Here is a 57,671-nt window from a genome sequence, read left to right on the forward strand (position 1 = left end):
CTATGAGCAATTGCAAGCATGTCACCCTGACAAGGAAAAGATTTATGTGATTTGTGATAATGCACGATATTACAAAAATAAGCACTTACAAGAAAAATTGGCAAGTAGCAGGATAAAACAGCTTTTCTTGCCTGCTTACTCGCCTAATCTTAATCTAATTGAAAGATTATGGAAATTTATGCGTAAAAAGGTCATTGATACTTGTTTTTATAGGAAGTTTCAAGATTTCAAGGAAAAGGTCTGTGAGTTTTTTACCCATATTGCCCAATATAAGCAGGAATTAGAAACCTTAATTTCTTGGAATTTTCATATCCCTAAAACCAAAACCAATTTTTATTGAGTATAAAGCAACTGCTATTATGAAAACCTGTCAGATTTTCAAAACTTAAACCTGTCAGGTTTCCGAAACCTGACAGGTTTACTGGTTTACTGCGTAAAGATATTCCACTTAGCCCTATCCTCAAAATAGCGGGTAATAGCATTTTGATAGATGAACTTACAACTTTGGAGGGCTTGCCTGCCGAAGCCTTGGCATACAAATTGGGCAACCGCAGTGCGGTAGAGTGGGTGCTTGACCAATACAAGCCCTACAAATCTGCCGATAAAACTATTCAAGAACGCTTTAACAATTACGATTTTGCACAGTACAAGGAGCAGGTGATAGACCTTGTCCAAAACGTAGTCTATGTAAGTGTGGAAACCATGAAAATAGTGAAAGAGTTATAAGAACGGATTTTTGTAATGAATAGGCATAGTGAATACTATTTTGGTAAAAAAGAAAAATAGCTTATACTGATTTATGATAATTTTCCTTAAAATTGCAGTCCGAAAAAAGAAAACAATGCGTAGTTGAATAGTTACACACAGTTAAATAGCTTTCAAAAAGACTAATAACTATTCAACTAACAACTATTCAATTATACACAAAAAAATGAACATTTCTCTCGCTTGGCTTAGACAATTTATTGATTTACAAGAATCTGCCGAAGAGGTGGGCATCATGCTTACCAATGTTGGCTTAGAGGTAGAAAGCATTGAAAGCTACGAAACGGTCAAAGGAGGGTTAGAAGGCATGGTGATTGGAGAAGTTCTCACCTGCGAAAAGCACCCTGACGCTGACAAACTGAGCCTTACTACCGTTGATATTGGTAACGGACAAATTTCTCCTATCGTGTGCGGCGCCCCCAATGTGCGTGCAGGGCAAAAAGTAATCGTAGCAACCGTAGGGGCAACTTTGTACCCCACAGAAGGCGAGCCTTTTACTATTAAAAAAGCCAAAATCAGGGGAGCGGTTTCCGAAGGCATGATTTGCGCCGAAGACGAAATCGGCTTGGGCAAATCGCATGACGGAATCATGGTACTGAACACAGATTTGCCAAATGGTACGCCTGCTGCTAAGTATTTTAACTTGGAAAGTGATAAAGTTTTTTCCATAGGTCTAACCCCTAATCATGCAGATGCTACTTCGCACTATGGCGTTGCCAGAGATTTGAAAGTATTGTTAGGCAGGAACTTGTGCAAGCCAGATATAAGCAATTTTAAAATAGATAATAACTATACGCCTATTGAGGTAGTCGTAGAAAACCATGAAGCCTGCCCTCGCTATGCAGGTGTAGTGATTTCTGGCTTAACCGTCAAAGAATCACCTGATTGGCTAAAAAATAGACTCAAATCTATCGGGCTTTCCCCTATCAACAATGTGGTGGACATTACCAACTACGTATTGCATGACTTAGGGCAGCCCTTACATGCTTTTGACTTGGCAAAAATTAGCAGAAATAAGGTGATTGTCAAGACTTTGCCACAAGATACGCCTTTCAAGACTTTGGACAAAGTAGAAAGAAAACTCAGTCAAAACGACTTGATGATTTGTGATGGGGACGAGAAACCTATGTGTATTGGAGGAGTTTTTGGCGGAATAGACTCAGGAATTACCGAAAATACAAGTGCTATTTTCTTGGAAAGTGCCTATTTTTCACCTACTTATATTCGCAGAAGTTCTCAATACCATTCTTTGGTAACAGATGCTTCTTTTCGCTTTGCTCGAGGCATAGACCCCAACGGCACGGTGTATGCACTGAAACGTGCCGCCTCGCTCATCAAAGAAATCTGTGGTGGTGAGATTTCTTCGGAAGTGATTGACATTTACCCTAATCCTATCCCTAACCGAGTTTTCAATGTAAAATATAAAAATATAGATAGACTGATAGGGAAAGTTCTTGATAGAGAGTGGATTAAAAAGACTTTGCAAGGCTTAGAAATAGAAGTTTCTGATGACAATGGTGAGGAGTTTACGGTTTCTGTTCCACCTTATCGCGTTGATGTAGAGCATAGTGCAGACATTACCGAAGAGATATTGCGTATGTATGGTTTTGACAACATCGAACTCAAAGATAGATACAGTGCAGACTTCTTGGCAGAATTTCCAGCCCTTGACGAAGACAAAATAAAGTGGAATTTGACCCAAATGCTTGCGGCAAGCGGTCTAAACCAAATCATGACCAATTCCTTCACCAAAGCAAGTCATTGGGAAAACATGGAATCTTTCAAAAACGAGCAGAATGTAGAAATGCTCAACCCACTGAGTTCGGACTTGGCAGTAATGCGTAGGTCTTTGGTTTTCACAGGCTTAGATACGGTGATTCACAATATCAATCGCCGTCAGAAAGATTTGAAACTTTTTGAATTTGGCAAAATTTATAGCAAAATTACAAAGGAAGACGGCAGCAATCTCTATTTGGAAAGAGAACAACTATCTATTTTTATGACAGGAAGCAAGGTCGGCGAAACTTGGCAAGCAAAGTCAGAAAAAATTAATTTTTATGATTTAAGCGGTATTGTTTCAAAGATTTTTAGCTTTTTAAATATCAATAAGTTCTCTCAACATGAGATAGAAAGCGATATTTTTGAGTATGGCTTGGCAATCAATTTCCAGAAAAAAGAAATTGCTCGTTTGGGCTTGTTGCGAAAAAACATCACTAAGAGTTTTGATATTAAGCAAGAGGTTTTTTATGCAGAAATAGAGTGGGAAAGACTGATGAGCCAAATCAACCTCAACCGTAATGTAAGCGAACCGCCTAAGTTCCCTGAAGTACGTAGGGATTTGTCTTTGGTCATAGATAAAAAACTTACTTTCAAAGAGATAGAGAACTTGGCAATGCAAACTGAACGCAACCTACTCCAAAGTGTCAATGTGTTTGACGTGTACGAAGGCGAAAATATTGGCACGGATAAAAAATCTTATTCGGTGAGTTTTACGCTTTTAGACCCAAACCAAACGCTTACTGATGATGTAATAGACAAAACCATGACTAAGCTCATGACTGCCTTTGAGCAGAAACTGGGTGCGGTGATAAGAAAATAAGGCAATCAATTATTGGTAGATAAGCCTTTGGTAAGGGTTGAGTATTGGGCAAAACTTTTACCAAAGGCAATTCAAAAGGCACTTCATTTTTAAAGCTATTTCATTTACAAATAGAAGCGATTGCTTTTTGTGCTTCTGTCATGCCTAACTCTTGGGCTTTTTTCAAATCTTCACATGCTGCCTCCCTATTTTTCAAATAATGATGTGCTAAACCTCTGTTATAGAATACATTAGCGTTACTTTTTTCCCAAAGGAGTACGTGAGTATAATCTTGCAGGGCTTTTTCAAATTTTTTCTGTTTAAAATACACATTGCCTCTTTGGATATAAGCATTGGTGAAGTCTTGTTTTAGGTGAATGGCGGTGGTGTAGTCTTTGATGGCTCCTTGTAAGTTGCCTATTTTTTCTTTGGCGTAGCCTCTATTATAAAAAGTATTTGGGGACTCATCTCCTAATATCATTGCTGTATCATAATCAGCTATCGCTTGGCTGAATAACTTACTTTTTAAGGCTTCATTGGCTCGTTTGATATAAAAAGGAGGAAACTTATCCTCGAAGCTAATCAGTTTATTGGCATCTGACTTACCTTGAATGACTTGCAAATTGTACAAAGCCAAAGCATTCTCAGGCGAAAGTCTTAAAGCCTGTTCGTAATCTGCCATCGCACTTTCTTTTTTATCTTGGCGTACTTTTACTAAGCCCCTGTTGATGTAATAATTGGGATTATGAGGGTTTAACATGATAGCAGAATCGATGTCTGCTAAAGCCCCTCCTAAGTCTTGCAACTTCATTCGTGCTAAACTACGATAATTATATATTTCAGCGTTGCGACTTTGCAAGGTAAAAATACCACCTATGACTTTTTCATTTCCATAGCTTACGTTCTGATAATAAACGGTTTGTGTTTCTCTACGAGGTAAGCGAAGCAGTTTGGAAAAGTCTTGTTCAGCACTTTGAAAATCTTGCATCTTGTAATGAAGCAATGCCTTGCTAAACAATGCCTCCACAAAAAGTGGGTCTAAGTGCATACATATTTGATAATCAGTCAGTGCCGCAGATTTATCCCCTAAATCTTCCTTGCAGGAGGCACGATAAAAATAAGCCATTTTATAGTCTGGTTTTTGAGCAATGGCTTGGTCAAAATAACGAATTGCCTCTGCAAATTGGTCTTGGGCGTAGAGTTCCATAGCAAAATTGCACCACTCCTCCGCAGAGCGTTGATTAGGATTTTCTGCCAATTTTTTAGGAAAATAAGTAGGAGGCTCTTGGGCAAACGATACAAGGTTTCCTAACAAGCAAAATAAGAAGGCTAATATTTTCATAAGAACATCAAATCTTTGTACTTAAATTTACCAATAAATTTTCTCTTTTTCATTTTTTGAAAATATGATTTTTTGTTAAAAAACCTTTTTTTTAGATTTTATTTGTTATAATGTTTTTTTTAGTGATAGGCATTCTTTTTTTTTAAGTTTGCATATTTGATACAAAGAAATAGCATGAGCGAAGCAAACATAGTCAAACTGGACGAGAGTAAATTATGGACGAACTTCAAGCAAGGAGAAGAAACTGCCTTTGCATTTATTTTTCGTACTTACTATGAATCCATGTTTAATTATGGGAAAAAGTTTCACAAGGACAGTGAACTCATAGAAGATTGTATCCAAGAATTATTTTTAGAAATCTGGAAAAATAGAGCCAATCTGGCAGATATTGACAATATCAAGCCATACCTGCTGACAGCCATAAGGCGTAAAATTATTAAGCAGTTGGATAAAAACTTGAAAATCAAAAAGTTATTTTCTAATAATAATGAAAAGGAATATAAGTTTGAAATTACTTTTTCTTATGAAACTGAGTTAATCAATGCACAATCAGACCAAGAAAAAATCCAACAACTCCAAGAAAAGTTGGATAAGCTACCACCACGCCAAAAAGAGATTTTATATTTACTGTTTTACCAAGACATGAGCTACGAGGAGGTAAGTCAAATCATGGGTATCAACTATCAATCTGCAAGAAACTTAGTACATCGGGCTATCAAAATGCTTAGAGAAAATGAACAATAAAGAAATAAGAACAATCATGAAAAAACTATTTATTTCCCTGTATGTAATCGTTTTTGTTGCATTATCATTTCAACAAAAACCTCCCATCGATTCTACCGAAAAGCTCGTAGAAACTATGCACAAACGCTATCAAGGCAAAGCGGCAAAATCTGTAACTTTTACTCAGTACAATACGCTTTATCAGGCAGATACTATTTCTGGGAAATCGATTTGGTACGAGGCAATAGTCTATCCTGATAAGTTTAGGATAGATTTTGGAGAGTTAAAAGATGGCAATGCTGTTATTTTTGCGAGAGATTCCGTTTTTAACTTTAAAGAAGGAAAAAATACGCGAAAAGCACCTTTTAAAAATAACTTGATTCTCTTAGCTGGGGGAATGAATTTTATGAGCAAAGAAAAGGTTTTGGAAGAACTAAAAAATGCAGGTTATCAAATAGATAAGTTTAGAAAAGATGAGTATGAGGGTAGAAAAGTGTACGTAATAGGGGCAGAAAAGGGGGATTGGGCTACTCCACAGTTCTGGATAGACCAAAAAAATCTGTACTTAGTGAGGACTTTTGAAAAAATGCCTAATGGAGATGTGCGGGAAGCTCGTTTTTCCAAACATATTCGCTCAGGAAAAGGGTGGATAGAAACTGAGGTCTTATTTTTAGTCAATGGAAAAAAGACGCAGTTAGAAGAATATAAAAATATCAAATCTAATGTTTCTCTGGATTTGCGTATTTTTGATGCAGAGCATTTTGGGAAAGTGCATTGGTTGAGTAGATGATTTATTAAACTAATTTTCTGTGCTTTATAAAACGAGAGGCATCGTATTAGGCTTTATTCGCTATCGCGAAACTTCTATTATTGTAAGGATTTATACGGAAGCCTTTGGCTTGAAGTCTTACATAGTGAATGGGGTGCGAAGCAGCAAAAGCAAGAATAATAAAATTGCTTTGTATCAACCTTTTACCCTTTTAGACTTGCTGGTATATAACAAACCTAATACAAGCCTCAATTATATTTCTGAGGCAAAGATTTACCAGCCTTTTTATTCTATCCCTTTTGATGTGCGAAAAACGACTATCTGCCTTTTTCTCACGGAAGTTTTAACAAAAATCCTCAAAAGTGAAGAAGCGAATCAGGCATTTTTTGACTTTTTGCTACATAGTATTTTATCTTTGGAAAACTTATCTGCTCATTTTGAGAACTTTCACTTGCAGTTTTTGATTCGGGCTTCAGGTCTGTTGGGTTTTTTCATCACTGAACCCCAAGAAATAGGTAAACAACTCCAATATGCAGGGTACTTATTTGATTATGAGCATTATACTTTTTATCTATATCAGCTTATCGATTCGGATTACGGCACGTCTGTTCCCATGAACCACAAAGAGCGTGGGGAAATTTTAGATGCTCTTCTCAAATTTTATCAACTTCATTTTGAGGATTTTGGAGAAATAAAATCCTTGAATGTATTAAAAGAGATTTATTAGCGTGCTTTTACGAGTGGATACAGGTTTGAACTAAGATTGCTTTGTTAAAATTGCTTTATCAGTTGATTTTTTTTAAATTTGATAAAAATAAGGAACAAGATTTATGGGATACAGCAATTATAAAAGCTTACGACAAGCATTAGATAAATTGAATTTAGAAGAAATAGACCTTGATTTATTTCCAAAAGTCATGCCCATAGAACCATCAGATTGGCTTAAAAAAAGTTTGGAAATTGCTGCACTGCTTCCTCTTACCAATGAAAAAAGTAAATCTGAAAAACTAATTTCCCCTATCCTGTCCGAAGTAGTCATCCAATACCTTGATAGTATTACTTTGTATTCAGGTGAAGAACTTTATGTAGATGAAAGTCAAGACCTTGCAGGTGCGTGTGACTTTTTTATTGCCAAACATCCTAAGAAAAAAGTAATGCAAGCACCTATCGTTACAGTTGTAGAGGCTAAAGATGAAGACTTTGACTATGGGCAAGGACAGTGCATAGCCCAAATGTATGCTGCCCAACTTTTTAATGAGCAAAAAGGTAAACCACAGGCTTTTATCTATGGTTGCGCATCCACAGGGGGGGAGTGGCAATTCTTGAAATTGGCAGGCAAACAGGTGCTCATCGATAATAAAACGTATTATCTCCCTGATTTACCTGTCATCTTGGGCATTTTCCACCAAATTGTGAGGTCTTTTTTGTAAGGTGTTACTTTAGATACCCACTTACCTAATTTCTATATTTCTAAAAATTCTAATCCTTTATGTATGAAAAAGACTGTCTGCTTGATATTATTTTGCTTTTTTACCTCGTTTGCTTTTGGGCAGGAGAGATAAAAGGCAAAGAAAATCAAATTGATGATATTTTGGTGATGGGAGTGAGAGTGTAAAGCTATTACCACTATCTTTGTATTTATTTCTTCTAATTCCAATAAATATCAAAAAGTAATATATGAAAATCAAATCTTTTGAGGAATACCTCAGTACCTACCGCAAAAGCGTAGAAGACCCAGAAGCTTTTTGGTCGGGCATTGCCCAAGAGTTTCACTGGCGAAAACTTTGGAAAAAAACACTGAGTTGGGATTTCAACGACTTAGATGTGCAGTGGTTTATCGGGGGGAAGCTAAACATTACAGAAAACTGCTTAGACAGGCACGTACTTACTCACCCCGATAAAGTAGCTATTATTTGGGAATCCAACGAGCCTACGGATATTTTTGTAAAGATTACTTATAGAGAACTTTACGAAAAGGTCTGCCAGTTTGCCAATGTATTGAAAAACAATGGAGTGAAAAAAGGAGATAGAGTTTGTATCTATATGCCTATGGTGCCAGAGGCGGCGGTAGCTATGCTTGCTTGCGCCCGCATAGGAGCGATTCATTCCGTAGTGTTTGCGGGTTTCTCTGCCAATTCCTTAGCAGATAGAATCAACGATGCCCAATGCAATGCTATCATTACCTCTGACATTGCTTATAGAGGAAATAAAACTTTGGAAATCAAGCAAATTGTAGATGAAGCCCTACAAAAAACACCTTCTATCCAACGCTGTATCGTCTATCAAAGAGGCGAAGGCAAGGTAAACATGGTAGAGGGCAGGGATACTTGGTGGCATGAGGAAATAAAAAAGGCAAACAAGGAGTTCGAGGCAGAAGAAATGGACTCAGAAGACCCATTGTTCATTTTATATACTTCTGGCTCTACGGGCAAGCCCAAAGGTGTAGTGCATAGCACTGGTGGCTACATGGTCTATACCAAATTTACCTTTGAAAACGTATTCCAATACGAAGAAAATGACGTGTATTGGTGTACTGCTGATGTAGGTTGGATTACAGGACACTCGTATATAGTTTACGGTCCTTTGCTGGCTGGGGCTACTGTGCTGATGTTTGAGGGAATCCCTACCTACCCTGATGCAGGTCGTTTTTGGAGGGTCATTGCCAAGCACAGGGTAAATATTTTTTATACTGCTCCTACGGCGATTCGCTCTTTGATGACCTTTGGAGAGGAGTTTATTACTCCTTACAATTTGAGTACACTCAAAGTCTTAGGCTCTGTAGGTGAACCAATTAACGAGGAGGCGTGGCAGTGGTTTTATAAAAACATAGGAAAAAGCCGTTGTCCTATTGTAGATACTTGGTGGCAAACCGAAACAGGGGGCATTATGATTTCGCCTCTGCCCAGAATTACTGTTCAGAAACCAACCTTTGCTACCTTACCTCTCCCCGGCGTACAACCCATAGTCGTAGATAATAATGGAAAAGAAATACATGGCAACGGAGTAGAAGGCAACCTTTGCATCAAATTCCCTTGGCCTTCCATGATTCGCACAACTTATGGCGACCATGAGCGTTGCAAGCAAAACTACTTCGCTACTTACAAAGGCTTGTACTTTACAGGGGATGGTTGTAAGCGCGATGAGGACGGTTATTACCGCATTACTGGTAGGGTGGACGATGTAATAAATGTTTCAGGGCATAGGATAGGCACAGCAGAGGTGGAAAATGCTATCAATCAGCACATTGCCGTAGTAGAGTCCGCCGTAGTTGGCTACCCTCATGACATCAAAGGACAGGGCATTTATGCTTTTGTAATTTGCGAGAGCAAGCCTGAAAATGAAGAACAGTTTAAAAAAGAAGTACTTAACGTAGTTACCAGAGAAATCGGGGCGATTGCCAAACCCGACATTATCCAAGTAGTAGAGGGTTTGCCTAAAACACGCTCAGGAAAAATCATGCGCCGTATTTTGAGGAAAATTGCAGAAGGAGATACCTCTAACTTAGGCGACATTACTACCCTGCTTGACCCTACGATAGTGGAAAGCATCAAAGAGGGGGCAGCTGCATTAAGAAAATAAGTAATCACCAATTTTTAACTCAAGCAAAATGAACATCAATTTAAGCGCAAACGTAGAGAAAAGTCATATTTTTTCACAGATAGCAGAAGAACTTAAAAAACTAAATTTTAACATTGCCAAGCAAGACCAAACGCGTCCTTGGGGTGGTTTTTTTGTGATAGAAGAAGCGCAAGCGGAACTTTTTGTCCAAACTTTTTTCCCTTATATACCCTTGACTGACTTGCAAATTACCCAAAAATTAAGTCCTAAGATTTTGGTAGTCGCACCAGAAAAAAGACTTTCTTGGCAATACCACTTCCGCCGAGCAGAAATTTGGAAAGTAATCGCTGGCACTGTAGGCGTAGTTACCAGCGATACCGACCAAGAAGGCGAACTACAAACACACTCGCTCCACTCCCTTATCAAACTTCGTCAAGGGGAAAGACATCGCTTAGTAGGGCTAAAAGAATGGGGTGTATTGGCAGAAATTTGGCAACATACCGACCCTAATCACCCCTCTGATGAGGACGACATCGTGAGGCTACAAGACGATTTTGGTAGGTAAGGATAAGGCTTGGGAAGTAACAAATTATTTTTTTCTATGGCAAAAAAGCAAGAATTGGGCAAGGAGTTCAATAGCCTCAAAAGCTATTGGATTTGATGATTTTGTTATCACCTTGCCTAAATTTTTTCTAAGAAATCCTCAAAACTATCAACTTCTGCAAAATCAATATAATATTCATTATCTGTAACTTTACTTACTTTCATACTATCAACGCCTAAGAAGGATAATCTTTCGTATGTTAATAGTTCACCCTCGCTTAATTTTAAAATTTTTCGCAAAATCCATTCTGCTAAAGCATTATTGGGATTGGTCATCAATGCCTTGCTATTTTCTTGGCATAATTTTGCTGTTAATATTTCACCTGAGGGAATCTTTAATAAGAAAGTTTTATCTCTGGGAGGGAAAAAACTGGGGCATACTTGGTGAATGATTTGAGGTATGGGAATATATACCTCTCCTAAATCACGCTTTCTGCCCCCTGCATTCCATTGATTAAGACCACTTTTTTCAGCTACTTTTTTATTGTTTGACTTACTTTCCCGCAAAGAATACAAAGGTAAAATTACGTAGTCTATTCCTGCTCTTTGAATTTTTGGCTGTAAGTTTAGCGTTTCATACAACTGTAGCAAGATTTCAAAAGGTTCTTTGGCTATCTCTACAGGAACATCTATATACTCTAAAGGTTGGTGGAATTTACGGAAAAGAGTACTTTTGGAAAATAAGAAAGAGTATTCACTTTTACCATCATGAAAAGAAATACTTTTATCCGTTATTTTTAAGCCAGATAGCTTTTCAATATCTATAATGTCGTAATCAACCTCAAAAATCCTAAATAAGTTTTCTTTTCTGCTAACGCAATGATATATAGCACTATGAATATTGTAATTATTGTTAGCAAACTCTATTCTTTGATTTCTTAATTCTGATAATCTCAATAAAAGAGCCTCTCCTTTTAACTCTCTTAAATAGGCAGACAATCTGTTAAACTCTGCTATTTTTTCTAATTTAGTATTGCTCTCGAAAGTAAATGTTTTTATCCCTATACCTAAAGAACCTTTTTTAGCGTCATAAGCAGAATCTTCACGAGCTAAATTCTCGGCATTAAAAACTTTACAAAAAATATTTTCAACTACTCTATAATGAATCAGTGGTATGGGTGAGTCGCTAAACAATTTTGATAAAGTTCCAACTGACTTTAAATAGTTTTTATACAGGTCTATAACTTCAACAGGCTGTTGATTCAAAAAAATCATGCAAAAAATATCTGATTATAAATGATTATCATAAGTTATTGGGTTCTCCTCAAATATAAATAAAACTGGCTGCTCAATTTTATTTGATATAGGATTATTGGTTAAGCTTATCTGTTTAGAAGGATTATTACTTTTTTCAAGGCTAATTTTCTCCAATCTATCAATAGCACTCCTACAATAGTCTTCATTTATTTCAAATCCTATATAATTGCGTTTATTCTTTAGAGCGACAGATGCAGTAGTACCGCTTCCTGAAAAAGGGTCTAAAACAATATCATTTTCATTTGAAGTAGATAATATTAAAGGCTCTATAAGTTTCTCAGGAAAAGTCGCTTGATGATTTCCAAACGGTTCTATCCCACATCTAATGACATCTCTATGATGGTTATATTGTTTAGCTATATCAAGATTAAAGAAATACCTTCTTGATTTTACAAAATGAAAAATATGCTCATATACAGGATAGCGTCTATCAGGAGAATAAGAAGGTACTGGATTTGGTTTTTCCCATATAATTTTATTCCTTAAAATCCACCCCTGTTCTTGCATACCTATCGCTACTCTTTCAGGAAGCATAAGCAGTTGTTTATACTGTAAGTAAACCCCATTAGGTTTAGTAATTTTATGTTCCTTATAGTGTCTATCTGTCTTTCTTGCAAACCGCCCCTTATTTCTTATAAAGCCTTTTGTTCCAAAATATACATCACCTATATTCAAGTAAAAGGAGCCTTGTTTACTTAATATTCTCTTTATTTCATTTGTATATTCCAATAAGTTCTTTACATAATCGAGGGGGTCTTGCTCTCTACCTATAGTTTCGTTTCCATAGCTTCTACAGTTAAAGTAGGGGGGACTGGTTACTACCAAATTTACTGAGTTATCAGGTAATTTTTTCATTAAATCCAAAGAATCACCACAAATTATTTGATTTAAAAACTCATCTATTACGTTCATAATTTTGAAAACAGAGTTGTAATGAAAAAAAATTATCAAAATAACACATTTATTAAAATAAACCGTAATGCCTTGTATTCTTATCATGAATACGGATTTTAGTGTCCATTCTTAGTTTATTTTTAGACAAAAGTACTTATTTTAAACATAAAAAAAAATTTAAAGTTCAAAACCTTAATAAAAGTTTGCCTTAGCAGAGAATTGCTGCGTAGTTACTAAGTTTGAGGCAGACAACCCCGTGAGCAGTGCGCCAGAGGTTTTTAGCCTATTTCAAATATTTTGATTATCAGGATTTTGTAACGCCTTATTCGGGCTTGATTCAGTTAAAAAAATATGCAGAGGTGAACGGTGCAAGTGATTTACAGCCCTATTTTGAAAAAATTAGCGCACTCACCAAGCAAGTCAGGGAGGAGATTTATTTTCTGCTAACAGAAGTCTTTGGGTATTTTAGGTAAGTCTTTGCTTATAGATTTGGTGCTTCCGTGCCTGAACGAAGTTTTGTCCTAAAATTACTGATGAATCAAAAATTTAAAGCATATTTTTTGCAAGTTTTTTAGATAGCTACTAAATTCGCTTTTTCATTAGTGTAAATAAATCATTAATTTTATAACCTTATATTTTAATAATTTATTAATTGACTATGGGAAAAGGAGATGTAAAAAGCCGCAGAGGTAAAATTTGGAGAGGCTCTTATGGCAATAAGCGCAAGAGAAAAGCCAACAAATCTACTAATACTCCTCAAAAACCTACTGAAAAAAAATAATCAAAAAAGGTAATGCGATTTTTACCGTTGTTGGTGAAAGCACCAACAACTTTTTTTTTACTAAAAATTTGGCTATTAGCTATTTACCATATTAAAATCATGTCAGCAAATAAGTACGAAGATGCTACTCACGAGGTTAATTCTCGTTTTCTGAAAATGAGAAAACGAATAGATATTTTTCTGCCTCCTACCTATCACCAGCAACCCTCTCATTACTTTCGTTTGGTCATTATGAACGATGGGCAAGATGCAAAAGTTTTGAAAATTAGAGAAAATTTGGATAGGCTACATCTGAATCAGGAAATCCACCCTACTATTTTGGTAGCTGTTCATGCTACGCAAAGAATCCAAGAATACGGCACAGCAGGTCATCCTGACTATGCCAATCGCGGAAATAAAGCTCGTACCTACACCAACTTTGTGGTGCATGAGTTGATTCCTTTTCTGACCCATCACTACAGACTGATTAAGACTCCTGATACTACGGCGATATTGGGTTTTTCGCTTGGTGGGCTTTCTGCCTTTGATATAGCATGGAGCAATCCTCATATTTTTGGTAGGGTAGGGGTTTGCTCTGGTTCTTTTTGGTGGCGTAGGCACTCGGCAAATGATGATTTGGCACAAATAGACCGCATCATGCACGACATAGTACGAAACGGTTATAAAAAAGAAGGATTAAAGTTTTGGTTTGAAGCAGGCACCAATGACGAAACTTCTGACCGCAATCACAACGGCATCATAGATGCCATAGAGGACACGCTTGACCTTATTGCGGAGTTAATCCTCAAAGGTTATGACAATCAAAAAGACATCAAATACGTAGAAGTACAAGGCGGCGAACACAACCAACGCACTTGGGCTTTGGTGATTCCTGATTTTTTAAAGTGGGCTTTTGGTAGGTAAACCTAAGTCCCTTTTTTACTTACTCAATACTTTAAATTCTACTCGCCTATTTAGTTTGCGAGTTTCTTCTTTCTCATTGCTTGCGATGGGGCGTGAACCTCCATAACCAACGGTTTTGATGCGTTCTGCGGTGATGCCTTTTTTTACCAAATAGTCCTTTACAGCATTGGCTCTTTGCACAGAAAGCATCTGATTTTTTTGTTTATTGCCTACTCCGTCGGTATGCCCTGCAATTTCTATCTGCATAGTAGGATATTTTTGTAAAATATCAAATAGTTGCTCGAGTTCATCTTCGGAGGAGGGGAGCAGAGTAGGCTGGCTCTGCATAAAGTATAAGTGGCTTAGCTCAATGGCTACGCCTGTTTCTATGGGAACCAAATAGATATTTCGCTCTATTTCTGTATAAGTTTTTAATCCTGTTAGGTCTATATTTTCTTTGATGGCAAAAAAGCCGTCTTTCTCGGCAAAAAAGCTATATGCCTTGTCTTTGGGTAGATAAATTTTATAAGTACCGTCCTTAGGATTAGAGCTGGCAAGTCCAGCGTTTTGGTGTGTTTTGATATTAGTATAGCTAATTTTAGTGGCAATCGGTTCGTTAGTGTTTTTGTTTAGCACTTTCCCATAAATCATAGCTACGGGTTCTGGGCGAGCAACTTCTTTGATTTTCACTTGATAAACGTCAGCATTTTCTCCGTAGTTTTGCCCACCAGAAGTAAAATAAGCCACATCTCCTTTGGCGGTCATGCTAAACTCACAGTCCCAAAAAGGCGTATTGACCTTTGCGCCTAAGTTGAGAGGTTCGCTCCATTTTTGCCAAGTATCATCTAAGCGTTTGGTTACAAAAACATCTAAGTTGCCATAGCCAGCCCTTCCGTCAGTAGAAAAATACAGAGTAACATTATCCGCCGCCAAAAAAGGTGAGGCTTCTATGCCTGCGGTGTTGATGTCTTTGCCTAAGTTCAAGGGTTCGCTGAAGGTGCCGTCAGCTTCCAAGAAAGAAACGTAGAGGTCTTGCTTGCCAAAAGTTACTCGATTGTTCGCATAAGAGATAAGCAAGATGCGCTTGTCCACTGACATATTCATATAAGCGGGTTCGCTTACCCACCTAAACCCCTTGATTTTAATACTTTGAGGTTTACCCCATCCGTCTGTAGTACGCTCAGAAACAGCAATATTGGTAACAGCATAATCTGCACTGAGGTTGTATTGGTCATATAAGAAAAGTGTATTGCCATCACCAGAAATACCCAATACAGCATTATTTGTAGCTGTATTGAGGGGGGCACCTACGTTTCTCATGGTACTAAAAGAGCCGTCAGCCATGCGTTCTCCTACCCAAATGTCTTCATCTTTTTTATAGGTTTTGTAGCCTACGTTATCGGGGTGTCCTACCCGATAAACAAATAGAAATTTACCGTCTGCGGAAACTACAGGCTGTCCCTCGTAATATGGAGAATTGACCTGCTCACCTAATTTGGTTTTTTCATATACCAAGTCTGCATTAGGAACAGTTTTAACACTGCTTGTTTGCGCGAAAGATTGAAAACAAAGCAAGTACAAAGAGAGGAAAAAAAATATGCATTTGTTCATGGCACATTAGGATTGGGGTTGATTAATCGACGAAGATAGCAAAAATTAATCAAATTATCCAATCATTATTTCTTTATCCATCTCAAATCGTACAAATCTGTTCTTCTATCCTTCAAGTTGCGTACACTTCCTTTGACATTCAATTCCTTCAACAGGCTCAAATCTACGTCAGCAATAATCGCTACCTCGGTATTGGGCGTTGCTTCAGCAATCACTGCATTGTTAGGGAAAGAGAAATCAGAAGGAGAATACACCGCAGACTGGGCATATTGGAGGTCTATGTTGGTAACTCTTGGAAGATTCCCTACGCTTCCTGCAATAGCTACATAGCACTCATTTTCTATGGCTCTTGCTTTGGCGCAGTGATGTACTCTGTGAAAGCCGTTTTGCGTATCAGTCATAAAAGGGACAAACAAAATTTTGATTTCTTTGTCGGCTAACAAGCGAGCCAGCTCAGGAAACTCTACATCGTAGCAAATCAAAATCCCAACTTTGCCTACATCGGTGTCAAAAACTTTCAGTTTATTGCCTCCTGTTACTCCCCAATAGTTTTTCTCATCGGGGGTAATATGTAGCTTGTATTGCGTGTCCCAAGTACCGTCCCTGCGGCAAAGGAAGGAAACATTATACAAATTGTCATCTCTGTAAAGAGGCATACTGCCAGCAATGATATTGATGTTGTACGAAATAGCATAGTCTATGAATCTTTGACGCAACTCATCTGTATATCCTGCTAATTTTCGCATTGCCATTGCTGCATTCTCCTCATTGAACTGTCCTATCAAAGGTGCATTAAACAATTCAGGGAAAAGGATAAAATCTGCTTTGTAATCGCTAACTGCATCTATAAAAAACTCAACATTGTTGAGCCATGCTTCCATACTCGGAACATTGCGTAGCTGAAGTTGGACTACTCCTAAGCGTACTACACTTTTTTCGCCTCCTATCAGTTTTTCTTTTTCTTGATAATAGATGTTGTTCCATTCCAAGAGCGTAGCATAAGCCATAGATTCGCTATCTGAGGGCAGATAATTGGTCAGCACTTTCTTTACGTGAAAGTCATTGCTCAATTGGAAAGATAGTATAGGGTCGTAGATGTCCTTTTTTTTCACTAAATCTATGTAGGCGCGCGGTGAAATTTTATCTGCATACTTGGCGTATCCCGGAATACGCCCCCCCGCTACAATGCTCTTTAAGTTTAAGTTTTCACACATTTCTTTTCGTGCATCGTATAGCCTTCTACCCAATCTCATTCCTTGGTAGGCAGGGTGGACAAATAAATCTATGCCGTACAGTACATCACCATTGGGGTCGTGGGTAGTAAATTTATAATTCCCTGTAATTTGTTGGTAGGTGTGATTGTCGCCATATTTTTTGTAATCTACTATCAAACACAAGGCACAGGCTGCTACTTTGCCTTTGTCCTCTATACAAATCTGCCCCTCTGGAAATATCCTTAACAAATTGATGATATCTTCGTAAGACCATACAGACTCCCCAATATTGGAGTAAACCTGTTTCATAATCTCTATCATATCAGGATAGTCCTCTATTCTAATATTGCGTAAAAGCAATCTATGCTCTGATGCCTCATCGTCTGGCATTCCAAAAGATTGCGCAATAGGTCTTTCTTTGATTATCATACTGAATTTTGATTTTTATTTTTAAATATATGTAGGAATCTATGAGATTGATAATACTGGCATATCAAATCTCTTAGACTCCTATCGGATTAAAATAATTAGGTCTAACACCGCAAGTCAGAGCTATTTTATTTACAGCTTTTTAGCATCAGCTAAGAACTTCTCCAAACCCACATCTGTCAAAGGATGCTTGAGCAAACCTGTAATAACATTGAGCGGACAAGTAACTACATCTGCTCCTATTTCTGCACATTGGATTAGGTGAGGCACGTGGCGAATAGAGGCTGCCAGTATCTCTGTTTCAAAGCCGTAGTTATTGTAAATCACCACTAATTGCTCAATCAAATCTAAACCATCTCCGCCTACATCATCTATCCTTCCAAGAAATGGAGATACGTAAGTCGCTCCTGCTTTGGCAGCAAGAATGGCTTGACCTGCAGAAAATACCAGCGTACAGTTGGTTTTAATGCCTTTATCTGTAAAATATTTGATTGCCTTTACACCGTCCTTTATCATAGGGACTTTGACCACTATCTTAGGGTCTATCTCTACCAATTCCTCTCCTTCCCTTACAATTCCATGGAAATCAGTAGAAATTACTTCTGCACTCACATCTCCATCTACTATATCGCAAATAGCTTTGTAGTGTGCAAAAATATTATCTTTGCCTTTGATGCCTTCCTTAGCCATGAGCGAAGGATTAGTCGTTACACCGTCCAATACCCCTAAGTCTTGTGCTTCCCTAATCTCATTAAGGTTTGCAGTATCTATAAAGAATTTCATGTTTTTAAAGAGTTTTGTTTGTCAGATTTTTTTATCGTGCAATATTACGACAAATATTGGGTATTCACAAAAGAAGCAGTAAGTTTATGCTTTGCAAAATTTAATCTCCCCATTTCCAATCTCCTGCGATTTTCAGAGGTGTTTTTAATCCATTATCTATCAGAAACTGCTTGGTTGTTTCTGAATCCATGCGCTTGACGGGCAAGGTTTCTGCATTTGCCAAGTCGTATAATATCATAGACACAAAACGCACCGAATTGCGTATGTGCTTTTCATTAATCAAGTTAAAAGCATCACAATCAGCATGATAGCATCTGAACACTACAGGGTCTAACCTTCCCGACGGGCTAAGCACAGGCACGCCTTCTATCATGAAGGGTTGGTGGTCGCTGTGCAAACCTGCTCTACTGCTGAAGGTATTGGTGTAGGTACTGTCTATTGCCTTGATTTTTTCTCCAATTTTCTTGAAAAAAGCCTCTGCTTGTGGTGCACCTGCGGAGTTTACCCCAGAGGGATTGCCTGTGGCATCTAAATTGACCATGTATTTGACTTGCTCTATGGTATTGTTTTTTATATAGTCTTCTACCAATGCACGTGAGCCTAACAAGCCCTGCTCCTCACCCATAAACATTACAAATTCTATGGTACGCTTAGTTTTTAGTTTTAAAGCCTTAAAAGTACGTGCAATATCCAATACTGCAAAAGAACCAATCCCGTTGTCAATAGCTCCTGTGGACAAATCCCAAGAATCTAAGTGTCCGCCGATAATAATTTTTTCATTAGGTAAGTCTGTTCCTTTGAGTGTAGCAATGACATTGCGGGCTTTGATGACTTCGCTCTTGTTGGTCATTTTGATTATTGCTTTGACCTTCTCAGTTTTTAAGCGTTCTATGAGTGCCAAACCGTCCTCTTTGGTGATAGAAACGGCAGGGATTGGGTTTAGTTTACCTGTAACTGAGGCAGTTCCAGTGAGGAGGATTCTCCCAGCAGGTTGGTTGATAGCAATTACTCCTACTGCCCCATGCTGAATAGCCAAAGCTGTTTTTTCTGAACGATGCAAGTTGTATTTAGCACCGCTCTCTTCCCAAATACCTATGTAAAACAAGGCAATTTTGCCTTTGACCTCTGCACTTTTTGCTTCAAAATCTTCTGCTAATCCGTTGCCTACATTAATGATTTCTGCGGTAACTTCTGATTTGACGGGGGAGTGTGCCAAAGTTGCGGTAGGAAGAGAAACAAACTCATTTTTGTCCAGAGAAGATATTTGCAGAGAAACTGTATTTCTTGCCCAGGCCTCTACTTCAAACTCGTGAAAACGCACATCAAAGCCGTAGCTTTTTAGCAAGTCATAAGCATATTGCTCAGCTTTTTTACCGTTTTCGCTTCCTGTCAGTCTATGCCCAATAGTTTTGCTTGCTTCTCCTAAGGTGCTGTATGCCTTAGAGTTAGCTAAGACCTCTGTATTGATTTTTTGAAAAACATCTTCCTCTTTGTTGGTAATAGGCTTAGTAGTTTGGCAAGCAAAAGGGAAAAGCAGGAGTATAGTAAAGATAAATGTGTATTTTTTCTTCATATTAAGATTTTTTTAAAAATAAGTTAATGAATGCCAAGTTATATTACAAAATTAGCTAATAAACTTTTACTTTGCGCCACAGGTTAAAGGAAAATAAAATTTCATCTCTCTAAAACTACCCACAGTAATAAAACTTATGCAAATGAATCACGTCCCGCAAGACGGTTTGAGCGGTTTAAAAGAAAATTGGCGACAAGACCTGAATGCTGGTGTATTGGTCTCGTTTTTAGCTTTGCCCTTGTGCTTAGGGATTGCTTCTGCAAGTCAGTTTCCCCCTATTACAGGTATTTTTACAGCCATCATTGGTGGTATAGTCGTTAGTTTCTTTGCTGGTAGTCCTTTGACTATCAAAGGACCAGCCGCAGGTTTGATAGCCATTGCTTTAGCTTCAATAGAGTCGATAGGTTATGAAAGGACTTTGGCAGTCATTTTTGTAGCAAGCCTTCTTCAGATAATTTTCGGGGTCATAAAAGCAGGAAAATACGGAAATCTTTTTCCAGTTGCCGTAGTGCATGGCATATTAGTAGCTATTGGCATTATTATTTTTTCTAAGCAAATTCATCTACTTTTAGGCGTAAGTCCTAAGGGGAATAAACCTTTTGAACTTTTGGCAGAAATTCCTCATAGCCTTGCTCATGCTCGCTGGGAGGTGGCTTTTATAGGCATCATGGGACTCTTTGTTATTTTCTATTTCCCACGCGTCAGCAATCGATTCATCAAAAAAATTCCTGCCCCGATGTGGGTGTTGCTTATTGCTGTACCGCTAAGTTCGATGCTGGGTTTGAGGGAGATTGTTCATGATGGAAAGCCTATATATTTAGTTCATATTCCTTCTTCTATCTTAGAAGGCATTTTAGACTTAGATAAAACCAAAATAGGCATTACTTTCCCTGATTTCTCTGCCCTTGTTAGCTGGGAAAGTGGGAAGTATGTACTTATGTTTTCTCTCATAGGGAGTATAGAGTCCTTGCTAATAGTCAAAGCTATGGACAACTTAGACCCTTTTCACAGGAAATCAGATATGAACAAGGATTTGATTGCTATTGGGATGGGTAATGCTATAGCAAGTTTGGTAGGGGCGCTCCCCATGATTGCAGAAATAGTACGTAGCACAGCTAATATCACTAACGGGGCTAAAACTCGATGGGCTAATTTTTTTCACGGGGTAGCTTTGCTCGTTTTTATCTTGGGTTTAGCAAAGATTATCATGCTGATTCCTATGACGGCATTAGCGGCAATGCTTATTGCGATTGCTTATAGCTTAGCATCTCCAAAGGAATTTATTTACATATTTCGTATGGGTAAGAAAAAATCACTTGTCTTTTTATCTACTTTGCTCATTACCTTAGCTACTGACTTGCTTGTGGGCATAATTATAGGCATCTTAACACACATTGTGCTACAATTTTTACATTATGTCGTCAGGAAGTATGCCTCATCGCAGAGATAGCAGAAATATTTTTTTACTATTTACTCCCCAATCATCACAAAAGCCCCCCAAAAATAAGCGTCGGAGTATTGCTCTCGGAGTTTTAACTGAGCAGAAACAAAGGCTTGCCGTTTATTTCTTGTTTTGCAAAGTTCATCATAGAGGTTAATCATCAGTTGCTTGGTCGCCTCATCGCTTACTTTCCACAAACTCATCACGATAGTTTTTGCTCCTGCGGTTTGGAATGCCCTTTGCAAGCCATACACCCCTTCCCCATTTCTGACTTCTCCTAAACCTGTTTCGCAGGCAGAAAGTACTACCAACTCGGTTTCCCTCAAATCCAAGTTCATAGCCTCATAAGCCGTAAGCATTCCGTCCTCGTAAGTAGTTCCACTTCGCAAAGCATTGATTTCTGCTAAGATAGTTTCGTCGGTATAGGCATTTGCCGCCCCCACTAAGAGCAAACCTGAGTTCATCAGAGGCATATCGCGCTCCCTGATAAATAAAGAGGAGTCAGATTTTTCTTTGCCTGCATTGCTCATATCTGCATTAAAGAATCCATGTGTAGCAATATGCAGATAAAGAGGCTGTTGCGTATTTTTCAGTATATTTTCAGAAGCACTGTCCTCCAATTCTACCTCATTTTTAATTTGGTATTGATTAAAAATTTTTTGAATAGCCAATACTTCCTCTTTGGTTCCGGGGAGTTCTTCTATTCTACCTCCTCTTAACTGAGCAATGCCATCTCTGGTCTGAAGACCTCTGGTCAGTGAAGAGTTAGCATTACTCTCGCTAATTTTATAAGCGGAGTTTGACTTGCCTTGTTTTAATTGATAGTTTGGATAGCCAAGCAAAACCGCTTTACCTTCTCTATTTATGCTACTTGTTAATGATTTCTTTTTCAACTCTATCAAGTCCCTTGTATTGGTTAAAATATGTACCTCTACTTTGTCCAAAACAAATTTTTGATTCCCTTCATCAAAAAGTGTATTGATATTCAGCTGATTATACACGCCATCAGGAGAAAAATAAATCTTCTTGATGCCTGCTAAGACTTGAGCGGTATCTATAGCTTGCCAAAAGTTTTTGTAGGATTGGGTATCTTTTATTCTAAATTTAATAGAATTTCGGTAAAACCTAATTTGGCGAGTTTCCATTTCCTTACCATTTTCTAACAAAATGAGCGTGGGATTTTTGGTGGTCTGTGGGGTAATTACCAATGCGGCATAATATACCTTATCGGTAAAATACCCTCCTGAGTCAGGTTTAAACTCTTGAAAGCGTAGCATTTCTATAGCAGCTTCATCAGGTTTAAGATTGCGCTGAATGGCTTTCCAACTGATATTTTCCTGTGCTCTACCCTCTTTGGTATTGCCAATAGCAATTCGCAAAGACAAGTCTTTTTCTATAAAATTGGCTACCTCTTCCAATGAATCTAAGGGAATGCCTTGAGCAGCAATCTCCTCGTAGTTTAGCTTATATACTTTGGCGAGTTGCTCTTTTAGCTGCACCCAAGATTTGTACTTATTCAATAGGTTTTCATCTTTACTTGCAAAAACTTGATTCCTAATTTTTTGATTAGTATAAAAAAGTAAACCTTTGTTAGACAAGTGGTTGTCATACATTTGCCCTAAAATAGCAGGTTTTTGCTTGCTACGTTCTAAAGCAAAATTATTAAACTTTTCAAAGAAATTGCGGATACGACTGTAATAAAATTCTTTTTCTATTTCGCTCAAAAAAGAAAAGTAACGACTGAATTGCTTAGCGTAGTTTTCAATGCTTTGTTGGAAAAATTTTTCTGCTTTAGGGATTTTTTTATCTGCCCAATAAAGCAAACTCACATCGTTGATAGACTCTATTAAATCGGGGTGCGACTCGTCCAAGAGTTCGTAGCGAGTTTCTAAGCAGGCTTCGTGCATCTCCTCCGCCTGAGCATATTTTCCTGTTTGATAATACAAATTAGCCAACTTAGCTTCTATGCTCGCTGATTCTATGTTACGCTCTCCAATATATTGGTTAAAACTATCGATAGCTGATAGAAAAAGAGATTCTGCTTTATCAAATTGCTTAGCTATTTTATGGCACTCTGCCAGTTGGCTCATAGCCAGAAAGTAATCTATTTGCTTGTACAGACCACTTTTTTGATAAATGTTTATGGCTTTGCTCAGATGGATTTCTGCTTGTTGGGTATCTTTTACCTTCAAGTAAATGCTTCCTAAAACCAATAAGTCTTTCGCATAAGTAGGGTGCTGAGGGCTAAATACCTGAAGATGTATTTGCATAGCTTGTTCTATGAGCCTGTACGCATCGCTAAGATTGTTGAGACGGAGGTAGATTTGGCTAAATCTGTTAAGTAAATCTGCGTATTCTGCTTGCTTTAGGTAGTCATTTTTTTCGTAGATGTATTGGGCTTGTCGGTAAAGAGCCTCCGCTGCCGTGTAAAAGCCCATGCGGTAATAGAGTTCGCCTTGACTGACTAAGTTATGAGCATAACTTGTTGATTGCAAGCCGTTTTCTGTACTTTCATAAATTTCTTTTGCTTGCTTATAAAAATAAATTGCCGTAGAGGTATCGCTTTTGGCGGAGAAAATATCGCCTACTTGGTTTAAAGCTTCGGCGTGTTGTATGTGATTTTTTCCATAAATATCCTCAGCGAGGCTGGCATTGTTCATCAACATTCGTTCTGCTGCTTCATAGTCCCCCAACTCTTGCATTATCCTGCCTAATTTTTGTAAACATTCCTCATACTCAGGGGTTTCTTCTCCGAACTGTTTGCCATAAACTGCTAAGGCTTTTTCATAATGTACTTGGGCAAGCGAATATTTGCCTATTTTATAGTAAAGTTCGCCTAAATAAAAAGATAAATTTCCCAAAAGTAGGGACTTGTTATAAGCAAAACCATTTTGGTAGGTGGCGGGAATAGCATCTATTTTTTTGTACCAATTAGCAAAATGTTCTATACCATTATCTTTTTGATTGAGTGCTACATAGGACTGATAAGTGTACTGAAGTGCCTGATGGTAATTAGGTAAAGTAGATTTGTCTGTAACAAAAAGATTGGTAAAAATCATGAATTTCTCAGCCCAAGAGATAACAGCAGGATAGTTCTTTTTCTGAAAATAATAGTCGGTACTATCATAACATTCTTGCCAAGTCTGCGCAAAGCTAACCTGAGAAAGTACAATTAAAAAAGTGATAAAACCGATGAGTTTCTTGGGATTCATAAGGCAAAGCATTTTTAGACTACTAAGGTACGGATTTTCGCTTATTTAATTACGCTAATTATGCTAAAATGTTGCCTGTGGTTTGGGAAACTCCCATCAGAAGAATAGAATAAGGAGAGAAAAATCAGCTTGGAATACTTAAACATCTCTTTATTAGCACTGATGAAAGCTATTTGATGACCTGAGGCATCAAATAGCTTTTGAGATGTTTTAAGCATTTTTTTCCTCTTGTGGAGGTTCAGCTTTCTTGTCATCATCTTTATCAAACATATCTTTTATTTTTCCAAAAAGTTGGCTTGCTCCTTCCTTGATTTCTTTCAACTTTTCAGTAGCTTCCTCTTTGAATTCGGAAAGTGTTTCATTTGCCTCTTCGCGCCACTCTTCAAAAGTTTCTTTTAAGGCATCTCCACTTTTCAAATATTTCATTGTATGATTGACCGCTTGTTTTGCTTGCTCTTCTGTGATACCGACTTGTTGTGCTATTTTTTTGATAAGTTCTTCCATAATTTTGAGAGTTTGGTAAAATTTTGAGTTATAATTTTGATAATGAATAAAATGTATGATTCAGATAGGTGAATGGTTTATGATTGCAACAATATCCGATTTTATTTTCAAAAAACAAGATTTTATTAAAACATTTTTTAAACAATCTGCTTACCACTTCCGTTTTATATTTAAAATAAGTTAAAGGACTTGTTATTTATTTGATTAAATCTAAAACTTTTACAAAGGTGGGCTACTATTCTATCAAAGATTTGGAGAACTTGACGGGTATAAAGGCACATACGATTAGAATGTGGGAGCAGCGTTATGACATAATCAAACCTTCACGTACTGATACCAATATTCGCTTGTATGAGGCAGACCAGTTGAAGTTGATGCTGAATATTGCTTTGCTTAACAATCATGGTTTCAAGATTTCTAAAATCGCTAATATGTCGCGAGATGAAGTGTATGAAAAAGTGAGAGAAACTATTAGCAAAGCAACGAATTACGAAGACCAAATTAACGCTCTTACAGTAGCGATGATTGATTTGGACGAGGATAGCTTTGAAAAAATCATTGCTACAAATATCTTGCAATACGGCTTTGAGAAAGTGATGATTCATATTATTTACCCTTTTCTTATAAGGATTGGGGCATTGTGGACTACTGACGCTATCAACCCTGCGCAGGAGCATTTTATCACTAACTTGATTAGACAAAAGTTGATAGTGGCAATTGATGGGCAGTTCGAACCTAACCGTACAAATCCCAAGAAGTTTATCTTGTACCTTCCTGAGGGAGAACTACATGAAATCAGTTTGTTGTTTAATTATTATCTTATCAAATCTCGTGGCAATAAGGTTATCTATTTAGGTCAGAGTTTGCCTTTGCGTGATTTGTACGAAGTCAATCAGGTACACAAGGCTGATTTTATTATGTCTATCATTACCTCTACGCCGGGAGCTGAAGACATACAGACTTACGTAGATTTACTGGGGCAGAAGTTTCCTCATACTACTATATTATTGAGTGGTTATCAAGTAGTAGGGCAAGACCTAAAAGTTGCTAAAAACGTACACATTATCAATCAGATACAAGATATGATAGCCATCTTAGATGATTTGAAAGCAGGAGTAAATCCATTTGAATAAGTAAAGTAAGTTTTACCTATTCAAATGGATATTTATATTTTTACCCCTACAAATAAAATGTCATCTCTTTGCTCTGCATTGGTGCTATAATCTTCTAAATCTTTTAAAAGTACTTCTTTTTGGGCTTGTAGTGGTAAGTAAGCTACTTGCTTGAGTAGCTCTACTAAGCGGTTGCTCCCATAGCGTATGCGCTCTGCATTGATGCTATCTGCCCAACCGTCTGTAGTCAGATAAAGGGCTGACTGATTTTCATGTAAAGTAAACTCGTGCTGTTTGTAGATAAATTCCTGTTCGTGCTTTTTGCCGATAGAGTGTTTGTCTGCGGAAACCTTTTGCAATTGACCATCGAAATAATAGAGAGGTCTTTTTGCACCACTGTATTTGACCAATACCTGTTCGTTTCCAATATTTTCTATACAACAAAGTCCTATGTCCATGCCGTCCTCAAAACCCTGACTTCGCTTTGTAAAGGCATCTAAGATTCTTTTATTGAGTTCTGTAAGGATAGTGGCAGGCTCGTAAATATGCTTAGTTTCTATGATTTCTTTTAAGATACTATTGCCCATCATGCTCATCATCGCACCCGGTACTCCATGCCCCGTACAATCTACTACGGCTAAGAATTTTTTACTCTTCAGTATAGTTGAGTTGTTAGATAGCTGAATAGTTGCTGATGCGTGATTTTGGTTTATTAATTCTTCTTTAATGCCAGATTCCAGATTTTTAGATTCCTCATATTGTACTTCAAAGTACCAGTAGAAATCACCGCTTACTACGTCCTTAGGCTTATAAATCACAAAATGGTCTGAAAAAGCATTTTGTAGGGCATCTTCGTGAGGAAGAATAGCTTGTTGGATTCTTTGAGCATAGCGAATGCTATCGCTTACTTTGGTATTCTGTTGCTGTAACAGTTTAAAAGCATGCTCTATGGTTTGTTTTTGCTCTTTGAGTAGTTCTTGGCTTGCTTCTAATTCTTCCATGTTTTGGCGGAGTTCTTCTGCACTTGTGGCAAGTTCTTCATTTTTTGTTTGGATTTGCACATTGGCAATTTCCAACTCCTTATTTTTCTTCTCTATTTCATAAGTGCGTTCTATGACCTGCCTTTCTAATTTGAGGTTTTGATTTTTTAAAAAGTTAGTCCTCGTCTTATAAAGAGAATAGGCAGTAAGCAGGATTGTAGAAATAGCCAAAGTCCTAAACCACCATGTAGCCCACCAAGGTGGTAAAATTTTGATTTTTAAACTTATTCCTTCTTCATTCCAAAGCCCATCATTATTACTTGCTTTGACTTTGAAAGTATAAGTTCCAGCATCTAAGTTGGTATAAGTAGCACTTCGCTGACTGCCTACATAGTTCCAATCACGGTCAAAACCTTCCAATTTATAGGCATACTGATTTTTCTCACTTTGAGTAAAATTCAAAGCAACAAAGTCAATGGAAAATACAGAATGTTGGTGGGTAAGGACAATTTCTTTGGTCTGTGAAATATGTTGTTTAAGCAAAGAATCGTAATCTCCTATTTTGACTGATTGATTAAAAATTTTGAAATCAGTGAGCAAAACAGGAGGGAGGTAAGGATTATCTCTTACGCTGTCAGGGTGAAAAATATTTAGCCCATTGATAGTTCCTAAGAAAATTTCTCCTTTTTTATTCTTAAAAATAGCATTGATTCTCAGTTGTTTGCTAAGTAAGCCGTCGCTTTCAAAATAATTTCTGAAAACTTGTTTTTCAGGGTTAAAAACTGATAAACCTTGATTAGTAGTAATCCACAAATTGCCTTTGCTGTCTTCCATAATGCCATTGACTTCATTATTCGGAAGTCCATGTTCAGTGGTATATCTTTTGAACTTGCCTTGTGAAACTACCAAATGCAAACCTTCCCTTGCACCCACCCAAATTCTATTTTTGGAATCTTCATATACCGTATAGGTAGCATGAGAAGCCAGACTTGTAGAATCATTGGGAATATTTCTATAAAGGGTCAATTTTTTTTGTAGGGCATCAAAAAAGAAGAGTCCATTCAAAGAAGCTATCCAAATATTTCCTTTGCTGTCTGATTTAATATCATGGACATAGTCCATATTGATTTCTTGTTTGATGTATTGGGTAAAGTTTTCAAGTTTATCTGTTTCTTTGTTCAGAATATTAATTCCCCCATAGTTGCCAAACAAGACCTGCTCATTATCTATGTAGTTCCCAAAAGCAAATACACAGTTTTTATTGACAATACCACTTATCTCGGCTTCTTTATCCATATATCTTTTAAAAGTACCTTTCTCCTCTTCGTACAAATTAGCCCCTTTCTGCCAAGTTCCCGCCCAAATTCTTTTCTGTGCGTCTTCGAATACTCGCATGACAGGATTGGCACTTATGCTTTTCTCATTTTTCTCATCATGCTTATAAAAAATGGATTTACCACTTTCATGAAGGGTAACACCTTCTTCGGTGCCTACCCAAATCCTTCCTTGACTATCCTCAATCACGGAATTGATAATCTGATTGGGTAAATCAATAGCAGCTTGGTCAAACTTATCTTTGTATTTATCGATGATGCTAATGCCTTTGGAATACATCCCTACCCATATTCGTTCTTGTCTATCTTTATAAATAGCCCAAACAGAGTTTCCAGCTATACTTCTTGGATTTTTGTCTTCATGTAGATAATGTGTAAATGTTTCATTACTTGGATTATATCGACTCATGCCTCCATTTTCTACTGCAAACAATATGTCTTTCCCATCTTGGCAAATAGCTCTTACTGTATTAGAACGAATAGCTTGTGGGTCATCAGCATTAGATTTAAAGTTAGTAAATTGCTTATTTTGAATCTGATACCTGCTGATGCCCCCATAAGCAGTACTAATCCACAAGTTTCCTTTTTGGTCATAGAATAGTCTATTGACATTATTATCTGTCAAGCTATTTAAGTTTTTAGGGTCGTGAAGAAATTGGGTGATTTTTTTAGTGGGTAAGTGAAAATGAAATAAACCCTGCCGACTTACCCCAATCCAAAAATCATTAGGAGAACTTTGCTGGAGCGCTGTGATGGATTTATTTTCAAATTCCTTAATAGTGTGCCACTGTTGAGAATTGGCATCAAGCATTTTCAATCCACCCCATCCTCCTGCCCATAGGTTGCCTTTATCGTCCAAATGTAATGCTGCCACTCCTCCCGTCCCCAACGCCACTACTCTTTCAAACTTATCAAACAACTTATTATATTTGGCTAAACCTCCGTTAGTCCCTACCCACACATTTCTATTTTTATCCTCTAATAAAATGTTAATGTAATTGGACATTAATCCTAAGGTGTCTTTCACATTTTTACGATAGACTTTCATTTCGTAGCCGTTATACTTATTTAAGCCATCGGCAGTACCAAACCACATGAAGCCATCGCTATCTTGCAAAATAGCCGTTACATTAGAATTGGAAAGCCCCTGCTCTACGGACAAGTGCCAAAATCTTTCATTTTGGGCATAAGCAGCAACAATGGTGAGCAGGCATAATATAAAAGATGGTAAAAACCGTCTTCCGATGTAAAATAATTTCATGTGCGTTGTTGATTAAGTCCTCAGATAACACTAAAACAGTACAATCAATCTAAGTATTGATTTATTTACAATTATTTAAAGAAAAATTAATACCAAGAATTAAATTTGGGGTAAATTTATTGGGGATATTGTATTTTATCTTCCTTAAGTCCAATTCTTTTACCTCATTTGATAAATCAGTACCAATTTCTTTAATTCTTCTAAGGTCGTTTTAGGTTTTTCCAGAGGCTCAGGAATGGGCTTTTTAGAAAAAGTTTGGAAGTAAAGTACGCAGGCATCTCTCCACCAAACTGCCTCTCTGTGTTGTATTTGTAAGCGACCTAAAACGTCTGTGAATATCTCCTTGTCAATAAATGGCTTAATAGGAATCCACTGCTCTTGCATCTTTTTTACTTCTTCTGCCCCTCCGTAATAGCGGAAGCAAAGTTCGTCCCAAAGACTTTTTCCTGTGGGCAGTTTTTTATCCCAACGTACGTGGTGAAACCAAAGCAAAAACTCCAGAGGGCAGTTTTCTTCACTCCCCCAAACCGCTTGTATTTCAGGGGCATACAAACCTACTGCATTGCTTCCTGTGGCTGAGCGATTGAAGCCTAAACCTATGGTGTCGGCTCGGTGGTAATAGGTAGATGTCCAATCGGGGCGTCCACTCTTATCTAACCAAGGCTGGGGACCATAGTGGATTCCCTCACCCATGAGGTGGTGCAAACCCAAAGGAGTCATGTAGTTTACCATGACTTCCCTCGATTTGAGCATCATGTCTTTGATAGTGGCTACCGCTTTGGGTTGCGTTGTCAAAGTCATTTTTATCCATTCCTCTGCAATCTGCTCGGAAGAAAGAGAGTAATCCCACGCCAAGCGTCCCAAAGTGTACCAATTTACCTGTCCAATAGGGTGTCCCGTCCAATTCCTGTCCGAGCCTGTATTGGCAACCCCACAAATAGCCGAGAAGCGATAGTTGTGCAGAGAACCGTCTATCACCTTTGCCACCGTTGAGCCTTTGCCTTTGGCATAAGTATCTGCATCTAAGACCTCTTTGAACATGGGGGCTTCGTAAACCAAATGGGTCGCAAAGCCCAAATACTCTTGTGTCAGTTGAAATTCCATCATCAAAGGTGTTTGCGGCATAGCACCAAAAAGCGGGTGGAAAGGCTCTCTGGGCTGAAAATCCAAGGGACCATTTTTTACTTGAACAATTACGTTTTTGTGGAACTGCCCATCAAAAGGCTTAAACTCGTAATAAGCCTCTTTGGTGCGGTCGCCATTCGGGTCAGCCTTATACACAAAAGCCCTCCACATCACTATCCCATTGAAAGGTTCGAGGGCTTCAGCAAGCATATTTGCCCCATCGACATGGGTGCGGTTGTAGTCTTGAGGACCAGGTTCTCCTTCCGAATTTGCCTTGACTACAAAACCTCCAAAATCAGGAATGATGCTGTAAATTTCCTTTGCCTTGTCCTTCCACCATTGGCGTACTTGCGGGTCAAGTGGGTCAGCAGTGGGCAAGCCTCCCACATTACGAGGGGCAGAAAAACGCACAGAAAGAAAGACTTTGATTTGATAGGGACGAAAAACTTTGGCAAGTGCCTCCACTTTTTCCAAGTATTCCGCAGTCATAAATCTGGCACTTGCGTTCACATTGTTTAGCACTGTTCCATTGATGCCAATAGAGGCATTGGCTCGTGCATAATCCTTGTAGCGTGGGTCAATCACGTAAGGCAACTCATGCCACTTCCAAAGCGAAGCACCCGCATAGCCTCTTTCAATCGTCCCGTTTGGGTTGTCCCAATGGTTGAGTAAACGCAACTTAATTTTTGGATTGCTCTCGATATTAATTTTGCTAAGGTCTTGCAAGGTTTGCACCTGCCTTAAAAACTCGTAACTTCCATACAATAAGCCTTTTTCGCTTTTCGAAGAAATATAAAAATTGCCATTTTGGGAAAAAATGCGATAACCCTCTTCGCTTAATTTTTCATTGTTTTCTATTTTTAATACAATGTTTCCTCTCTTGCTGTCCATGCTTTTTACAAGCGTAATGTTTTTCCCAAGCAAGCCTTTAAGCCCCATTTGCAACTCCTCTACTGCCGCCGAAATCGTAGAGCTTTCTTGAGAAGCATAAACACTGTTGATTGATTTTGAATAACTTGCTCTTTTGCTGGCATCTTGAAGCGGGTCATATTTGAGCCAAAGACGATAGCCATCATCAGCTTTTGCCTCAAAGCAAAGTAATGCAAAAAGTAATGCAATCGGTTGCATAAAAAGGCAATGATATTTACTAAATAGTATTTTTTGAAAGAACATCATGATTTGGTTTATTAGATTAGAAATGAAACAATTACAATATTTAGCACTGTTTGTTTTTCTGAGGTAAAAGCAAAATAATTCCTAAGATAGTAAATTTTATTTAAAAAGCAAGAGATTTTTTATTGTAAAATGAGATTTGATAAACACATCGTTTTTCCTTATCTTTGAATTGCAAATAAGCAAATAAAATTATGGATTACATCAAAGATATTTCAAGACTTGACCTAAATGGAACTTATACCTATGCCGATTACTTGCGCTGGCAATTTGAGGAAAAGGTAGAACTTATCAAGGGGAAAATCTTTAAAATGTCCCCTGCCCCTAACTTGAAACACCAACGCGCTAAGTGGGCTATTTTTTAATTACTTCTCAAAACACCCTTGCAAGGCATTTTCTGCCCCATTTGATGTGCGACTCTATGACAGCAAGAAATCTCAAAAGGCAAACAAAGATATTTACACCGTAGTCCAGCCCGACCTGTGCGTGATTTGCGATAAGTCCAAATTAGATGAGCAGGGTTGCATAGGTGCGCCTGACCTCATTGTAGAGATTTTGTCAAAAGGCAATACGACCAAAGAAATGAAAATAAAGTACGAACTTTATGAGGAAAGTGGGGTAAAAGAATATTGGGTTATATATCCTTACGAAGAGAATCTGCTTCAGTTTGTATTAAATGATAAGCAAAAGTATGAGCTAAACAGCATCTATGTTACCAATGATGTCCTTACTTCCACGCTTTTTTCTGATTTGCGTGTAAATTTGGAAGAAATTTTCTTGGAAGAGGAGTAAATGATAAAACCTATAATTTTAGACCTCATTCCTTAACACTTCTAAGGGTGGATTGTTTACTACACTTCGCACATTGAGCAAACCTATAAGAATAGTCAGCGAAGTAATCAGCATGAAAACTATCACCGCAGGCATCACATCAAAAGAAAAAGCTACTTCAAAAGCAAAATAAGACAATGCCCAACTTGCCGCTAATGCCAAAATAAGTCCCGATAGCGAAGCCAAACTTCCTAAAAAGAAGTATTCTAAAAGATTTATCAAAAATACTTGTTTCCTACTCGCTCCCAAAGTTCGCAGTAAGACACTTTCCTGCATACGTTGGTAGCGACTGATAATCACCGAGCCAACTAAGACTAACAAGCCTGTGAGAATACTGAAAAATGCCATGAATTGGATAGCAAAAGACACCTTGTCCAAAACCTCATCTACGGTTTTTAGGATTAGGTCTAAATCTACTACGGAAACATTGGGAAATTGCTGAACTAAAGTCTGCTGAAATCGGGCAGACTGCTCGCTTGACTTGACTTTTGTAACTAAAATATGAAACTGAGGCGCATTTTCTAAGACTCCTGAAGGAAAAAGTACTAAAAAATTGGTTTGAATCCTATTGAAATCTACTTTTCGCAAATGCCCTACTACCACAGGCATTTTTACTCCCTGCACATCAAAAACCAATTTATCTCCTATTTTTACTCTCATGTCTTTGGCAAAACCGTCAGCAAAAGAAACAAAAATGGTATCCGAGGGCGATTTTACAGGACGGTTCCACTTACCTGCTATGGCTGTTTCTGAGTCTGTCAATGTGTCCCGATAAGTTACGCGATACTCTCTATCTGTTGCCCATCTCGGAATCCGTTTTTCTTTGGGCGTAAGTGTGTCATTTTTAATCTGATAAGCAGTTTTACCATTCACCTCTACCAAACGCATCGTTACCAAAGGTACATCTTGGATAACAGGCATATCAAAAGAAGCTACCATTTTTTTCAAAGCCTCTTTTTGTGCCGTTTGAATATCAAAAAGCACCATATTGGGTTGGTTGGCTCTGGCAGAAAAAGATACTTGGCTTAGTAGCAAACTTTGGATAAAATATAAGGTAGAAATCAAGGCAGTCCCTAAACCGATAGACAAAACTAAAATAAGCGTTTGATTATTAGGTCGGTACAAGTTTGCTAAACTTTGTCGCCAAAGATAACTCCAAGAGGTAGGGAAAAACTTTCTCACGCTCCAAATAATCAGCTGGGCAAAAGCTGTTAGTAGTAAAAATGCTCCACCTAAACCCAGCGTAAAATAAAACGACTGCAACCACCCGTTGATTTGCAAGCGAGCAAAGCCATAAATAAAAAAGGTAATCAACAAATATGTAACCCAACGCCAAATGTCCCTGTTTATAGGAACTTCCTCATAAGAAGAACGCAAAGTTCGCAAAGGAGAAACATTGCGGATAGAAAGCAAAGGTACAAGGGCAAACAAAATTGCAACCAAAAGCCCTATCAAAATACCTTGAAAAATAGAAAACCAAGAAAGAGAGTAATTGACCTGCACAGGTAGAAAGTCATTGAAAACCAGAGGCATAACTACCTGAATTAGACTACCTAATACGGCACCTATCACCGAACCTATAAAGCCCATTGCCGCTATTTGCAAGAGATAAATTAAAAATGCCTCTCTGCCTTTTACCCCTAAACAACGCAAAATCGCCACAATCGCAATTTTTTCTTTGATATATACATGAACCGCACTTGCTACCCCTACGCACCCCAACAACAAAGCAACAAAACTCACCAAGTTCAAAAAGTCATTCAAATTTTCAAAAGCCCGCCCTGTACTTTGTTTGCGACTTTCTACTGTATCATAGTTGAGTTTGGCATCTTCTAATTGCTTTTTATATTTTTCTATCAAAGCCTTTACGTCAGTACCATTTTGAAAAGCAAAGTAAAAAACATAGTTGATTCGACTGCCCTTTTGCACCAAGCCAGTTTGCTCTAAAAATTGGAAAGGAATATACACAGGAGGAGCTACCGTAGCCACTATGCCCGACTGTCCTGGCACTCTTTGGAGGTCGCCTTCTATGCCAAAAGTTACCTTGCCAATCTTGACCGAGTCGCCTGTTTTGGCACTAAATTGGAGTAGTAGTGTATGGTCGACTAAGGCTTTTTGAGCATTTTTAAAGGTTCTTCCTGCTTGGCTTGGAAGCGTTACGATTTCACCGTAAAAAGGAAAATCCCCTTCCAAGGCTCTGACTTGTACGAGGCGGGTGCCGCTACTTTTTGGGAAAAAGACCATAGAAGCAAAATTACTTTCTCTGGCTTTTTGGATAGCTGTTTTGCCTATGGAGTCTATCAAAAGTTTGGCACTGTCGGAAATAGCTTGGTTACTGCGAATGACCAAATCTGCTCCTAACAGTTCTTTGGCTTGATTATCAATGTCTTTTTGGATATTTTCACTGAAAGAGTTGATAGCAACTAAGGCGGCGATGCCAAGCACAATAGAAGAAGTAAAAAGAAACAAGCGGGAACGACTTTTGCGACTGTCGCGGAGTGCCATGCGCCAAAGCCACGACCAATTTAGCTTGCGATTAGGAACAATTTGCACGATTTTTTCGTAAGTATTTTTTGAAAAATTTTTATCTTTATCAGACTTTCAAATGTAGTGAAAAAAATAAAATTGATAAAATTATGCTTAAAAACGAATGGCTTTTATTATTTGCTTTGCTATTGCTGGCTGGTTGTGAACACGCACCTCTGAATGGAAGATACTATACTCAGAACAATATGCTTGAGGTAGCACCACTGAGCCATGAGCGATTTGCTTTCCAAATCATTGCTACTGCCTCCCGACAGACAAAGTACATTAGTGGAAAGGCTATCCATGTAAGCAGTAGCCAATATTTTTACGAAGGAGAAAAGCAAAATTTACTTTTTGAGTTTGAGGATAACTACGTGAGAGTTACACAGATAGACAATGACAAGTCTTCCTCTTATAAGCACTTTGAAGGAACTTATTTGTTTATTAATCCTGCAAAGTTACACGAACCCACAGAGAATATCATGCGAGTAAGTCATCACCAATAAGTTAAAAATAAATAAAAATAATTAAGTTTTTTTATTTTGTTTTCACGAAAAATTTATTATTTTTGGGTATCTGAATAATTAATTTTTACGTTATTACAAACAAATATATCAGGTTTTCAAAACTTGACATGCTTAGACGTAAGATAGAAATACTATCATCAATCTTTAAACCCAAAATGAATATTGTATGAGAATATAAAAAAAAGGACTTATCATATCTCTCTGCAGGTAGAGGAGTAGCAGGGCGATATGAACTAATGGAGTACACAGCTGCATTAGCCCAAAGTAAACGCTAAGTAAAAGTTTGTCTAAGATAAGACATACCAGCCACTCAACTTTGTTTAGCGTATAAAAAGCAGAAAAACAACGGTTTTGAATCGTTTTAAGATTTTAGTAATAAATATTAAATCTTTAAAAGTTTTAAGATTCAAATTTCTTTAAACCTCAATAGGTATTTTAAAAAGTACAAAATCTTTTTGAGAATTAAATTTGTTTGAAAAATGGCACTTAAAAATTTTAAACCCAATAAATCAAAAAAGAACGGAAAGTTCAAAGGTTACGAAGAGGAAGGTTTCCCAAAAATGAAAACTCCAACCAAAGGAATCAAGGAAAAATTCAGCAAAAATAAATGGCAAGATTACTTAGTTAATAACGAAGAGGATGATGAGTAGTCTTTAAAAATCTGAAATTCAATATGGTTCTACTGATAAAAAAGTAGAACCTTTTTTGTTTAGTAAAAGAAAATGGACGTTCATACAAACAAAAGAAGTTCTAAAAAAATAATAGACCTGTTCAGTTCCTTGCTTTATCACTTGCCTTTTTTGTGTATAGGGCTGGGAATCAAATATTTTTACTCTGTAGCCAACAATGAGCAGCTTAATTTTATTCTTTACCCTACGCACCTGCTTGTAGAGATGTGGACAGGCAGTCAAGGGATTTTTGAGGCAGAAAAGGGCTATGTTTTTTCTCTATTAGGCATTTGCATTGATAAGTCTTGTGCAGGACTAAACTTCTGGGTCATTGCCTTTCTCTCAGGAGGTTTTGCATGGGCTATGAGGAATCCTCGCCTCAAAGGCTTGCCTTTTTATTTGCTTTTTTTGCTTTGTATCACCTTTTTAATTACTATTTTTACAAATAGCTCTCGGATTTTTATAGCTGTCATTTCCTTAAAAACTTTCCCTAATTTAGCAAGGCTCACTTGGTTCCACGAAGCACTGGGGACTTTTGTTTTTATCAATGCCTTGCTTCTTTTTTATTTGGGTATTTCTTACTTTATAAATAAAGTACAATTTTATCGCCTTAATCTAAAATCCTAAATGCTAACTTTGGTATGTTGTTTAGGATACATACTGTAAGTAGCTTTGTTTTATTGTAATTTCATCAATGAAACAAAAAGAGATTTTAATAAAATTTGGGCAACGGGTATGAGAATTAAGGAAAGAAAAAAACTTTCACAAGAAGAACTCTCATTCAAAGCTGACTTACATAGAACTTATATAGGAATGATAGAGCATGCCGAGAAAAATATAACCCTTAGTAACATTGAGAAAATTGCAAATGCCTTAGAAATAAGTATAGACAATTTACCAAAGTTTGACAATGGGAAGTAACGCAAATCGTCTTAGAAAGAAATGGCAACTTGATAGTGGCAATCGTACAAAAAATGCAGAAAGGAATTATTTTCTTTACTTGCCAATAATACGTTGAGCATCAAAAAATTCACAGCTTCTCCCCAAATGCCAAATCTCCCGCATCACCCAATCCCGGAACGATGTAGAACTTCTTATTTAACTCCGCATCTATCTCGCCTACCCAAATTTTGGCATGGGGAATCTGGGAACTAAGGTGATGAATGCCCTCACGACTTGCTATGACAGAAGCGATATGGACTGACAAAGGGGCACCATAGCTGAGAAGTTGCTTATAGGCTAAAACGATGGACTTCCCCGTAGCGAGCATAGGGTCTATGATAATCAAAGATTTTTCATGGAGATTGGGAACGGCAGAATAGTGCAGTTCTATATCAAACTGCTCATCTTCTTTGGTTTTTCCTCTGAAAGCACCTATAAATGCGCTTTCGGAAGAGTCAAAAAATCGCAAAAAGCCTTGATAAAAAGGAAAACCTGCTCGCATAATACAAGCCAAAATAGGGTAGGACTTAGGTAAATGCGTATGGGCTACTCCTAAGGGAGTTGTAATTTTTTCTACTTGATAGTCAAGTGTTTTAGAAATCTCATAGGCTAAAACTTCTCCCACTCGCTCCAAGTTATGCCGAAATCTTGCTTTGTCTTTTTGTATTTCTTGGTGACGCAACTCTGCCAAGAATTGGTTGGCTATGCTATTCTGCTCGACAAGTACAAACATAAATCGTATAGAAGTGCTTACTTTTTTGCTAATTTTTTAGATTTTATTTCTTGGCAGTTTTCTTGGAAGTAGTGTAGAATGACCTTTTCAAGTACCTCTTGCTTGGTTCTGCTCTTGCCTAAACTTTGAATAGACAGTCCGCTCGTTCCTGAGCTAACCGTTGTTGCTGTTTGCGGAGCTACGTCAGTAAATAACTCTGAGGAAAGTTCCCAACGATATACTTTGTCATCTACTCTTACTTTGCGTATGCGTACATCTCCTTCGTTTACCTCCTCGAAAGATACCTTGCTTTTTTTCTCCTCATAGCCTTTGCCCGCAGGAATCATAGTATTGGTTTCAAAGGAGTTATTAGGTAGCTCTGCATATTCGCAGTAACACTCACCCACAAACTTATGGTCTTCTATGGTGGCAGTGGTATAGTGTATAATTTTCCATTCCTCTTTTTGCCTTTTGAATGCCAGCGTTACTGTTTCTGTACCTTTTGCCCACATCTTTTTTTGTCTATGAATATCATAGTCAGCTGTATAAGTTACTACACCCATATCTCCGTTTACATACGTTCTAATAATACCTGTAAGCCTATATCCTAAAATAATACCTCTTTGTGTTGCCTCTTTGAGTTTGTCTAAGTAATCCTCAAAACCCTTATAGTCGCTTTTAAATTTAAGTACATTTTTACTGATATTAGTATTGGTAAGCAAAGCTGAAACACTTTTATCCATGTACTTCAGCACGCTTTCTTTGTCTAAGGTTTTGGAAAAATTGTTATAGGTGCTAATAAATTCCTTCGTCAAATTATTCAAGGTATCTGCCGTAGTAGGTATTTTTTTGACTTGTGAAAAAACATCATCAGTATAAAGAAAAACAGATAATAAATTGATTAGCAATACTTTAAAAACAATGTTTTTCATAAAAAATGGGGTAATGATTAAAGAATATATGTTTTAATAACAACTAATGTAAAAAAATATTATAACTTAGGAAAATTTAATATTTCTTTTTATGTGATAAATTTCTTTTCCCTTGTAAATTTAACTATTTTCGTTTTGTTTTAATCTCAAAAATATTTGTCAAATCTTACAACTTAGGTTATACTCACCCGTAACAGGTTTGCAAAACCCGTCACGGGTAAAAGATGAGGTAAGTATGTTTTATCAGATTAAAGATATAAGTTTGTCTTTATTGGATACATAAACCAAAAACATAGTAAATATGAAATTCAATTCTTTTACAAGTAAACATCTTCCTGATTTTGAGAAAGACGGCTATGTCATTATCAAAAACTTTTTGAGCAAAGAGGAAGTAGATATGATGTACCAAACGGCTATTGCAGATGATTCGGTAGGGAAAAACTCTATCGATTTGAATGATACGCAAGGTTTTAAAACTCGCCTTGCCCTCTGGTACACCCCAGGTGAAGATATTTACAGTATGTATAGCCGATGCGAGCGTGTAGTAGAGGCAGCAGAACTCATTTTAGGAGGACAGGTGGGGCATTACCACTCCAAACTCATGCAAAAAGAACCTAAAAAAGGGGGAGCGTGGGAATGGCATCAGGACTACGGCTACTGGTACAACAATGGATTTCTGTTCCCTCAAATGGTAAGTATTATGGTAGCACTTACAGAAGCGACCAAAGAGAATGGTTGTATGCAGGTAATCAAAGGCTCTCACAAAATGGAAAGAGTGAATCACAACATGAGCGGTGAGCAGGTAGGGGCAGATATGGAAAAAGTCAATGTTGCTTTGGAAAGAATGGAGCTTGTTTATGTAGAATTAGAGCCGGGAGATGCCTTATTTTTCCATTGCAATCTTTTGCACCGGTCCAATGCTAACCTTAGCGAGAAGGCGAGATGGTCGCTAATCTCAGTGTATAACTTACTGACTAATGTACCTTATAAACCAGAACCTCCTTCTTGTTATACTCCTATCAAAAAAGTAGCAAATGATGCTATCTTAAAGGCTGGCGGAGTGGGTTTTGGTAAAAATACTGACTTTTTGTCAAGAGAAATAGACATGAAATTCAAAGAAGAAACAGTAGTAAAAGCCCAATATTAACTTTCTTTCATTTCCATATAAATCATTACCATTATGAAGCAAAGTCTTACTTTATCATGGCTATTAGCAGTTGCTTTTTTTGCACATAGCCAATCATTTAACAATCTTCCTGTCAATACACAAAAACCTCCTTTGCATGGCAGACATTGGATGGCAATTACAGGAAAGCCCTTAGCCGCTACGGCAGGAGCGATGATTTTTACCAAAGGAGGTAATGCCGTTGATGCTTCCTGTGCGATGTTAGCCGCTACCTGTACTATGTGGGACGTGCTAAGCTGGGGAGGCGAAACGCAGGCATTGATTTACAATCCCAAAACAAAAAAAGTCATTGCTATCAATGCTTTAGGGGTTGCGCCTACGGGAGCTACTCCAGAGTTTTTCAAAGGGAAAGGCATGAAGTACCCACCAGAGTATGGTCCTTTGGCAGCAGTAACGCCCGGTACTCCCGGCGGACTCATGGTCATGTTAGCTGAGTTTGGGACGATGAGCCTCAAAGAAGTACTTGCTCCTGCCATGCAGATGGCAGAGGGCTACCCCATAGAAGCACAAACGGCAAACTCCATAGAAAGAGGAAAAGAGCAAATAAAGCAGTGGAAATATTCTACTAAGGTTTTTCTCCCTCATTTGGGCGAAAAAAGAGAAGCCCCTAATGCAGGCGAAATTTTTGTGCAAAAAGACTTATTAGAAACCTTAAAAAAGTTAGTAGAAGCAGAGCAGGAGGCTTTGAAAAAAGGGAAAAATAGAAAAGAGGCTATCTATGCTGCTTATGATAGATTTTACAAAGGAGATATTGCCAAAGAGTTTGCCAGAGGTTGCCAAGAGCAGGGAGGGTTAATTACAGAACAGGACTTAGCCAACTGGAAAGTAAAAATAGAAGAGCCTCTAATGACTACCTATAAGGGAATAGAAGTCTATAAACTCCAGCAGTGGACACAAGGTCCTGCCATGCTCCAAACCCTCAATATCTTGGAAAATTTTGACTTGAAAAGTATGGGCTACAACTCTACTCGCTATATTCATACGCTTTACCAAGCGATGAACTTAGCTTTTGCTGATAGAGATTTTTACTATGGCGACCCTGCTTTCCCACCTGATGAGCCAATAAAAGGCTTGCTTTCCAAAGAATATGCGAAAGAGAGAGCTAAACTCATCAATCCAGACAGAAATGACCCCAATGCCAAACCCGGCGACCCTTATCCTTTTGAGGGGAAAACAAATCCTTATTTGACTTTATTAGAAAAATGGGGAACTGCTCATTTGCATAAGCCTACAAGTCAAAATCCTTTAGACGAAAATTTTTTAGAGGAATTTGCGGCAGGAACTACCTCAGTAGAAGCAGCAGACAAGGAAGGCTGGGTGGTATCCATTACGCCCAGTGGTGGGTGGGTGCCAGCCTGCATCGCAGGGAATACTGGAATAGGCATGAGCCAACGCATGCAGTCTTTTGTTTTAGATGAAAAAGAAAACCCGTTCAATGTAGTGGCACCGGGCAAGCGTCCAAGAGTAACCCTTACGCCGAGCATGGCATTGAAAGACGGAAAACCCTTCCTTTCTTTTGCCAAGCAGGCAGGAGATGAGCAAGACCAGTTGCTGATTCAGTTTTTTCTGAACATGGTAGAGTTTAATATGACCGTACAAGAGGCTTGCGAAGCCCCAAGTTTTAAGACCTACCAAATGTATTCCAGTTTTGGCAAGCACGAAAAAGCAGTAGGCTCACTGACGCTAAATAGTGAGATGCCTGCTTGGATAAGAAAAGAACTCTCCCGCATGGGCTATAAAATTACCTACCAAGACCGCACAAGCGGTCCCATCAATGCGATTTATTTTGATTGGGAAAATGGAAGTTTTTGGGGAGGCTCGAGCAATCATGGAGAAGACTATGGAATAGGCTGGTAATTAGATATTAAAAAAATTATTTTTCTTTCTTTAACCTTTAAAAATGCTAAACTAATGTCAAGGCTCATTTTATTTATCACTGCTTTTATGCTCTTGTGTGTAGCCAAAGCACAAACAGGGAAAGTTTTTGATGACTTAGCCCTCCCAAGTAAGATTCTCAATAGTGAAAGAAAATATGCGGTCTATTTACCCCCAGACTATGAAACCTCAAACCGCAAGTACCCTGTATTGTACCTTTTGCATGGAGCAGGCGATGACCAGACGGGTTGGGTACAATTTGGTGAAGTACTCCACATCGCAGACAAAGCAATCCGCGAAGGCAAAGCAACGCCTATGGTTATCATCATGCCCGATGCAAATACAGGACAAAGAGGTTACTACAACTCTCCCGATGGAAAATGGAGATATGAAGATTTTTTCTTTGAGGAGTTGATGCCTTTTGTTGAGAAAAAATATAGAATCAAAAGTGAAAAACGCTATCGTGCTATTGCAGGACTGTCTATGGGAGGAGGAGGAACTTTTGTGTATGCCTTGCATCGCCCTGACTTGTTCTCCTCTGCCTGTCCGCTGAGTGCGTATGCAGGGCCGCTAAGTGTGGAGGATACTAAACAAATGTTTGAACGCAGGGGGGTTAAAGACTACAAAGAAAGTGATGTAGAGCCTTATTTCAAGCAATATGGCGTATTGCCTTTGATAGAAAATATCAAAGAACAAGACAAAAAAGCAGTACGTTGGTACATAGACTGTGGAGATGACGATTTTTTGTACGAAGGCAACTCTTTGGTACATATTGCAATGAAGAAAAAAGAAATTCCACACGAGTTCAGGATACGTAACGGTGGACATACTTGGACGTATTGGCGAGAATCGCTACCAGAAGTTTTATCTTTTATTTCTGATGCTTTTCATCAATATTAGACTTCTTACTAAAGCCTCTAATTTCCCCTCTCAAAAGGGGAGGGGAAAGAGGCTGTAAAAATTGCTTTTGAAATAAATCTCTTAAACTATGCTTAAGTTTTTATCTTACTCAGCCAAGCAGATAGACGCACTTAACGAAAGAATAGGTCGCATTACGGCTTGGTTGACTACTTTGCTGGTCTTGTTATTTTGCTATGATGTACTGATGAGGTACGTATTTAACGCTACCAATGTAGCTATTTTTGAATTGGAGTGGCATTTGTTTGCTATCATTTTTTTAGTAGGTGCTGGCTATACGCTCAAACATGACCGCCACGTCAGAGTAGATGTACTTTATGCCAAATTTCCACCAAAGAAAAAAGCATACATCAATTTGTTAGGTTGCTTACTATTCTTGTTACCTTTTTGTTTCATTATTTTCAAAGGAGCAATTCCCTATATCCAGCTGTCATGGCGAATAGGCGAGGGGTCTTCTGATGCGGGAGGACTACCTTATCGCTTTGTTATCAAGTCTTTCATGTTTTTAGGTTTTGCATTACTTAGTTTGCAAGCTATCTCTATGGCTTTCAAGTCCTTATTGATTATTTTTGAGGAAAATCAAGTAGAAAAGTGAGAGCAGGGATTAGACTGATTTGCTCTACTCTATCTCTATGCCTATCATTTTCATCAATACACTTGCATTAAAACTTTGGCAAACGCCTTCGGAAAGTTGATAAGGAAAATGTAGTTGATTATCAATCAACTCACTATTAAAACTGTAATTGTTGATGTAGGCAGGATTTTCTTTGGCTAACTCTCCTAATGCCAAATCGTGGGTAGAAACTAAGCCCGACAGCTTGGATTTGTGCAATTGGCGTATTAGTCCTTTGGCTCCTTTATTGCGGTCTTCAGAGTTTGTCCCTTTCAGTATTTCATCTAACAAAAACAGCATAGGAGGCTCATGATTCAGCTTGTCCAATAGTAGCCTAATGCGTTTGAGTTCTGCGTAAAAAGAAGATACACTTTCGCTGAGTGAATCATGCGTTCTCATGCTTGTAAATGTTTGTAAAACACAAATTTGCATCTCATTGGCGCAAACTGGTGCCCCTGCCAAAGCCAATACTGCATTGATGCCAACTGTTCTAAGAAAAGTACTTTTCCCTGACATATTAGAGCCAGTAATTATATGAATGGTGCCTCTATCGGCTAAGGAAAAATCATTGCTTACTCGCTTAGAAAAATGAATGAGCGGGTGTCCTAAATTCTTTGCTTTGTACAAAAACTGTTTTTCTTCTATGCTTGGAAAAGCATAGTTGGGGTGCAAGATATGAAAGCAAGCCAAGCTATTCAATGCTTCTAATGCTGCTACGGCTTCAAACCATTGCTTGGCTTCCTTCTGATAGGCTTTTTTCCAACTTTCTAAACGAATTAAAAAATGTAAGTCCCACAGCAAAGGAATGTTGATGAAAGCAAAAAAGTAAGGATTTTGACGAAACTCTAAATTAGCTATCAGAGAAGATAGCTTTTTTATTGCTTTGGAAACCAATATTTTGTCGTGTCTAAGACTGTTTTTTATTTGCTTATTTTTCTCGCTCTCAAATTCTTCTTGCTCTATCAAACCTATTAGCTTGCCTACTGCCTGAACGGTGGTCAAGAGAGGAGAAACCTCTGCCAAAGTATTTTTTACCCATTCACTTACTTTTCCTAATACAAAGACGTTGAGCAAGAAAGGCAAAGCTATCCACAACAAAGGCAAGTCAAAAATAGCAATAATAAGAAGCGTACTTACAAAAAGGAAAGGCAATACTAAGCTAATAAGTTTAAAAATCTGATTATTAGTTAGTTGATTGTCTTTTACTACCCAAGCCCAAAACTTTTCTACTTCTAAGGCTTCTTGCTTAAAAGCCAAACCACTTGCCTCAAAATTTTGCAAAAAATCTATTTTCTGACCTAATTCTCTCACTGCCTCCTGTCTTGACCTAATTTCCTGAGCATCTGCACTATGGCTAAGCCAATCTGCCAATACTTGCTTGCCCAAAGGCGTTACCGTATGCGTAAGATATTGAAAAAGAGAGTTTTTTCCAAAAATATCTAAGTCTGCTGAGTAAGAATGAGTTTCGTCAAAAAACTCTGCCCCGTCATTTTCAAATTCATCAAACTTCCCTTCTAAGCGTTTGATTTCCTTTTCGTTAATGAGTTTTAAAAATTGGAAATGCTTTTTTTGAGCAATAATTTTTTGATGCGTTTTTACTAAAAAAATAAAAATAGGGAGAGCGACTAAAAAGGTAAGTGCGGTATAAATAGCGTCTCGCTCATTGGCAAACCATATTACTAAAATTAGGGCAACTACAAAAAAAACAGTACGCGCCCAAGAATAGTTATTGTCTTGTTTTTGAAATACTTGGACTTGTTGATGAAAATAATTAGCTCGTTGTTGAAAGAAATTGCTTAGGTCTGGATTCATATAATTGGGTTTAGTAGTTTTAGCGGCTACTTTTATTTATCAAGTTTTTCTAATTCTCTTAATACTTCTACATAATTACTTGGTTTAGGGATATTTTCCAAAATATTTCCAAATTTATCTAAAATAATATAAGTTGGGTAAATGAGTGCCAACTCGCCAGAACTTTTTAGAGGTCTTGCAAATTTTTGTTTGATGTCTGCTTTTAATTTATCGTTCATGCGTATATGATATCCACTCAACTTGTTCTTGAGTACTATTTCTTTCCATTTAGGCTCATCTTTAGGTTTGTCGCCTGAGATGTAAAGCAATACGATATTGTTAGCTTTTGCATATTCCTGCAAAGGTTGCTTGTATTTAAATTCTCGGCGACAGGGTGCGCACCAAGTAGCCCAAATGTCCACATAAACTACCCGCTCTCTGAACATCTGCTTGAGGCTATCAAAGCTCGAGATGTTGTCTTTGATAAACACTACTGATTCTTCAGCATCTGAGATAGTGGGTTTGTTAGCTTGGGCTGTGCAAATCTGCATCACAAAAATAAAGCTTATCAAAAAAAATGTAATTCTTTTGCTGATAAGATTGATTTTTAGAAAATTGTAGTTGTCCATTTGCTTAATTTTATGGTATTTTTGAGTCTTATTTTTTCAACGGAGCGATTGTAATAGGCAAGTAGGTACTTAGGATTCTCCATGACATAAAAAAGTTTTTTCTTACCGAAAGCCTGATATACTGCACCAAAAAGTTCTGCTCCTAAAAAATAGGCTCTTCCTTTGTAGCCACTTAGCCAATACTGGTGCATATAGAATTGTATGCTGTCCTTATTGTATTCGCCTGCATATATCTTTGCCAAATCTGATTCAAAGCGTTCAAATAGTTTTTTTTCTTGCAAAGTATAATCTTTCCAAATATTGGCAACTCTGGTATCCCAATTTCTTATCCTTGTTTTCCGCACTTTAGGAACAAAACCTCCTGGCATATTATCTACAAACTTGGTTGCTGTGCCTTCTGCTACAAAAGTCATCAAATAAGTATAGGCAAGAGAGTCTTTATTGCTTTTGAAAGAGATTGATTGAGGATTTAGACCAAGGTGGTGAGATTCATGAGAAATTACGTCAATGAGTTTCTGAACATCAATATTCCCTTTGTCGTCTCTGTCCAATTGGAAAAAATCGTAGCCCTGACTTCCATTAATAGCAAATGCAGGACTACCTCCATTCGGGTGAATAAAAAAGTAGAAATCGGGAATTTGCATAGAGGAAGGTAGCCATTTTTGGGCATATTTGACTCCCTTTTGTATCAAAACAGCAAGATTTGTTTTTTCTAAAAGAAGAACATCTCTATTAAACTGCTCTATATTTTCAAATGCTTTCTTCCAGAATACTAACATTGCGTCTGCCCTTTGATTTTCTCCTTGTGTGTACTCATTTGGATATTTTAGGGATAATATCATTCGCTTAAATGTATTTTCAGGAAGGTGATTGGGTCGCCAACTGCGATTGTAGTGTTGGAACATGGTTTGATAAGCTTTGGAAGCTAATACATTGTTGATCTGTTGCTCTATCTCTGTCTTTTCTTTGCCTGATTTCATGGCTTCCAATACTCCAAAAATTGCCTTGCAAGCAGAAATATCTGTTTCTACTTTTTGGGCATAGCCGTTTAAACCGCATATAATTATCAGTGTTAGAATGTAATACTTCATTATGATTATCTATTGAATTTATTTTATAAGCAGGTCTAACGCATTTAATTTTACCTTTATCATATCTTTACTAAAAAAATTGCATGGTATAAGATTCTATTCGTAGGTGCTAAATATTAAGTAAATAGACAAAACAAATGCAGATTTATATTTATGCGAATCTGTTGCTCTTCAATTACTTAGAATCGCATAAATGCAATTTTAAAATTGTATTTGTTCTTAGTAAAGAATTGATTAAATATTTTTTTAAAATTTAGATATAACCAATTAAAAACTAATCTTTAAGAATATACTCCTTCGCTTTACCATTTTTATCAAAAACTTTAAATGAAGGTACGCCCAAACTGTCAACCATTAATATGATTTTAGGCTTACCCTCAGGGTCATTAATTGACAAAAAAGCATCCTTTTTATCAGTACTTAGGCTGATTCTTTCAGGTCCACTTGTACCAACTTTTAATATATCTGCGCCTAATGGAATACGTTCCGCTATTGAAAACCCCGCACCATAACTTTTTCCGTTTTTAGTTTCGAACATACTAAAACCCAATGCTTCTGAGTTAGAATAGTCAAATATCATTTTTGTCATATTTGCTTTGGGGATATCGAGAATGCCAATTCCACCACATTCATCACCGTTTTTCTTATAAAATACCATTCCAGAAGGAGCAACACTCCTTTCAAATTCTTTCCCATTCAATATTGGCAAGGGAAATTTTTCTTGATTGGAAATTACAATTACATTTTTACCATTATTATCAACAATGTTTATGCGTTTGACAGAAATTTCCTCAAAACTTTCTTTCAAATTTTTAAAAGAAAATAGCATGATTGCTATTAAAATTGATGACAGGATAATGTAAACATTAATTACAGTTTGATTTTTCATGACTTAATAATTTATTTTCGGTTAAAATTTATTTTGAAAAATGACTTTTTTACTTTGAATAATTATCTCACAAATTAGCAAAGGAATAGACCAGCATACCCATGCCGCAATATTTCCACTATCTATATGGCTTACTTGCAAGACCTGTTCTAAGGTGCCAAATACCATTCGGAAAAGGATAAAACCACAAGTTACTACATAGCTTCTGAGTACCCACTCTTTGTGTTGGCTGATTTGTTTATTGATGATAGCTACAAAAGCCATCACGGAAGTGGAGAGCCACGCAAAAGCCAGTCCAAGCAAACCAATCCCAAACGTAATGTAGCCTCTGTCTATAATGGCATGAAAAACAGAAAGATATATACTTGCCAAAGCAGATAACAATACAGAAATGAAGTATAGCCTCCCCAAAAAGCGATGAAAATATTTGTTTCTTTTGCTTAGTGAGGTATAAAACTGCGATATACCTGTTAATAATGCGACAATACCAAAAAGAATATGAGCCAATAATGCTCCTGTAAATGGTCTTATTTTCTCTGTGTCATAGACAGGAGAGTTTATGTCGAAATAGGGCAAGGCATTGTTGATAATGAATACAAAAGAAAACAAAACGACAAAGCCCAATAACAAGTAAAACCTTATACCTCTTTGATAATTTACTATCTCTTTCATGGTAAATATGGAGTTTTAGTTAAGATTAAATCTATCGATATATTTTTATAAGATTTTATTATTCAAGATATTATGAGGGAAGGTAGGGGCTGGTGGTGGTGGAATCCTTTTCCTTTCAGCTTCCGAAGTAGCTTTTCTCCTTCTAAGTTCCAATTCCAGACTTGTCAAGCCTTTTGACATAGCCCATTCATGATTCGCAGAGAAAATGGGCTTCATCAAAAAAGAGAGGTATTTGAGCAGGGGTTTTTCTGCCTCTATTTTCCAATCGTATATAATATTACAATACGCTCCGTCTTGCTCAAAAGTCCATACGCCACGCCCTACAAAATCTCCAAAAGCCTCCAACACAAATCCATGAGGAAAATTAGTTTCTACTACTCTGAATTTCCACCGCAAAGTATAAGGAAGAAAACCTTTGGTATAAAGTTCTACTACCTTGCCTACACCCCCTTTTTGCCCCTTGTCTATTACCTTCAAATCAAGATAAACAGAACACCACCAACGGGTTAGCTCTTCTACTTGCTCTAACGTATGATATACTTCTTCTTGGTTAGCGACTACGCGCCATTGAGTGATAAAATGATATGATTTAGACATAAAAGTATGAGTTTAATAAATTTGATTTTGCAAATGTAGAGCGAAGCTATGCTCACTTCACTGCTCACTTTGTGTCTATTACCTGTTTAAAAATGATTATTTGTTAAAAGGTTTTTCGCTTATCCAATGGAAGCCTCTGTTGAGGATTAAATACTTTTCCTGTTCTATGAGGTATGCCTTGATAAATACACTATCCCTGCCAACATTGCCAATGAGTTCCATCTGCCCTCCTTGACTTTTATGATAATATAGAGTACTTATATGCGTAGTATCACTTGGATTAGTTAAAAACTTGACAGCATATTTTGCACTATCAAAATCGATAATTGGGAATCTTTGTAAGCTATCTTTCATATCTCTTACTGATAACACTTTGGGATAACTTAGCACTATCTTGTTCCAAACGCTTGTATCTCCTTTCAGCATAGGAATCGTATCATTATTTCGAATAAAAATCCCTACATCATATACTCCATACAAAGGGTGCTGACTGCGTTGTTTTACTTCATCAAAATAGAAAGAGTATGCGTCTGTCGTAAAAACAAAAAGCAGATAGGCTATGTAGCTGTATTTGAATACAATAGCCGTAATTCTTTGCTTTTTGCCCATGAATAGCTCTATACTTGTTTCTGGCTTTGTTTCCTGATGAAAAAAGAATAGATTGACTAAGCTCTTACGGGCATTCAGCAAGAGAAAGACAGCAATAAATAGATAATTAGTAGAGTTAATTTTTACAGGAATGTCATAACAAAAATTAAATACGACGACTCCCATCAATACAATTACAGCAAGCAAAGCTCCAAGTGTTGTCGTTTTTCTGAACAAGAGCAACAAGCCACTCAGCACCTCTAAAACACCCGTAAACACCTGAAAAGCAGGAGATGACCCCATAAAAGCCCAAGCAATTCCCATTGGAGAAAAATGACCGTAGGGCTGCGTAAGTTGTATGGGCGTAAGTGGAGGCATTTGAGAAGGAAATACTTTGGCAAAACCATAAGATAATAGTATTGCACCCAAAAAATACCGTAAATATATACGCAGTATTTCGTACAGTTTATTGTGTGATGAGTATTTCTTAGCTATCAAAAACCATATCAATGCAGATAGCAATGCCAATAGCAAAAACACTACCTGCCTGATGTAAAAGAAAACTTGGTCGCCGCTCCCACTATTATAATTGGGTTCATGGTATCCCAACTTGAATATTGCTTCGCCAACAAAAGAAACAAAGCTATCTTGTGCAGAATAATAATGTCCCAAGATACCATCAACGAAGGGAATAATGCCATCAAATACCTGCGGGAAGGCATACAGAAAATAATAACTAAACAAAAAATAAAAGCCAAATTTTTTTATCTTAGCCCAAGCATGAGTATTCTCTACAGCTTTAAAACTACTTGGCAACATAATTTTAATTTAAGACATAATATTAATTTGAAATGCTAACCTGTGATTTAATGTATTTATTATTTTTAACCTCTTCCATGATAAAATGAACTAAATCACCACAGTTAATCGTCCAACCCTTGGGAGCATAATTTTCATGAACAGCGTAGTTATGTGTAGCTGGATTAGGCAATATCTGAGGTGGGCAGACCAAGGTATAGTCCATGCCACTTTTCTTTAAATGCGCCAATACGCCCAAATGACCTAAGGTAAACCTTAACAATTCAAGCGGAAAATGCTCACCCTCATAGAGTTTTTGGGTTTCGGATATTTGAAGAATGCCCGCCCCTCCAAGCACAATCAACCTACTTAGTCCTTTGTTATTCATCGCTTTAATGATGTTTTCTATATAGGTGATTCTTTCATCAATCGTGTTTGCTGACAAGGCAGATACGACTAAGGCATCTTCCTCTAAAACACGTTCTACCTGTTCCAAAGAACTCACATCACCCAAGACGGTTTCTAACAAAGAGTGCATCATCTTCAATTTAGCAGGATTTCTAACCAATGTTTTGACATGAAACCCTCTATGAATAGCTTGTTGGAGTATTTCAGAGCCGACAAAACCTGTCGCTCCAAAAAGAATAATTTTTTTCATTTTTGTTTCTAAACTTTGAATTTAAAATTTTACATATTTTTTAGCCAATTGTTGGTCAATCTGAAACAATCTTGCTATTAGAGCTTGAAACCTAAGCATTGGCTCAAATAGACTGCGCCAACCTCTCAGATTGCTTTCACTCAACACAAAAAGCCAACTTAAAATAAAAGGATTTTTTGGAATTCCTTTTTTTCCACATTTTCCATCTCTTGCCAACCCATAAGCGATTTGTAGTGCCTGCTCAAAACCTCTATTGGCAGGGACAATTTCTACCATGAATTTGCAACTTTGCCCACTTCTATTTTGAAATAAATGATTCACCAGCTTATTCGCAGTAGCCGAATCACCTTCTGACAAGGTATATAGTTGATTATTTAGCTGTACTTGTACCTTGCCCTCAAGGCAGGTAAATTTTTCGGAGTAGGTTTTATGATAGTGCAGACCTACCCCACCTCCATTAGCAAGTTCTACTTCTAATAAGGTAAACTCTCCTTTGGTTTCCTCTGAAGTTTTTAAGAAAGTTACATAGTCTTTCTGTAGAGGATTATAAATTCTTCGGTTCATAATTTCATCTTCAAATTATTAGTAAAAAAGATAAGCTGGACTTTTTAAATCCGAAAACCTAATACTTTCCCTAGAGTTGCCATAAAACTCATAACAAAGTCAGGAGGCTCTACACTTGATAAAGAATCTTTATATTTCCTGAATACCATAGACATATAAATTAGAGAAGAAAAGTCTTTGGTACTTTTTATTTTTTCTTGCTTAATTATTCTTTCAAAATCATACATCATTGAAGTAAAAGTCCCTTGAGGGCTAATAAAATACTTAAAATAAGTATCTGATTCAGAAGTGTTTTTGTAAGTATGGGCTGTATTCCGTGGTATAAAAATACTTTCTCCTTTTTTAATAACTTCCCACCTATTCTCTTTATACACATCTAATTGTCCCTCAACTACTTCTAATATTTCATCTTGGAGATTATGCTTGTGTATGGGCGGTCCTGCTGTTTTAGCGCGTATTAGTACCGTTCCGTTTTCAGCGTTGGGCTGGTCATTGACAATCATGATTTGAGAATTGAAGACCTTACCGTGGTCTATATTTGCTTTAAAGTCTAACATAAAAGTTCAAATTTTTATACAAAAGTAAAATCATTTTACTAAATTTGCAATAGTTATTTAGATTTTTTGTAAAATTATTTTACTAATTATAACCTAATAAAAATGAATAATGTTGATAGTGAGCATATTGGTAGGCTTGTAAGAAATATATACCATGCTGTATTGGACGAATCAGATAAACAGCTCAAAGCAAAAGGGTATCCTGAGTTGGACAGCTCCTATAGCGTAGTATTTCAGTACATAGGAGAAGGAGCGAGAGCTACTGAGATAGCATCCAAAGGTAGAACAAGCAAGCAGAATATCAAATATCTACTCGATATGATGGAAAAAAAAGGCTATGTAAAAAGAAAACAAGATTTAACCGATGGTAGAGCATGGATTTTTGAACTTACACAACTCGGCAAGGAATACAGAAATGAAGGGCTGAAAATTATTGCTGAGATTGAAAAACAATGGGCTAAGGCTTTAGGGAAAAATGAGTATATTCAATTAAAAAAGTATTTGACGGTACTTAATCAAATCATTGAACAAAAATCTCCTACCTATTGAGTTCTTGGCATATATTATTTGTATGTAATTCCTTTGGTATAAGGTTTATTAAAAGCCTTGATTTTGAGTAAATCAAGGCTTTAATTATTTTTTACTATTGACAAAACACTACCTTTTCGGCTGAGGCACTACGCGAAGATAAGGCTTCAGTGTTTTCCAACCCTCTGGGTATTTTTCTCTGGCTTCTGCATCGGATACTGCCGTAGAAATGATGACATCTTCCCCGTCGTTCCAGTTGGCAGGGGTCGCTACTTTATGCTCGGCGGTAAGCTGCAAGGAATCCAAAGCACGCAAGATTTCGTAAAAATTGCGTCCTGTGGTCATCGGGTAGGTGATTTGCAATTTTATTTTTTTGTCAGGGCTGATAACGAACACTGAGCGAACAGTCTGATTGCTTACTGCGGTTCTTCCTTCGGAAGTCCCTGCCTCCTCGGCGGGTAGCATATCATAGAGTTTAGCTACCTTCAAATCGGTATCCCCAATCATTGGGTAATTGACGGCATAGCCTTGCGTTTCTTCTATGTCTTTTTCCCATCTCAAATGGCTCTCCACCGGGTCGACACTCAGTCCTATTACTTTGCAGTTGCGTTTTTCAAACTCAGGTTGTAACTTTGCCATGAAGCCCAACTCTGTAGTACAAACAGGCGTAAAGTCTTTGGGGTGAGAAAACAAAATAGCCCAGCTATCGCCAATCCATTCATGAAAATTGATAGTACCTTGCGTAGTTTCCGCAGTAAAATTGGGTGCTATGTCATTGATTCTTAGACTCATAGTTTTAAAATTTTGTAAAAAGTAAAATTGTTTGTTTCTTAAACTATACTTATAACTGACAGGTTTCACAAACCTGCCAGAGGTAAAAGATTCTGTCAGTTGTCCATAGATGTTTCTTAAACTATACTTATAACTGACAGGTTTCACAAACCCGTCAGTTGTAAATGAAGCTCGTGTATCTTACAAATTTATCGGATTTATCTTTTTAGCCCAAATCAAACAGTAAGAAAGTATAGCTTTAAGGCAAAATTAACCTTCCATTTGCAAAATCAGAAATTTTTATCTATTTTTAAGATTCAAATAATAAGTGCTTTATGATACAATCAGAGCCAATTATTAATATTCCTAATCCTGATTAACTAACTATAAAACCTTTCAAAACCCTGATAATGATGATGAAAAAATTACTACTTGCATTGGCAACTTGCTGCCTATTCTTACAAATTTATGCCCAGCCCAATAGCACTAAATCTGCCAGCCAAATCCAAATGGATTTGAAAAAGCTCACTGTCTTAGGCTCTGTGCTGTATATTGCGGCACACCCTGACGATGAGAACACACGATTGATAGCTTACATGGCAAAGCATGAGTGCTATGAAACAGCTTACTTGGCTTTGACGCGTGGTGATGGGGGACAGAATTTGATAGGGAGCGAGCAGGGTGAACTCTTAGGTTTGATTCGAACCCAAGAACTTTTAGCAGCCAGAGCATTAGACGGCGGAAGGCAGTTTTTCACCAGAGCCAATGATTTTGGTTTTTCTAAAAATCCCAACGAAACACTCAGGATTTGGGACAAGAATCAGGTAGTTGCTGACATGGTTTGGGTCATTCGCAAGTGGAAACCCGATGTGCTGATTACTCGATTCCCTACCGACGGAAGCGGGGGACATGGGCATCATACTTCTTCTGCCCTTTTAGCCGAAGAGGTTTTCAAATACGCCTCCGACCCTACTATGTTTCCTGAGCAACTCCAATACGTAACCACTTGGCAACCAAAGCGATTGTACTGGAACAAGTGGATAAGAGATAGCAAAGAAGATTTGAGCAAGTACCTCAAAGTCGATACGGGAATTTTCAATCCTTTGCTTGGACAGTCTTATTTCGACTTGGCAATGGAAAGTCGCACTCAGCATAAAAGTCAGGGTTTTGGCTCAGGGAAAATCAGAGGAAAGCAACCCGAATACTTGCAATACATCATGGGCGACTCGGCAAAAGAGCATATCATGGAAGGAGTAAACACGACTTGGGGTCGCATCAAAGGAGGAGAAGTCGTAGGGAATCTGCTCAACGAAGCCTACAAAAACTTCAGTCCTTTGAATCCCTCTTTGGTCTTGCCAAGATTGATTGCTGCCCGCAAAGAAATAGCCAATCTACTTGCGAAAACCAATGACCCTACAGAAATGTATTGGCTGAAAACCAAAAATGCAGAATTAGACGAAGCAATAAAAAACTGTGCAGGTATATGGTTTGAAATCACAGCCAACGACTATACGGCAAGCCCAGGAGATTCTGTCAATGCCACTTTGAGGATAATCAATCGCTCTAATGCTCACGTAAAACTCAAAAAAATAGACCTTTCTTTTGACGAAGAAAGTAACCAGCCCGAAGGAAGTGAAAGCAAAGCGGTAGATTATAATTTAGCAGAAAATACCTTGTTAGAAATCAATCGCAAAGTAGTATTGAGCAGAAAATCTGAGATTTCACAACCCTATTGGCTCAGAAAACCTGTCATCAAAGGAATGTACCAAGTAGATGAACAAGAAATGATAGGTCTGCCAGAAAAACCCCAAGAGCAGTTTGCAAGTATAGATTTGGACATTGAGGGCGAAGTTTTTAGCTATACTACGCCTTTGATGTATAAATGGACGCACAGAGTAGATGGGGAGCTATACCGCAGTTTTGAAGTAGTCCCCGAGGTCATGGCAAATATCAAATTTCCTACCTACATTTTTACAGAAAATTTGAGCAAAGAAGTAGCTGTAACCCTCAAAGCAGGGAAAAAGAATGCAAGCGGCACTTTGAGCTTAGACTTGCCACAAGGTTGGAGAAGCGAACCGCAACAGGTGAACTTTAACTTGAGCAAGAAAGATGAAGAACTATTGGTAAGTTTTAAAGTATTCCCACCCAAAAATGCCAGCAATGCTACTGCCAAAGTAAAAATCAACGGGGCTGATGCTGTGGGCATTACACGCTTGGAGTATGACCATATTCCTTACCAAGTTATTTTTCCAAGAGCCGAATTTAAGTTGGTAAAATTAGACGTAATCAACAAGGCAAAAAATGTGGGCTTTTACGTTTCCGAAGCGGGAGATGAAACCCCTAATGCCTTGCGTCAGTTGGGCTGTCAGGTGGTAGAAATTACTGATGACAACTTTGAAGCCTTAGATTTGAGCCAGTTTGATGCCATAGTAACGGGGGTAAGAGCCTACAACACCCGCCAAAGACTCAAATACCACAATCCTAAAATGCTCGAATACGTAAAAAATGGAGGCGTTTTGATAGTGCAGTACAATGTAAGTTTTGGCTTAGTAACCAATGAGATAGGTCCTTATCCTTTTAAAATTTCTCGTGATAGAGTTACTGAAGAAGATGCCCTCATTGCTTTCAACAAGGAAACCCCCTTGCTCAATTTCCCCAATAAGATTACCAAAGAAGACTTTGACGGCTGGGTGCAGGAGCGTGGCTTGTACTTTGCATCAGATTGGGATAGCAAGTACGACACCCCTTTCATTACGCAGGATACAGGCGAGCAGGCGAAAAAAGGAATCCAAATCTCAGCCCAATACGGCAAAGGAGTATTCATTTATACAGGATTTTCTTGGTTTAGGCAGTTGCCTGCGGGCGTGTCGGGAGCATATCGCTTGTTTGCCAATATGATTTCGGCAGGAAAGAAATAATAACTTACTTATCGTTTCAAACTTGGGGAAACTTTGAAACGATAAAAAACACTAATTCGTACTTGCTGATTTACTTATGATTATCTGATGTTTCTCTATTTCCTTCCCATACAAGATGTGCAGGTAGTAAGTGCCTTCTTTCAGTCCTTTGACATCAAAAGAAATCTTCTTTTCCTTGTTTTGGTTTTTGCCCTCTCTGACTACTTTGCCGTCTTGGTCTAAGAGCTTTGCCTCAAAGTCTACCTTAGCGGCAATTGTCAAATTCTTGTTTTCTTCGGTAGGGACTGCCGTAATATCTAAAATATCGGAGGTAGGATTGGGACTATACACAAAGCGGAAGCCTGAGTTGCTGCATACATTGACAGTAAACATTCTCCAATCGCTCCAAAGCCCACAAATATTTCTTACCCTTACCCGCATATTGGCAATGCCACCTACACAGCCATTCGAGAGATACGCAGTAGCAGTAATGCCAGACTGAGAAACATAGACGCTACTTGATAGCGATTGCCATTCTACTTGGTCTATGTTTTGAGAATTAGGAGTAGAGGAAATGAAAGAACCGTTGTAGATGACAGCAAGGTTTATCCCTGAGCCAGTAGATATATTCCACGCTTGCTCTACTTTTATATCTTCACCCACAGTGCCAGTAATTAAATTCACTACTTGTCCTGTATTTTTAACATTCCATTGCAGATTAAAATAGGGGTCTGAGGTAGCTGTTTTGATAAAAAGATGATAATTGGGGTGAGCAAATTCAAACTTACCTGTTTCTAAAAACTGATTAGATAAATCTAATGTATGTGTTGATGAGTGTTTGTTAATAGTCAGAATATATACTAAAGGGTCATACTCATACTGCACAATTTTTTCAATGTTTTTAGCCTTAGCCAATTGTTCTAAAAAAGCCAATGAAGTTGTCTTTTTCAACTTAACAATCAACTCATTGGTAAGTCCACCCAAAGACGTTCCCTCTGGACCTACTA

54 protein-coding genes (1 of these 54 running past the window's edge) are annotated in these 57,671 nt (G+C 37.7%); 27 read left to right on the forward strand and 27 right to left on the reverse strand.

What is annotated here, in order from left to right:
• From BM141_RS15940 to pheT, 3 genes are all read left to right on the forward strand, one after another.
• On the forward strand, positions 1-340 hold a 340-nt coding region (locus BM141_RS15940; RefSeq protein ID WP_177217408.1), incomplete at its 5' end, for a transposase.
• Positions 341-483: 143 nt separating this feature from the next.
• Positions 484-726, forward strand: a complete 243-nt coding sequence (locus BM141_RS15945; RefSeq protein ID WP_091548456.1) for a type ISP restriction/modification enzyme — start codon at positions 484-486, stop codon at positions 724-726.
• A gap of 205 nt (positions 727-931) precedes the next feature.
• Positions 932-3,364: a phenylalanine--tRNA ligase subunit beta gene (pheT, locus tag BM141_RS15950; protein WP_091548458.1), complete on the forward strand. Its 2,433-nt coding sequence runs from the start codon at positions 932-934 to the stop codon at positions 3,362-3,364.
• A gap of 100 nt (positions 3,365-3,464) precedes the next feature.
• Here pheT and BM141_RS15955 read toward each other — a convergent pair whose 3' ends face one another.
• On the reverse strand, positions 3,465-4,685 hold the full coding sequence (locus BM141_RS15955) for a tetratricopeptide repeat protein (protein WP_091548460.1): 1,221 nt from the start codon (positions 4,683-4,685) through the stop codon (positions 3,465-3,467).
• A gap of 174 nt (positions 4,686-4,859) precedes the next feature.
• Here BM141_RS15955 and BM141_RS15960 point away from each other — a divergent pair, with 174 nt between their 5' ends.
• The 7 genes from BM141_RS15960 to BM141_RS15985 all read left to right on the forward strand — a co-directional run bounded on the left by BM141_RS15960 (position 4,860) and on the right by BM141_RS15985 (position 10,300).
• Positions 4,860-5,429, forward strand: a complete 570-nt coding sequence (locus BM141_RS15960; protein WP_091548462.1) for an RNA polymerase sigma factor — start codon at positions 4,860-4,862, stop codon at positions 5,427-5,429.
• Between the two features lie 16 nt (positions 5,430-5,445).
• On the forward strand, positions 5,446-6,198 hold the full coding sequence (locus BM141_RS15965; protein ID WP_143090955.1) for a LolA-like protein: 753 nt from the start codon (positions 5,446-5,448) through the stop codon (positions 6,196-6,198).
• A 19-nt stretch (positions 6,199-6,217) separates the two neighbouring features.
• A complete protein-coding gene (recO, locus tag BM141_RS15970; RefSeq protein ID WP_091548465.1) occupies positions 6,218-6,904 on the forward strand; it encodes a DNA repair protein RecO in 687 nt (228 codons plus the stop codon).
• A 103-nt stretch (positions 6,905-7,007) separates the two neighbouring features.
• Entirely contained in the window at positions 7,008-7,607 is a 600-nt protein-coding gene (locus tag BM141_RS15975) for a hypothetical protein (protein WP_091548467.1), read from the forward strand.
• Positions 7,608-7,666: 59 nt separating this feature from the next.
• On the forward strand, positions 7,667-7,792 hold the full coding sequence (locus BM141_RS23680) for a hypothetical protein (protein WP_262509463.1): 126 nt from the start codon (positions 7,667-7,669) through the stop codon (positions 7,790-7,792).
• A 62-nt stretch (positions 7,793-7,854) separates the two neighbouring features.
• Positions 7,855-9,756 (forward strand): acetate--CoA ligase, encoded by a 1,902-nt coding sequence (gene acs / locus BM141_RS15980; RefSeq protein WP_091548469.1) that lies wholly within the window; start codon positions 7,855-7,857, stop codon positions 9,754-9,756.
• A 28-nt stretch (positions 9,757-9,784) separates the two neighbouring features.
• Positions 9,785-10,300, forward strand: coding sequence for a cupin domain-containing protein (locus BM141_RS15985; protein WP_091548470.1), 516 nt, complete (start codon positions 9,785-9,787; stop codon positions 10,298-10,300).
• Between the two features lie 116 nt (positions 10,301-10,416).
• On the opposite strand, the gene BM141_RS15990 is transcribed toward BM141_RS15985, so the two are convergent.
• Both BM141_RS15990 and BM141_RS15995 read right to left on the reverse strand, forming a co-directional pair.
• A complete protein-coding gene (locus BM141_RS15990) occupies positions 10,417-11,472 on the reverse strand; it encodes a phospholipase D-like domain-containing protein (protein WP_221407692.1) in 1,056 nt (351 codons plus the stop codon).
• 96 nt (positions 11,473-11,568) lie between these two features.
• Entirely contained in the window at positions 11,569-12,507 is a 939-nt protein-coding gene (locus BM141_RS15995; protein WP_177217409.1) for a DNA-methyltransferase, read from the reverse strand.
• A 245-nt stretch (positions 12,508-12,752) separates the two neighbouring features.
• On the opposite strand from BM141_RS15995, the gene BM141_RS16000 reads away from it, so the two are divergent.
• From BM141_RS16000 to BM141_RS16010, 3 genes are all read left to right on the forward strand, one after another.
• A complete protein-coding gene (locus tag BM141_RS16000; RefSeq protein ID WP_091548476.1) occupies positions 12,753-12,962 on the forward strand; it encodes a hypothetical protein in 210 nt (69 codons plus the stop codon).
• Between the two features lie 185 nt (positions 12,963-13,147).
• Complete coding sequence (locus BM141_RS16005) at positions 13,148-13,270, forward strand: 30S ribosomal protein THX (protein ID WP_091548478.1); 123 nt, start codon at positions 13,148-13,150, stop codon at positions 13,268-13,270.
• Between the two features lie 99 nt (positions 13,271-13,369).
• Positions 13,370-14,173: an alpha/beta hydrolase gene (locus tag BM141_RS16010; RefSeq protein ID WP_177217410.1), complete on the forward strand. Its 804-nt coding sequence runs from the start codon at positions 13,370-13,372 to the stop codon at positions 14,171-14,173.
• 15 nt (positions 14,174-14,188) lie between these two features.
• On the opposite strand, the gene BM141_RS16015 is transcribed toward BM141_RS16010, so the two are convergent.
• From BM141_RS16015 to BM141_RS16030, 4 genes are all read right to left on the reverse strand, one after another.
• On the reverse strand, positions 14,189-15,763 hold the full coding sequence (locus BM141_RS16015) for an OmpA family protein (RefSeq protein WP_091548480.1): 1,575 nt from the start codon (positions 15,761-15,763) through the stop codon (positions 14,189-14,191).
• 65 nt (positions 15,764-15,828) lie between these two features.
• The gene (locus BM141_RS16020) at positions 15,829-17,406 is read right to left on the reverse strand and encodes a bifunctional GNAT family N-acetyltransferase/carbon-nitrogen hydrolase family protein (protein WP_245764085.1); all 1,578 of its coding nucleotides are present in this window, start codon (positions 17,404-17,406) and stop codon (positions 15,829-15,831) included.
• Positions 17,407-17,538: 132 nt separating this feature from the next.
• Positions 17,539-18,189 carry a fructose-6-phosphate aldolase gene (gene fsa / locus BM141_RS16025; RefSeq protein WP_091548481.1) on the reverse strand — a complete coding sequence of 217 codons (651 nt, stop codon included), beginning with the start codon at positions 18,187-18,189 and terminating at the stop codon, positions 17,539-17,541.
• A 100-nt stretch (positions 18,190-18,289) separates the two neighbouring features.
• On the reverse strand, positions 18,290-19,762 hold the full coding sequence (locus BM141_RS16030) for a M20/M25/M40 family metallo-hydrolase (RefSeq protein ID WP_091548482.1): 1,473 nt from the start codon (positions 19,760-19,762) through the stop codon (positions 18,290-18,292).
• 136 nt (positions 19,763-19,898) lie between these two features.
• On the opposite strand from BM141_RS16030, the gene BM141_RS16035 reads away from it, so the two are divergent.
• Complete coding sequence (locus BM141_RS16035) at positions 19,899-21,212, forward strand: SulP family inorganic anion transporter (RefSeq protein ID WP_091548483.1); 1,314 nt, start codon at positions 19,899-19,901, stop codon at positions 21,210-21,212.
• Positions 21,213-21,232: 20 nt separating this feature from the next.
• On the opposite strand, the gene BM141_RS16040 is transcribed toward BM141_RS16035, so the two are convergent.
• The 3 genes from BM141_RS16040 to BM141_RS16045 are packed head-to-tail and all read right to left on the reverse strand — an operon-like array spanning position 21,233 to position 24,919.
• Positions 21,233-24,415, reverse strand: a complete 3,183-nt coding sequence (locus BM141_RS16040) for a CHAT domain-containing tetratricopeptide repeat protein (RefSeq protein WP_177217411.1) — start codon at positions 24,413-24,415, stop codon at positions 21,233-21,235.
• Between the two features lie 41 nt (positions 24,416-24,456).
• Positions 24,457-24,633 carry a hypothetical protein gene (locus BM141_RS23025; protein ID WP_177217412.1) on the reverse strand — a complete coding sequence of 59 codons (177 nt, stop codon included), beginning with the start codon at positions 24,631-24,633 and terminating at the stop codon, positions 24,457-24,459.
• Positions 24,626-24,919 (reverse strand): hypothetical protein, encoded by a 294-nt coding sequence (locus tag BM141_RS16045; RefSeq protein WP_091548485.1) that lies wholly within the window; start codon positions 24,917-24,919, stop codon positions 24,626-24,628. Before BM141_RS16045 ends, BM141_RS23025 begins: the two co-directional genes overlap by 8 nt.
• A 227-nt stretch (positions 24,920-25,146) precedes the next feature.
• Here BM141_RS16045 and BM141_RS16050 point away from each other — a divergent pair, with 227 nt between their 5' ends.
• Positions 25,147-26,052 carry a MerR family transcriptional regulator gene (locus tag BM141_RS16050; protein ID WP_091548521.1) on the forward strand — a complete coding sequence of 302 codons (906 nt, stop codon included), beginning with the start codon at positions 25,147-25,149 and terminating at the stop codon, positions 26,050-26,052.
• Between the two features lie 32 nt (positions 26,053-26,084).
• On the opposite strand, the gene BM141_RS16055 is transcribed toward BM141_RS16050, so the two are convergent.
• Entirely contained in the window at positions 26,085-29,606 is a 3,522-nt protein-coding gene (locus tag BM141_RS16055; protein WP_091548486.1) for a ligand-binding sensor domain-containing protein, read from the reverse strand.
• Between the two features lie 159 nt (positions 29,607-29,765).
• Positions 29,766-31,859: an alpha-glucuronidase family glycosyl hydrolase gene (locus BM141_RS16060; protein WP_091548487.1), complete on the reverse strand. Its 2,094-nt coding sequence runs from the start codon at positions 31,857-31,859 to the stop codon at positions 29,766-29,768.
• A 239-nt stretch (positions 31,860-32,098) separates the two neighbouring features.
• On the opposite strand from BM141_RS16060, the gene BM141_RS23730 reads away from it, so the two are divergent.
• The gene (locus tag BM141_RS23730) at positions 32,099-32,269 is read left to right on the forward strand and encodes a PDDEXK family nuclease (RefSeq protein ID WP_317039476.1); all 171 of its coding nucleotides are present in this window, start codon (positions 32,099-32,101) and stop codon (positions 32,267-32,269) included.
• A gap of 46 nt (positions 32,270-32,315) precedes the next feature.
• Positions 32,316-32,696 carry a Uma2 family endonuclease gene (locus tag BM141_RS23735; RefSeq protein ID WP_317039477.1) on the forward strand — a complete coding sequence of 127 codons (381 nt, stop codon included), beginning with the start codon at positions 32,316-32,318 and terminating at the stop codon, positions 32,694-32,696.
• Positions 32,697-32,714: 18 nt separating this feature from the next.
• Here BM141_RS23735 and BM141_RS16070 read toward each other — a convergent pair whose 3' ends face one another.
• The gene (locus BM141_RS16070; RefSeq protein WP_317039478.1) at positions 32,715-35,288 is read right to left on the reverse strand and encodes an ABC transporter permease; all 2,574 of its coding nucleotides are present in this window, start codon (positions 35,286-35,288) and stop codon (positions 32,715-32,717) included.
• 83 nt (positions 35,289-35,371) lie between these two features.
• On the opposite strand from BM141_RS16070, the gene BM141_RS16075 reads away from it, so the two are divergent.
• From BM141_RS16075 to BM141_RS16085, 4 genes are all read left to right on the forward strand, one after another.
• A complete protein-coding gene (locus BM141_RS16075; RefSeq protein WP_143090956.1) occupies positions 35,372-35,767 on the forward strand; it encodes a hypothetical protein in 396 nt (131 codons plus the stop codon).
• A 500-nt stretch (positions 35,768-36,267) separates the two neighbouring features.
• Positions 36,268-36,438, forward strand: coding sequence for a hypothetical protein (locus BM141_RS23030; protein WP_177217413.1), 171 nt, complete (start codon positions 36,268-36,270; stop codon positions 36,436-36,438).
• 72 nt (positions 36,439-36,510) lie between these two features.
• On the forward strand, positions 36,511-37,083 hold the full coding sequence (gene xrtK, locus BM141_RS16080) for an exosortase K (RefSeq protein ID WP_091548490.1): 573 nt from the start codon (positions 36,511-36,513) through the stop codon (positions 37,081-37,083).
• Between the two features lie 108 nt (positions 37,084-37,191).
• Positions 37,192-37,377, forward strand: coding sequence for a helix-turn-helix domain-containing protein (locus BM141_RS16085; RefSeq protein WP_091548522.1), 186 nt, complete (start codon positions 37,192-37,194; stop codon positions 37,375-37,377).
• A gap of 109 nt (positions 37,378-37,486) precedes the next feature.
• Here BM141_RS16085 and upp read toward each other — a convergent pair whose 3' ends face one another.
• Both upp and BM141_RS16095 read right to left on the reverse strand, forming a co-directional pair.
• Positions 37,487-38,131 (reverse strand): uracil phosphoribosyltransferase, encoded by a 645-nt coding sequence (gene upp, locus BM141_RS16090; RefSeq protein ID WP_091548491.1) that lies wholly within the window; start codon positions 38,129-38,131, stop codon positions 37,487-37,489.
• A 17-nt stretch (positions 38,132-38,148) separates the two neighbouring features.
• Positions 38,149-39,042, reverse strand: a complete 894-nt coding sequence (locus BM141_RS16095) for a nuclear transport factor 2 family protein (protein ID WP_091548492.1) — start codon at positions 39,040-39,042, stop codon at positions 38,149-38,151.
• A 301-nt stretch (positions 39,043-39,343) separates the two neighbouring features.
• Between BM141_RS16095 and BM141_RS16100 the strand changes: the two genes are divergently transcribed.
• The 4 genes from BM141_RS16100 (at position 39,344) to BM141_RS16115 (ending at position 43,616) form a co-directional block, all read left to right on the forward strand.
• Complete coding sequence (locus BM141_RS16100) at positions 39,344-40,189, forward strand: phytanoyl-CoA dioxygenase family protein (protein ID WP_091548493.1); 846 nt, start codon at positions 39,344-39,346, stop codon at positions 40,187-40,189.
• A 33-nt stretch (positions 40,190-40,222) separates the two neighbouring features.
• Positions 40,223-42,085 carry a gamma-glutamyltransferase family protein gene (locus BM141_RS16105; RefSeq protein ID WP_091548494.1) on the forward strand — a complete coding sequence of 621 codons (1,863 nt, stop codon included), beginning with the start codon at positions 40,223-40,225 and terminating at the stop codon, positions 42,083-42,085.
• Between the two features lie 54 nt (positions 42,086-42,139).
• Entirely contained in the window at positions 42,140-43,003 is an 864-nt protein-coding gene (locus tag BM141_RS16110; protein WP_091548495.1) for an alpha/beta hydrolase, read from the forward strand.
• An 88-nt stretch (positions 43,004-43,091) separates the two neighbouring features.
• A complete protein-coding gene (locus BM141_RS16115) occupies positions 43,092-43,616 on the forward strand; it encodes a TRAP transporter small permease subunit (RefSeq protein ID WP_091548496.1) in 525 nt (174 codons plus the stop codon).
• A 24-nt stretch (positions 43,617-43,640) separates the two neighbouring features.
• On the opposite strand, the gene BM141_RS16120 is transcribed toward BM141_RS16115, so the two are convergent.
• From BM141_RS16120 to BM141_RS16165, 10 genes are all read right to left on the reverse strand, one after another.
• Complete coding sequence (locus tag BM141_RS16120; RefSeq protein WP_091548497.1) at positions 43,641-45,446, reverse strand: MutS-related protein; 1,806 nt, start codon at positions 45,444-45,446, stop codon at positions 43,641-43,643.
• A gap of 32 nt (positions 45,447-45,478) precedes the next feature.
• Positions 45,479-45,976 (reverse strand): TlpA family protein disulfide reductase, encoded by a 498-nt coding sequence (locus BM141_RS16125; protein WP_221407693.1) that lies wholly within the window; start codon positions 45,974-45,976, stop codon positions 45,479-45,481.
• Positions 45,977-46,032: 56 nt separating this feature from the next.
• Complete coding sequence (locus tag BM141_RS16130) at positions 46,033-47,145, reverse strand: DUF5700 domain-containing putative Zn-dependent protease (RefSeq protein WP_091548499.1); 1,113 nt, start codon at positions 47,143-47,145, stop codon at positions 46,033-46,035.
• Positions 47,146-47,419: 274 nt separating this feature from the next.
• On the reverse strand, positions 47,420-48,034 hold the full coding sequence (locus BM141_RS16135) for a hypothetical protein (RefSeq protein ID WP_091548500.1): 615 nt from the start codon (positions 48,032-48,034) through the stop codon (positions 47,420-47,422).
• A gap of 21 nt (positions 48,035-48,055) precedes the next feature.
• Complete coding sequence (locus BM141_RS16140) at positions 48,056-48,706, reverse strand: DUF2306 domain-containing protein (protein WP_091548501.1); 651 nt, start codon at positions 48,704-48,706, stop codon at positions 48,056-48,058.
• A 45-nt stretch (positions 48,707-48,751) separates the two neighbouring features.
• Positions 48,752-49,303 (reverse strand): SRPBCC family protein, encoded by a 552-nt coding sequence (locus tag BM141_RS16145; protein WP_091548502.1) that lies wholly within the window; start codon positions 49,301-49,303, stop codon positions 48,752-48,754.
• A 96-nt stretch (positions 49,304-49,399) separates the two neighbouring features.
• Positions 49,400-50,710 carry a hypothetical protein gene (locus tag BM141_RS16150; protein ID WP_091548503.1) on the reverse strand — a complete coding sequence of 437 codons (1,311 nt, stop codon included), beginning with the start codon at positions 50,708-50,710 and terminating at the stop codon, positions 49,400-49,402.
• Positions 50,711-50,732: 22 nt separating this feature from the next.
• Positions 50,733-51,347, reverse strand: a complete 615-nt coding sequence (locus BM141_RS16155; RefSeq protein ID WP_091548504.1) for an NAD(P)-dependent oxidoreductase — start codon at positions 51,345-51,347, stop codon at positions 50,733-50,735.
• A gap of 21 nt (positions 51,348-51,368) precedes the next feature.
• The gene (locus BM141_RS16160; RefSeq protein ID WP_091548505.1) at positions 51,369-51,911 is read right to left on the reverse strand and encodes a cupin domain-containing protein; all 543 of its coding nucleotides are present in this window, start codon (positions 51,909-51,911) and stop codon (positions 51,369-51,371) included.
• A 44-nt stretch (positions 51,912-51,955) separates the two neighbouring features.
• Entirely contained in the window at positions 51,956-52,468 is a 513-nt protein-coding gene (locus BM141_RS16165; RefSeq protein ID WP_091548506.1) for a cupin domain-containing protein, read from the reverse strand.
• A 102-nt stretch (positions 52,469-52,570) separates the two neighbouring features.
• On the opposite strand from BM141_RS16165, the gene BM141_RS16170 reads away from it, so the two are divergent.
• On the forward strand, positions 52,571-53,017 hold the full coding sequence (locus BM141_RS16170; RefSeq protein ID WP_091548507.1) for a MarR family winged helix-turn-helix transcriptional regulator: 447 nt from the start codon (positions 52,571-52,573) through the stop codon (positions 53,015-53,017).
• A 108-nt stretch (positions 53,018-53,125) separates the two neighbouring features.
• Here the strand turns inward: BM141_RS16170 and BM141_RS16175 are convergent, their stop codons facing one another.
• A complete protein-coding gene (locus BM141_RS16175; protein WP_091548523.1) occupies positions 53,126-53,788 on the reverse strand; it encodes a peroxiredoxin in 663 nt (220 codons plus the stop codon).
• 395 nt (positions 53,789-54,183) lie between these two features.
• On the opposite strand from BM141_RS16175, the gene BM141_RS16180 reads away from it, so the two are divergent.
• Complete coding sequence (locus BM141_RS16180) at positions 54,184-56,685, forward strand: PIG-L family deacetylase (RefSeq protein ID WP_245764086.1); 2,502 nt, start codon at positions 54,184-54,186, stop codon at positions 56,683-56,685.
• Positions 56,686-56,736: 51 nt separating this feature from the next.
• On the opposite strand, the gene BM141_RS16185 is transcribed toward BM141_RS16180, so the two are convergent.
• On the reverse strand, positions 56,737-57,671 hold the 3' portion of the coding sequence (locus tag BM141_RS16185) for a T9SS type A sorting domain-containing protein (RefSeq protein ID WP_177217415.1). It continues 331 nt past the right edge of the window; 935 of the gene's 1,266 nt are visible here — the last part of the coding sequence; its start codon lies beyond the right edge, outside the window; the stop codon is at positions 56,737-56,739.

The organism is Thermoflexibacter ruber, assembly GCF_900113045.1.
GTDB lineage: Bacteria > Bacteroidota > Bacteroidia > Cytophagales > Thermoflexibacteraceae > Thermoflexibacter > Thermoflexibacter ruber.

Bases quoted from the DNA above. Each gene is read 5' to 3' on its own strand.
- BM141_RS15975 (WP_091548467.1), top strand. From the start codon at position 7,008: ATGGGATACAGCAATTATAAAAGCTTACGACAAGCATTAGATAAATTG.
- BM141_RS16120 (WP_091548497.1), bottom strand. From the start codon at position 45,446: ATGAATCCAGACCTAAGCAATTTCTTTCAACAACGAGCTAATTATTTT.
- BM141_RS16045 (WP_091548485.1), bottom strand. From the start codon at position 24,919: ATGGAAGAACTTATCAAAAAAATAGCACAACAAGTCGGTATCACAGAA.
- BM141_RS15985 (WP_091548470.1), top strand. From the start codon at position 9,785: ATGAACATCAATTTAAGCGCAAACGTAGAGAAAAGTCATATTTTTTCA.
- BM141_RS16005 (WP_091548478.1), top strand. From the start codon at position 13,148: ATGGGAAAAGGAGATGTAAAAAGCCGCAGAGGTAAAATTTGGAGAGGC.
- pheT (WP_091548458.1), top strand. From the start codon at position 932: ATGAACATTTCTCTCGCTTGGCTTAGACAATTTATTGATTTACAAGAA.
- BM141_RS16060 (WP_091548487.1), bottom strand. From the start codon at position 31,859: ATGCAACCGATTGCATTACTTTTTGCATTACTTTGCTTTGAGGCAAAA.
- upp (WP_091548491.1), bottom strand. From the start codon at position 38,131: ATGTTTGTACTTGTCGAGCAGAATAGCATAGCCAACCAATTCTTGGCA.
- BM141_RS16020 (WP_245764085.1), bottom strand. From the start codon at position 17,406: ATGATAATCAAAGAAAGACCTATTGCGCAATCTTTTGGAATGCCAGAC.
- BM141_RS16040 (WP_177217411.1), bottom strand. From the start codon at position 24,415: ATGAATCCCAAGAAACTCATCGGTTTTATCACTTTTTTAATTGTACTT.
- BM141_RS16155 (WP_091548504.1), bottom strand. From the start codon at position 51,347: ATGAAAAAAATTATTCTTTTTGGAGCGACAGGTTTTGTCGGCTCTGAA.
- BM141_RS16140 (WP_091548501.1), bottom strand. From the start codon at position 48,706: ATGAAAGAGATAGTAAATTATCAAAGAGGTATAAGGTTTTACTTGTTA.
- acs (WP_091548469.1), top strand. From the start codon at position 7,855: ATGAAAATCAAATCTTTTGAGGAATACCTCAGTACCTACCGCAAAAGC.
- BM141_RS16100 (WP_091548493.1), top strand. From the start codon at position 39,344: ATGAAATTCAATTCTTTTACAAGTAAACATCTTCCTGATTTTGAGAAA.
- BM141_RS16130 (WP_091548499.1), bottom strand. From the start codon at position 47,145: ATGAAGTATTACATTCTAACACTGATAATTATATGCGGTTTAAACGGC.
- xrtK (WP_091548490.1), top strand. From the start codon at position 36,511: ATGGACGTTCATACAAACAAAAGAAGTTCTAAAAAAATAATAGACCTG.
- BM141_RS16075 (WP_143090956.1), top strand. From the start codon at position 35,372: ATGCTTAAAAACGAATGGCTTTTATTATTTGCTTTGCTATTGCTGGCT.
- BM141_RS16015 (WP_091548480.1), bottom strand. From the start codon at position 15,763: ATGAACAAATGCATATTTTTTTTCCTCTCTTTGTACTTGCTTTGTTTT.
- BM141_RS15955 (WP_091548460.1), bottom strand. From the start codon at position 4,685: ATGAAAATATTAGCCTTCTTATTTTGCTTGTTAGGAAACCTTGTATCG.
- BM141_RS15960 (WP_091548462.1), top strand. From the start codon at position 4,860: ATGAGCGAAGCAAACATAGTCAAACTGGACGAGAGTAAATTATGGACG.
- BM141_RS23730 (WP_317039476.1), top strand. From the start codon at position 32,099: ATGGATTACATCAAAGATATTTCAAGACTTGACCTAAATGGAACTTAT.
- BM141_RS16110 (WP_091548495.1), top strand. From the start codon at position 42,140: ATGTCAAGGCTCATTTTATTTATCACTGCTTTTATGCTCTTGTGTGTA.
- BM141_RS23680 (WP_262509463.1), top strand. From the start codon at position 7,667: ATGTATGAAAAAGACTGTCTGCTTGATATTATTTTGCTTTTTTACCTC.
- fsa (WP_091548481.1), bottom strand. From the start codon at position 18,189: ATGAAATTCTTTATAGATACTGCAAACCTTAATGAGATTAGGGAAGCA.
- BM141_RS16160 (WP_091548505.1), bottom strand. From the start codon at position 51,911: ATGAACCGAAGAATTTATAATCCTCTACAGAAAGACTATGTAACTTTC.
- BM141_RS16095 (WP_091548492.1), bottom strand. From the start codon at position 39,042: ATGAAAAACATTGTTTTTAAAGTATTGCTAATCAATTTATTATCTGTT.
- BM141_RS15995 (WP_177217409.1), bottom strand. From the start codon at position 12,507: ATGAACGTAATAGATGAGTTTTTAAATCAAATAATTTGTGGTGATTCT.
- BM141_RS16180 (WP_245764086.1), top strand. From the start codon at position 54,184: ATGAAAAAATTACTACTTGCATTGGCAACTTGCTGCCTATTCTTACAA.
- BM141_RS16135 (WP_091548500.1), bottom strand. From the start codon at position 48,034: ATGAAAAATCAAACTGTAATTAATGTTTACATTATCCTGTCATCAATT.
- BM141_RS16105 (WP_091548494.1), top strand. From the start codon at position 40,223: ATGAAGCAAAGTCTTACTTTATCATGGCTATTAGCAGTTGCTTTTTTT.
- BM141_RS16170 (WP_091548507.1), top strand. From the start codon at position 52,571: ATGAATAATGTTGATAGTGAGCATATTGGTAGGCTTGTAAGAAATATA.
- BM141_RS16085 (WP_091548522.1), top strand. From the start codon at position 37,192: ATGAGAATTAAGGAAAGAAAAAAACTTTCACAAGAAGAACTCTCATTC.
- BM141_RS16165 (WP_091548506.1), bottom strand. From the start codon at position 52,468: ATGTTAGACTTTAAAGCAAATATAGACCACGGTAAGGTCTTCAATTCT.
- BM141_RS16115 (WP_091548496.1), top strand. From the start codon at position 43,092: ATGCTTAAGTTTTTATCTTACTCAGCCAAGCAGATAGACGCACTTAAC.
- BM141_RS16030 (WP_091548482.1), bottom strand. From the start codon at position 19,762: ATGAAGAAAAAATACACATTTATCTTTACTATACTCCTGCTTTTCCCT.
- BM141_RS16010 (WP_177217410.1), top strand. From the start codon at position 13,370: ATGTCAGCAAATAAGTACGAAGATGCTACTCACGAGGTTAATTCTCGT.
- BM141_RS16035 (WP_091548483.1), top strand. From the start codon at position 19,899: ATGCAAATGAATCACGTCCCGCAAGACGGTTTGAGCGGTTTAAAAGAA.
- BM141_RS15965 (WP_143090955.1), top strand. From the start codon at position 5,446: ATGAAAAAACTATTTATTTCCCTGTATGTAATCGTTTTTGTTGCATTA.
- BM141_RS16150 (WP_091548503.1), bottom strand. From the start codon at position 50,710: ATGTTGCCAAGTAGTTTTAAAGCTGTAGAGAATACTCATGCTTGGGCT.
- BM141_RS16125 (WP_221407693.1), bottom strand. From the start codon at position 45,976: ATGCAGATTTGCACAGCCCAAGCTAACAAACCCACTATCTCAGATGCT.
- BM141_RS23025 (WP_177217412.1), bottom strand. From the start codon at position 24,633: ATGCTTAAAACATCTCAAAAGCTATTTGATGCCTCAGGTCATCAAATA.
- BM141_RS16145 (WP_091548502.1), bottom strand. From the start codon at position 49,303: ATGTCTAAATCATATCATTTTATCACTCAATGGCGCGTAGTCGCTAAC.
- BM141_RS23030 (WP_177217413.1), top strand. From the start codon at position 36,268: ATGGCACTTAAAAATTTTAAACCCAATAAATCAAAAAAGAACGGAAAG.
- BM141_RS16055 (WP_091548486.1), bottom strand. From the start codon at position 29,606: ATGAAATTATTTTACATCGGAAGACGGTTTTTACCATCTTTTATATTA.
- BM141_RS16175 (WP_091548523.1), bottom strand. From the start codon at position 53,788: ATGAGTCTAAGAATCAATGACATAGCACCCAATTTTACTGCGGAAACT.